Genomic DNA, 57104 nt, shown 5'->3' on the forward strand with positions numbered 1-57104 from the left:
TGTCGCGCAGGCGCACGCGGTTTTTCAGCACCACCGCCACGGCATAAATGAACGCCAGCAGCATGATCAAGGTACCGACCGCCTGACCAATGGCTGCCGACACATAGAAATTGACCAGCGGGACCACGACCATCAGGCCGTATCCCACCATGCCAATCAGGCGGGCTAACCAACGGTTCCAGTAGGAGGCTTCCTGCGCTGAAATCGGCAACAGTCGCAACCCTTCGTAGCGCGAGGAAAACAGCATCCGCACTGCGGCTTTCAAGAGCTCAATGATTAAAAAGGCGTTGAGAAACAGGGATGCCCGAGTGGAGAGGTCGCCAACTTCACCGACCGCAAAGGTGGCAACAAGATTACCGCCGACATAGGCAAGCGCCACCAGCAGCACATCAATCACGGCGGCAATCGCCACGCAAACAATCAAACGCAGCACGGGCGTCAGCCCGGCGCCCTGCTGGGACCAGCCACTGATTTTAGTGAACAACGGCTTCGCCACGCGTCGAAACACCATAAACATGGCGAAGGTGGCGGCAATCACGATACCAAGATTGATCGCCGCGGACATGAATACCGCCATGTCGAAGACGCTCTCGCCACCACCGACAAAGAGGCCACGCACCAGCAGCACTAGTTGTTCGAACTGGCCGCCGACTTCGCCGACAACATTGCTGGTCAGTTGAGCCAGTTGGCGCGGCAGCGACACATCCTCGGGGGCGATATCACTGCCCTGGGCAGCGCCCCCGGGTAGCTCCGATGACTCGGCCACCTCGGACGCCTGGCTGCGTAGCAAGTCGATGAGTTCCTGGCGAGCCTGCTCGTCTTCGAGTAAGTTCGCCAGGGATTCATAGGACTGTGGTTCAGTGGTCTCTGCCCCGTCGCTGCCACCTTCACTTGGTGTACTGCTTTGCGCAAACACGGGCGCAGCAAACAGCGTCATCAGCGCTAGCAGCCAGACGCTGAGACAGGGTAATAAACGTAGTGGCGTCACACCGTAACCTCCCTTTGATGGTGAGTCGTTGCATCAACCTGACGGCTGAGCTAATTGTTTCGACTAATCATACATGCCAAGGAACATATAAGCATTGTATAGGATATTGAGCTTAACATGATTACCTGCACAAAGGCTCGAGCCAGGACGCTGCCAAACCGAGTATCAGTGCATAGCGGGCACCTTTTGCGACCAGTATCCATGCCAGCGCGCGCCACCAGGGCAAGCGTAATATGCCGGCCACGACGGTCAACGGATCACCAATGATCGGCAGCCAGGACAACAGCAGGCTCGCTTCACCAACACGCTGGTACCAACGTTCGGCACGGGCCAGCTGCGCGGGGGAAGCCGGAAACCAACGACGGTCCTGAAAGCGCCGTGCGTAACGGCCCAAGGCTACATTGACCAGGCTGCCCAGCGTATTGCCAGCGGTGGCGACGCACCATAATGCCAGGACCGGCTGGCCCTGACACCATTGTCGCGCGAGCCAGACTTCCGACCCGCCAGGCAATAACGTAGCGCTGAGCAGCGCTATCCAAAAAAGGCTCAGCATCAGGACGCGGGAAGTTGACCACCCAACTGCAGCGTAATCTCATCCGCCACGCGGCGCACCAGCGCGCCCAGCTCCAGTAGCCGAGCCTCAGGGATACGCGCCACGGGGCCTGACACCGAAATGGCCGCCAACGGCATGCCGTGCTCGTCATTGACGCATGCTGCTACACAGTGCAAGCCAATCGCATGCTCTTCACGGTCACAGGCAAAACCCTGGTCACGAATGCAATGCATCTCGTCGAGCAGGGTGTCGGGCTGGTAAAGGGTGTTTTCGGTCACCCGGGGCAATTCACCTTTAGCGAGCAGTTGGGCGCGTTCGTCGTCAGGCATCCAGGCCAGCAGGGCCTTGCCGACACCGGAGGCGTGCAAGGGCGCCCGCGAGCCTAGCCGGGTAATCATGCGCATCATCTGCGGCGACTCGTGCTGGGCAAGAAACACCGCCGTATCAGCATCGCGGATGCCCAGGTTGGCGGTTTCGCCGGTCTCGGCTGTCAGGCGACGTAAAAACGGACGACTGGTGGCGACCACGTCCCGCGCTTCGAGAAAGCTGTTACCGATGCGGAACGTCTTGACATCAATACGCCACAGGCCCTGTTCATTCTCCTGAGTGACGAAGCCCTGACTCTGCAGCGCCTGAAGCAATCGGTGGGTTGTCGAAGGCGCGAGATCGGCCATTTCCGCCAGGGCGGAAAGCGCCAAACCCTCGGGACTGCTGGCCAGGTACTCCAACAGATTTAACCCACGCACCAACGACTGGCTGTGCCCACCGCCTGCTTTGGCCGAATTGGCCGGGCGGCCAACGGTCCTGCGCTTTACGTCACTCACCTGGCTCTCTCCTGAAAAGCTCTCCTGAAGGCACCTCTACTTATAGGTAGGCGCAAAGAGCGTAAGGATAACGTGCCTGTGCGGCCGCTGTCGCGCTTACGGAAACGAATTCCACCACCACCTGACTGCCGGTAAGCAACTAAATAGACGACGCTTTACGCATATCACGGCCCAATGGATGCGGCTCACCACGGGCTTTGGCGAGGTCAATCTGGCGCTGACGCTCGCGCGCCGCCGCACGGGTCTTCTCGGGTAGCGAGTCGATGCAGTGGGGGCAGCTGATACCAGGCTCATAAGCGGACGACTGCATATCTTCTGCGGAGATCGGCCGACGACAGGCATGGCACTGTTCAAACTCGCCTTCGCTCAAGTCATGGCGAACGGTCACCCGGTTATCAAAAACGAAGCACTCACCGCGCCACAGAGACTGCTCTTCGGGGACTTTTTCCAGGTAATTCAGCACGCCACCCTTGAGGTGATAGACCTCGTCAAAACCTTCCTTGAGCATGAAGCTGGAAGCTTTTTCGCAGCGGATACCGCCGGTACAGAACATGGCGACTTTTTTATGCTTCTCGGGATCATAGTGCTCGCGCACGTATTCAGGGAATTCACGGAAGGTCGTGGTCTTGGGATCGACGGCGCCTTCAAAGCTGCCGATCTCCACTTCATAGTCGTTGCGGGTATCGATAACCAGCACTTCCGGATCGGCAATAATGTCGTTCCATTGCTCAGGCTCGACGTAAGTGCCTACGGTGTCGTTAGGGTCGACGTCCGGAACACCCAGGGTGACGATCTCTTTTTTCAGTTTCACCTTGGTACGATAGAACGGCGGCTCGTCACAAAACGATTCTTTATGGTCGATGTCGCCTAGCCGCGGGTCGGCGGTCAACCAGGCGAGCAGCGCGTCGATGCCCTCGCGGGTACCGGCAACCGTGCCGTTGATGCCCTCTTTGGCGAGCAGCAGCGTGCCCTTCACGCCGTTATCCAGCATGGTCTGGCGCAGCGGTTCACGCAGCGCTTCAAAGTCGTTCAGGGTGACAAACTTATATAACGCAGCGACCACAATACGCGGTGATGACGTAGTTGATGACATAGGTACTGACATGACGAACTCCAGGTAGTCGCCCCCGTAAAAGGCGGACCAGGTGAATTAACGAGCGCATTTTAGCAAAAAGTCTGACGTAAAGCGCCCAACCCGATACGTCGATTTATTCGATCTGATCATTGAGAAACCTTCACCCCACGCCCTCAGTCAGCAGGCGTATATTAATTGTCATTCTCCCAACACTCTGGAGTTGATGATGAAGATCCGCCGTTCAAACGAGCGAGGCTACGCCGACCACGGCTGGCTGCGTTCCTACCATACGTTCTCGTTTGCCAATTACATGGATCCTGACCACATGGGCTTCCGTGCGCTGCGGGTGATCAATGAAGATCGCGTGTCCCCTGGACACGGCTTCGGCGCTCACCCCCATCGGGATATGGAGATCATCTCCTATGTGCTCGATGGCGAAATGGCCCATCAGGACAACATGGGCAATGGTGAAGTGATGCGCCCGGGGGACGTGCAGCGTATGTCAGCAGGCACCGGCGTGCTGCACAGCGAGTTCAACCATTCCAAGGAAAACGGCCTGCACTTCCTGCAAATCTGGATCGAGACCGCCAAACGCGGCATTGCGCCCAGCTACGAACAGAAAGCCTTTCCGCACGCTGAGCGGCAGGGCCAGTGGCGGCTGGTGGTATCACCTGACGGCCAGGATGGCTCGGTGAGCGTTAATCAGGACGTTAATCTGTATAGCGCCTTGTTTAATGAAGGCGAACAGGCAGATACACCGAGTACCCGTTATGCGTGGCTGCACGTGGTGAACGGCGAAATGGAGGTCAACGGCGAAACGCTAAGCGCGGGCGACGCCGCGTCGTTTCAACCGGACGAAACATTTACGCTGACCGGCAAGAAGGCGGGGGAAGTGTTGCTGTTTGATTTGGCTTGAGCCAGAGGTTTGAACTCAAAACGGCCCCGATCGGGGCCGTTTTGGCGTTAGTGCAACCGTTTAGTACAACGGTAAGGTTGCTTAACTATTCTGCGCCGAGTAGAGCACGCGAATCTTCAGCGTATGGTCGACCTGCTTCAACGCTTCCAGCGCCTGGGGGCCGTAGGCTTTGTCCACATCGATGACCACGTAGCCAACCTTGTCGTTGGTTTGCAGGTACTGGCCCGAGATATTGATGCCGTTCTCAGATAGCACACGGTTGATCTGCGACAGCACACCGGGCACGTTGTCGTGAATATGTAGCAAGCGATGCTTGTCCGGGTGCGCGGGCAGCGCCACTTCGGGGAAGTTGACCGAGGTCACCGTGGTGCCGTTATCGGAATAGGTGATCAGTTTTTCCGACACCTCGATGCCGATATTTTCCTGGGCTTCCAGGGTCGAGCCGCCGATATGCGGCGTGAGGATAACGTTTTCCAGGCCGCGTAGCGGGCTTTCAAACTCCTCGGCATTGCCCTTCGGCTCGACGGGGAAGACATCAATCGCCGCCCCGTTCAGCCTGCCCGCCTTGATCGCCTGAGCCAGCGGTTCAATTTCCACCACGCTGCCCCGCGAGGCGTTGATCAAGATGGCACCGGGTTTCATGGCAGCAATTTCTTTTTCGCCTACCATCCAGCGGGTGGACGCCAAGTCAGGCACGTGCAGGCTGACCACATCGGCGCGCCCCAACAACTCTTCAAGGCTCGCCACCTGGTTGGCGTTACCCATGCCCAACTTGGTGATCACATCGTAATAAATGACGTTAAAGCCCAGCGACTCGGCGAGCACGGAAAGCTGCGCGCCAATGCTGCCATAACCCACGATACCCAGCGTTTTTCCGCGGGCTTCGTGGGAGTTTTTCGCCGATTTCAGCCAGCCGCCCTGATGAGCCCGGGCATTTTTCTCCGGAATACCGCGCAGCAGCATGATGGCTTCGGCGAGTACCAACTCAGCGACTGAGCGGGTGTTGGAATACGGTGCGTTGAACACCGCAATCCCGCGCTTGAGCGCCGCGTCAAGGTCGACCTGATTGGTGCCGATGCAGAAACAGCCAACGCCCACCAGCTTTTCCGCCGCCGCGAACACGCGCTCATTCAGTTGAGTACGGGAACGAATACCGATGAAGTGAACGTCACGAATCTTCTCGATCAGCGCCTCTTCATCCAGCGATGTAGGCAGATGCTCGATATTTTCGTAACCTGCGTTTTGAAAATTGTCCACCGCGCTTTGGTGGACGCCCTCGAGCAGCAGGATCTTGATCTTGCTCTTGTCCAGGGACGTTTTGGCCATGGCTGAATCAACCTCTATGATCGGCGGCATGCGCCGCTTAACGGTTCGCGGAAGGCCCGTATGGTAGCACATTCGCCCACGCTCTCGCTGGGCTCGCGTGATGAAAAGTGTGCGTTGTCAAGATGAACGCGACACAAGTCGCACCTTCGGCAGGGCCTTGAGGGCAGACGCCACCCCCCGCCCTCGGTGTATACTGTTGGCCTTGTTCTCTGCAGACACACGCGCCGCCCACGTCAGGGCGTCAGGAAAACGGTAGGCATGGCCCAATGAGTGACACCACACCCCCACAAGATTTTGCCACCACGGTTGAGCAACTAGAGACGCTCGTGGAACGCCTGGAGTCTGGCGAACTCTCATTGGAGGATGCGCTGACCGCCTTTGAGCAAGGCGTTCGCCTCACCCGTGACGCACAGCAACGCCTGGATAGCGCGGAATTAAAGGTGCGCGCGCTCAGTGAAGACAGTGAAGGCCGCCTGAACGTTACACCCTTTGATGGCCCCGACGCGCCCACGGAAGATTCTGATGGCACGGATGACAGCAACAAGGAGACGCCACCATGGTAGCGCCCGCCGCCGCTGGGCTGACTATGTTGCGTGACACAAGCAATAATCGCGTTGACGCCACCCTGGCCGCGCTATTTGATACGCAACGGGCCACCGAGCCGCGCCTGGAAGCCGCCATGCGCCATGGCTTGCTGGTGGGTGGCAAGCGGCTACGCCCGTTACTGGTGTATCTGGCCGGCCGGGCGCTGGGGGCCCGCGACGACGAGCTTGACGCAGCTGCCGCCGCCATCGAACTGATCCATGCTTATTCACTGATCCACGACGACCTGCCCGCCATGGACGACGACGACCTGCGCCGCGGACAGCCAACGGTCCACAAGGCCTTTGATGAAGCCACCGCTATCCTGGCAGGCGATGCCCTTCAGGCACTGGCTTTTGAAGTGCTGGCACGCACAGGGCACCCACGGCTTGGCAGCCTGGTGACCACCCTTGCCAGCGCCGCTGGCCGTGATGGTATGGTCGCTGGCCAGGCACTGGACCTCGCTGCCGTTGGTGGCCACCCCAATGTCGAGGCTTTGGAGCATATGCACGCCCACAAGACCGGCGCACTGATCGTCGCCGCGGTTCGTCTGGGCGGGCTGATCGCCGTTGACGAACACGACTCCCGTCTACAGGCGCTGATTCGCTACGCGCGTGCCATTGGACTAGCCTTCCAGATTCACGACGATGTGCTGGACGTGACGGGTGACACCGCCACACTGGGTAAAACATCCGGCGCCGATGCTGCCCGCGCCAAGCCGACGTACCCCGGTTTACTGGGGCTTGAAGGCGCACAGCACAAAGCCCAGACACTCATTGACGAGGCCATTGCCGCGCTTGCCCCACTGGGCAAGAACGCACAGCCATTGGCCGACCTTGCCCACTACATGATCGAGCGCGACCACTAGACAATGCCCATGAAGCTGTTCGACGAAATACCCCGCGAGCGCCCGGCAACGCCGTTGCTCGACTCCTTTGACCACCCCGCCGCCCTGCGGGCCATGAACGCCAGGCAGCTTGCCCAGTTGGCAGACGAACTGCGTGCCTATCTGCTTTACAGCGTTGGCGTGTCCGGCGGCCACTTTGGCGCGGGTCTCGGGGTGGTGGAGCTGAGCGTAGCGCTACACCACGCGTTCAACACACCCGACGACCGACTGGTATGGGACGTGGGTCATCAGGCCTACCCGCACAAGATACTCACCGGGCGGCGTGACGCCATGCTCAGCATTCGCCAGCACGGTGGCCTCGCGGCGTTTCCGCGCCGCGCCGAGTCCGGCTACGATACCTTTGGCGTCGGCCACTCCAGCACCTCAATTTCTGCCGCGCTTGGCATGGCATTGGCCACCCAGGCCCAGAACAAGCCACGCCGCGTCTGCGCGATTATCGGCGACGGCGCGCTGAGTGCCGGCATGGCGTTTGAAGCCCTCACCCATGCGGGGCACGTGGATGCCAACATGTTGGTTATTCTCAATGATAATGAGATGTCGATCTCCGAAAACGTCGGCGGCATGGCGACTTACCTGGCCCGCGTGCTTTCCAGCAAGCCGTATCTTAAGATGCGTGAAGAAGGTAAAAAGGTGCTTTCCCACCTTCCCGGCGCGTTGGAGCTTGCCCGCCGCACCGAAGAGCACATGAAAGGCATGGTCAGCCCCGCCACGCTGTTTGAAGAAATGGGCTTCAACTATGTCGGCCCCATCGACGGTCATGACCTCGAAACACTCACCGAGACGCTGGACACTCTGCGCGACCTGGACGGCCCGCAGTTTTTGCATATCAAGACCGTCAAGGGTAAAGGCTTCTTACCCGCCGAAGCCGACCAGATTGGCTACCATGCGATTACCAAACTGGAAAAGCCCAGCGAGCCCGCTCATCAAACGCCAACCGCCGCGCCTGTGGCGCCCAAAAAACCTGCCAAGAAAAAATACTGCAACGTGTTCGGCGACTGGCTGTGCGACATGGCCGCCGCGGATGATCGCCTGATGGGGATTACCCCGGCAATGCGCGAAGGCTCGGACCTGATTCGTTTCTCCAAGGAATACCCCGAGCGCTACTTTGATGTGGCGATTGCTGAACAACACGCCGTCACGCTCGCGGCGGGCATGGCCTGCGAAGGCATGAAACCGGTGGTGGCCATTTACTCTACGTTTCTGCAGCGCGGCTACGACCAACTGATTCATGACGTGGCAGTGCAATCCCTCGACGTCACCTTTGCCATTGATCGCGCGGGTCTGGTCGGCGAAGACGGGCCCACCCACCATGGCAGCATGGACTTGTCCTTTCTGCGCTGTGTGCCCGGCATGGTGATTCTGGCGCCCGCGGATGAAGCCGAGTGTCGCGCCATGCTTAGTGCGGCCTACCATCATCCGGGCCCTGCCGCCGTGCGCTATCCGCGCGGCACCGGCCCGGGCGTAGCGATTCCCGAGCATCTGGAAGCGCTACCCATTGGCCGCGCCGAGGTGCGCCGCAAGTCTTCAGGCAGTGGCGCCAGCATTGCGTTACTCGCCTTTGGCAGCGTTAACACTGCCGCCGCCGAGGTGGCTGAAAGCCTCGATGCCACGCTCATCAATATGCGCTCTATCAAACCGTTGGACCGCGAAGCCGTGCTCCACGCGGCCGACGAACATGAATTGCTGGTCACGCTGGAAGAAAACGTCATCGCTGGTGGTGCCGGAAGCGCCGTCAATGAGCTCCTGCATGCCGAAGGCGTTCAAGTAGAAGTGCTCAACCTCGGCTTGCCGGACGCCTTTGTGGAACACGGCACGCCTGCCGAGCTGCTGCATGACTGCGGCCTGGATGCCGACGGCATCGAACGCGCGATTCGTGCCCGACTGCCGTAATCTTTTTATTTATCAACGTTAGAGACTGCCATGTTATTTCTGATTGTTATTTTTGCGCTTATCGGCCTCGCTTTCGGCGGCCCCGTTGGTCTGCTGGTGGGTGGCGGCCTGGGCTGGTGGCTGGGGCGACGTATCAAGCGGCGTCTGAATGAGGCGCGGATGCGCATCCAGGAAGGCTTTCTGGACTCGATCTTTTCGGTCATGGGTTGCCTGTGCCAAGCCGACGGTAAGGTCACCGACGGCGAACTGGACGTCGCCGAGAAACTCTTCGACCAGATGCGCCTGCAGGGTGAACAACGCACCCGGGCACGCGCCGCCTTTGAGCGCGGCCGCAGCGACGACTTCGATCTGGACGCCGAGCTTGCCAGCGTCAACCGTCTCACCCGTCATCAGCCCGTCATGCGTCAGGTGTTTCTCCAGGTTCAGCTGTCGGCCATCGCTGCCGACGGCGTTCTGCATGACGCCGAACACGAGATGATTCTGCGCGTCGCCCGCGGCGTGGGCTGCAGCGAGACCGAAGTCCAGCAGATCGAAGCCATGTTGCACGGCGCCGCTGCCAATTCTCAGGGCGCCAGCGAAGAAGCCCTCAAAGACGCTTACCGGGTGCTGGGCGTGTCAGAGGATGCCAGCGACGCCGAGGTCAAGAAGGCCTACCGCCGCCTGATGAGCCAGAACCACCCGGACAAACTGGCCGGTAAAGGGCTGCCCGAAAGCATGCGCGACGTCGCCCAGGCGCGCACCAGCGAGATCAGCAACGCCTATGAACGTATCCGCGAGGCAAGGGACCAGTAGCGTTGCCTATTCGCAATTGCCGCTTATCTCGGCTAATCTTGTACAAACTATTCTAGAATAAAGGCCTTATATCATGCGCGTACAAGTCTCTAGCATTGTCAGGATCTGCCTGGCAGCAGCACTTAGCACACTATCGGTAAGCGCTTTCGCAGAGGCCGATACCAATGGCGAACGACTTTCCGGCCAAGAAATTCGTGAGCTGGTATGGGGAAATCAGGTACAAGGCGAGATGGCTGGTGGTGAAGCCTACAGCGAGGTCTACCTTCCCGATGGCGAAATTGTGGGCGACGGCTATTCTGGAGAGGCTACCATTGTTGATGACACCATGTGTTTCGATTACGGCGGTGATGAAATTGACTGCTATGGTGTCCGCCGCAACAGTGAAGGCAATATTGAGTGGATCAAAAACGATGAAGTGGCCGGTTACGGCACGATCAGCGATGCCCCATGATTACCCTCTACAGCTTTCCTAATTCTCGCTCGTTGAGAGCCACCTGGACGCTCGAGGAGCTGGGCCTCGAGTACCGTTGCCAGCATGTCGCGCTGGATAAAGGCGAGGGCCAGACGCCAGAGCATCTGGCGCGTCACCCCGATGGCAAAGTACCGGTGCTCGACAACGGCGAGGTCATTCTGTTTGAGTCGCTGCCGATTTGCCGTTATTTATCCGAACAGCATGGCAATGGACTTTTGATCCCCGATAACGCCATACAACGGGCGCAGGTCGATCAATGGCTGAGCTTTATCGTCACCGAACTGGAACAGCCCCTGTGGAATCAGGCCAAGCATCAGTTTGCCTTGCCCGCGGATAAACGTATCCCCGCCATATTACCCACCTGTGCCTGGGAGTTTCAGCGCGCCTTGAAAGCGCTGGAACGGCGTTATCAGGGCCAGGAAACATTGGTGGGGGACACCTTTACACTGGCAGACCTGTTTCTCACCCACACGCTAAGCTGGGCCGCCAGCATGAAGCATCGCCTGCCTGATCCGTTGATTGCCTACCACGGACGCCATGCCAAGCGCCCGCAAATGGCACGTGCCATTGCCCGTGAAAAGGCGGCGGCTGAAAGTTAAGCGTTGGTAGCGTGAGGCAGAACGGTGCTGAAGATAGCCGCGTAGTGGCAGGCACTGCCCGCGATGACAAACAGATGCCAAATGGCATGGTTGAAGGGGATGGTGTTCACGGCGTAGAAGATAACGCCCAGGGTGTAAACGACGCCTCCACTGGCCAGCAGCACAATGCCAGTCGACGACAGGTTCGCCGCCATTTCCTCTGAAGCCAGTACGATCATCCACCCCATGAGCAGGTAAATCACCACGCGAAGCACCGCCAGGCGATTGGGCCAAAGAAGTTTGCAGACAATTCCCACCAGTGCCAGCGACCATACGGCGGTAAACAGTCCCCAGCCCGTAGGGCCGCGCATGTTAACCAGCAGAAAGGGCGTATACGTACCGGCAATCAGCAGGTAAATCGCACAGTGATCAAGCAGCTGAAAACGCTGCTTCCAGCGCCTATGGGGGATGCCGTGGTAAAGGGTAGAGGCGGTATACAGCAGAATCAGCGTCGTACCATACAGACTCAGGCTGACGATCTTCCAAGGGTCAACATGGGCCGCCAAGCTCGCCAACACCAACAACACGACCATACCGACCAGACTGAGTACCGCTCCCAGCCCGTGGGAGATGCTATTCAGGCGCTCTTCGATAACGCTGAATTTATCCTGACCAGCCAACGGTTTTTCATGCTGTTCGTTACCAAAGGTTGCCATTCTGGATGCTCCTGAGCGACCCATCACCCCTTGCGCTCAATATCCACGTCGCTTGCCTGGGTAAAATCATCCAGCGCCATCATGTGCCCCAGCTTGCCCGCCTTGGTAGTGAGGTACTGTTCGTTGTGCGGGTTCAATCCCGTGGTAATGGATAAGCGCTCGACCACATTAACACCATCACGGGTCAGGGCATCGACCTTACGCGGGTTGTTGGTCATTAACCGCAACGACGTAATATCCAGGTGGTCGAGCATCGGCACGCACAGGTCATAACGGCGCATATCGGCGCCAAAGCCCAATTGCTCGTTCGCCTCGACGGTATCGGCCCCCTGGTCTTGCAGGTGATAGGCACGAATTTTGTTCAAAAGGCCGATACCACGGCCTTCCTGACGCAAGTATAGCAGCACGCCACGGCCTTCCTCGGCAATCCGCTTGAGCGCTTCCTGTAGCTGATAGCCGCAGTCACAGCGCATCGAAAACAGGGCGTCACCGGTCAGGCACTCCGAGTGGACACGCCCCAACACCGGTTCATCGCCGGTCACATCACCCAGCGTCAAGGCGATATGATCCTTGCCTGTGGCTTCGTCTTCGAAACCATGCATGGTAAACGTGGCCCAGGGCGTGGGCAGGTGTGAAGCGGCGATGAAGCGAATGGTCACAGGTTACCTCGCTGATTAACCAAACCAGTTAACCACACCAGTGTTGGCAAAATGGTCGTGTAGTTTAGCAGGAAGCGGCGGTCGGCTCACGATTAGCGTGACGGAAAAACGTCGAGAAAAATCGGCGTGGTGCGACAATTTTTGCCATGGGTCGCGCCGCCTTGCGGTCTATCTTCCAGTACAATAGCTCCCTACAATGCGGGCAAACTTCTCAAGAGCAAGTGTCTATGAACCCCACACCTTTGCAAAACGATCGTTTTCTTCGCGCCTTGGCGCGCGAGCCCGTTGACCGCACGCCCGTGTGGATGATGCGCCAGGCAGGGCGCTATCTTCCGGAATACCGCGCTAAACGCGCCGATGCAGGTAGTTTCATGGACCTTTGCCAAAACCATGACCTGGCTTGCGAGGTAACGCTGCAGCCTCTTGAGCGTTTCCCGCTGGATGCCGCCATCCTGTTTTCGGATATCCTGACGATTCCCGACGCCATGGGCCTGGGGCTGTATTTCGAAACCGGTGAGGGCCCCAAGTTCAAAAAGACCGTGCGTACCGCTGATGAGGTTGCCGCGCTCCGCGTTCCCGATGCCGAGCGCGACCTGGATTACGTGATGCGTGCGGTGTCCACGATTCGCCGTGAGCTGAACGGCCGCATGCCGTTGATTGGCTTCTCCGGCAGCCCCTGGACACTGGCTACCTATATGGTCGAGGGCAGCTCGAGCAAAGATTTTCGCCACCTGAAAACCATGCTCTATGACACGCCGGATACCATGCACCAGTTGCTGGACACCCTGGCCCACGCGGTGACCGACTACCTTAACGCGCAGATTCGTGCGGGCGCCCAGGCGGTACAGATTTTCGATACCTGGGGCGGCGCGCTGACCACCCCGGCGTACCTCGAGTTTTCGCTGCGCTATATGGAGCAGATTGTCGCCGGGCTGATCCGCGAGCATGACGGGCGCCGGGTGCCAGTGATTCTGTTCACCAAGAATGGCGGCCAGTGGCTGGAACACATCGCTTGTGCCGGGTCCGATGCCGTGGGCATCGACTGGTCCACAGAGCTTTCCGATGCCCGCGCCCGGGTCGGCCACAAGGTCGCGCTACAGGGCAACCTGGACCCCAACGTGCTGTTCGCGCGGCCTTCCGCGATCCGCGCCGAAGTTGCCCGCGTGCTGGAAAGCTACGGCCATGGTCCCGGGCATATCTTTAACCTGGGCCACGGCATCAGCCAGTTCACCAACCCGGATCATGTCACCGCCTTCATGGAAGCGCTGCACGACCTTAGCCCGCAATATCATCAGAGCATCGCGATCCAATCGAACGATGCACATCCGGGAGCCCAGCCATGAGCAAATTACGTGACGACCAGTGGTTTACCGAAGTCTTCGATAGCCACGGCAGTGCTTTCTCGCTGAAAGTCACTGATAAACTGCTGGATGTGCAAAGCGCCTATCAGCACCTGGAAGTCTACGCCACCGAGACCTATGGCAACCTACTGGTGCTGGACGGCTGCGTGATGCTCACCGACCGCGATAACTTTCTCTACCACGAGATGATTGCCCATCCGGCGTTGTTCACCCATCAGGCCCCCAAGCGGGTGGTGATCATTGGCGGCGGCGACTGCGGGACACTCAAAGAAGTATTGCGTCACCCTGGCGTTGAACACGTCACCCAGATAGATATCGACGAGGAAGTCACCAAAGCCTCCGAGCGCTTCTTTCCAGCGCTGGTGGAATCGAACAATGATCCCCGCGCCGAGCTGCTGTTCGCCGATGGCGTCAAGTGGGTGGACGATACCCCCGACGAGAGCATCGATGTACTGATTATCGACTCCACCGACCCGGTTGGCCCAGCCGAGGGCCTGTTTAAAACCGATTTCTTAAGGCGCTGCCATCGCATCCTTAAAGACGGCGGCGTCATGGTACAGCAGAGCGAATCGCCGCTTTACCATAGCGGCACCATCATTCGTGAACTGCGCAACGACATGCAGGAAGCCGGGTTTGACAGCGTCGCCACGCTGCCCTTCCCGCAGCCAGTGTATCCGTCCGGCTGGTGGAGCGTGACACTGGCAGGCAAAAACACTGACGTGAACACCTTTCGCGAGCAGGCAGTTGCCAACCACGACCTGCCGCTTGAGTACTACACGCTGGAAGCCCATCGCGGCGCACTGGCGTTACCACCGTTCATGCGCAGGGCCATCGCCGCCAAATAATCCCGCCAGAAAACCGCTTTTCATCATTGCCCACTGCCTCCCCGCCCCACAAAGGTGCATGGAGGGTGGGCATTTTTATTTTTTGCACCTAGACGTTCGTATCAAACGTTCGATTTATCGTTGAAAAGCGCTGAATCAGCGCCTGTACCCCTTTTGGCATCTTCCTTGCTAGGTTTAGTCACATGCTACGGCATGGATAACGATTTCAAACAATTCGAGGGAACCTACATGTTGAATAAAAAACACTTGGCGCTGCTGGTATCTGCTGGTTCGATTACCCTTGCGGGTATGACCACCGCTCAGGCCGACACGCTGGAAGATACCCGGGATAACGGCGCCGTTCGTTGCGGCGTCAGCGATGGCTTACCCGGCTTCTCGGCACCGGATGACGATGGCAATTGGCAAGGGCTTGACGTTGACGTCTGCCGCGCCGTCGCCGCCGCCGTACTCGGTGATGCCGACGCGGTTGACTACATTTCCCTCAATGCCGTAGAGCGCTTCACGGCCCTGCAGTCTGGCGAAGTGGATGTACTGTCACGCAACACCACCTGGACCACGACGCGCGACACCACGTTGGGTCTCAATTTCACCGGCGTAACGTTCTATGACGGCCAAGGCTTCATGGTGTCACGGGATCTGGGGATTACGGGCGCAGATGAGTTAAACGGTGCGTCCATCTGCATTCAGTCAGGTACCACCACCGAGCTAAACCTCGCCGACTACTTCCGTGCTAATGACATGGAATTCAACCCCATCGTATTTGATACCTCCGAACAAACCGTGGGCGGCTATCAGGCAGGACGCTGTGACGTACTGACATCCGACACTTCTCAGTTGGCCGCCCTGCGTATCCAGCTAGATAACCCTGAAGGCTCAATGATTCTTTCGGACGTGATCTCCAAAGAACCGCTGGGCCCCGTGGTACGCCAGGGCGATGATACCTGGTTCAACATCGTGAAATGGTCGCTGTTCGCCATGATCAACGCTGAAGAATACGGTGTTACCAGCGAAAATGTCGACGAGATGACATCGTCTGAAGACCCCAATGTTGCACGACTGCTAGGCCAGGATGGCAACTACGGCGAAGGCATGGGACTGGAGGCTGACTGGGCCTACAACATCATCAGCCAAGTCGGCAACTACGCTGAAAGCTTCGACCGCAACGTGGGCATGGGCTCACCGCTTGAAATTGAACGCGGTGTCAACGCCCTGTGGACTGACGGTGGCTTCCAGTATGCTCCGCCGATTCGCTAAGCGTCTCGCTTGACCCCTGGCCCGCCATGCCCTGTTGCCAGGGTATAGGCGGGCCATCTGATTGACTTTCCGTATCGCGGAGACGCCACCCATGTCTGTACGACCCAATGCTCGCCCCGTCGGCCAAAAGCCGCCGTTCTGGCGAGACCGCGCGAAGCGCGCGCTTATTTTCCAAATCCTCTTAGTCACCGCTGTGGTGGCTTTTCTTATCTATATAATCGGCAACACCCAAGCCAACCTTGAGGCTCGAGGCATCACCACTGGCTTTGGCTTTTTAAGCAACACCGCCGGCTTCGGTATTGGCCAGACCTTGATCGAGTACTCCTCCCAGAGTAGCTACGGCCGTACTTTCGTGATCGGCCTGCTTAACACGCTGCTGGTCGGTGGATTGGGGGTGTTGGCCGCCTCGATTATCGGTTTTATTGTCGGTATTGCGCGGCTTTCGCCCAATTGGCTGATCGCTAGGTTAGCCAACGCCTACATCGAAACCTTCCGTAATATTCCGCTGCTGTTGCAGATTTTCTTCTGGTACTTCGCGGTACTGCGGGCTCTACCCAGCGCCCGGGAGAGCATGGCGTTTGGCGAAGCCATCTTTCTCAATGTGCGTGGGCTATATCTGCCCCAACCGCTTTTCGAGTCAGGCTTCGGACTGATTCCTGCCACCTTTGTGGTGGCGATCGTTGCCAGTATCGCGCTGATTGTCTGGAATAAACGTCGCCATGAAGCCACCGGCAAACGCCTGCCGGTTTTCTGGATGTCCCTGGTGATTATTTTTGGTCTTCCACTACTGGTGCTCGTCGTCACGGGTGTACCGGTGACCTGGGAAATGCCGGTACTGCGCGGCTTCAACTTTGGCGGTGGCATCACCATCATTCCCGAGTTTCTAGCCCTGTGGCTGGCGCTGTCCATCTACACCGCGTCGTTCATTGCCGAAATTGTGCGTTCGGGTATTCAGGCGATCCCTCATGGGCAAACGGAAGCCGCCCAGGCACTCAGCTTGCCGCGCAAACTCGTCCTGCGTCTGGTGATCATTCCACAAGCCATGCGGGTCATTATTCCGCCACTCACCAGCCAATACCTCAACCTGATAAAGAACTCTTCCCTGGCCACCGCCATCGGTTATCCCGATCTGGTCTCGGTGTTTGCTGGCACCACGCTCAACCAGACCGGTCAGGCCATCGAGGTGATTGCCATGACCATGGCGGTTTATCTGATCATCAGCTTGCTGGTGTCCATGTTCATGAACTGGTTCAACGCTCGCGTTGCGCTGGTCGAACGCTAGGCCGGAGACGACCTTTATGATTCACAACAAAGACATGATACCCGAGCAGCCTGCTCCGAAAGGCACCATCGGCCCCATTGCCTGGCTACGCGGCAACCTGTTCAACGGCCCCATTAATAGCCTGTTCACGCTGTTGGGCCTGTATGTCCTGTACCTGCTCGTGGTGCCCACGATCCAGTGGGCGTTTATCGATGCCAACTGGGTGGGCGATAGCCGCGAAGACTGCACACGGGCCGGCGCTTGCTGGGTATTCGTCAACGCACGCTTTTCCCAGTTTATTTATGGGCTCTATCCCAGCGAGGAGTACTGGCGCGCCAATATCGTGTTTGCCATGTTCGCCGGCATTATCGCCTGGCTGGTGATCCCCCGCCTGCCGCTCAAGCGCTGGGTGGCCGTGTTTGCCTTGCTGGCCTTCCCGGTCATCGCCTATGTGCTGCTGCACGGCGGCTATTTCGATATGCCGCGCGTTTCCACCCACCGCTGGGGTGGCTTGATGCTGACACTGCTACTGGCCAGTGTGGGGATGATTGGCGCGCTGCCTATCGGCATTGTGCTCGCCCTTGGGCGGCGTTCCCAAATGCCGATTGTCAGAACGTTCTGTGTCATTTTCATCGAGTTCTGGCGCGGCGTTCCGCTCATCACCATCCTGTTCATGGCATCAGTCATGCTGCCCTTGTTTTTGCCCACAGAGCTGAGTGTTGACCGCCTTATCCGCGCGCTGATCGGCTTGACCTTGTTCCAGAGCGCCTATATGGCGGAGGTGATTCGCGGGGGGCTGCAGGCGATCCCCAAAGGCCAGGATGAAGCAGCGGCAGCGCTGGGGATGACCTACTGGAAACGCATGGGGCTGATCATCATGCCCCAGGCGCTGAAGATGATGATTCCCGGTATCGTCAACACCTTTATCTCGCTGTTCAAGGACACCACCCTGGTGATGATCATTGGGCTGTTTGATCTGTTGGGTATTGTGCAAGCGGCACTTTCCGACTCGCGTTGGCTGGGTTTCTCGCTAGAAGGCTATGTGTTTGCCGCGTTCGTGTTCTGGATTTTCTGTTTCAGCATGTCGCGCTACAGCCAGTACCTGGAACGCAGGCTAAATACCGGTCATAAGCAGTAGGTCGTCGACAACGCTTCATGCCGCTTTCTTTATGATTTTGAGTAGGATATCAACATGACACAAGCAGCCACCAACGATTCCGACCTGATGGTCGAGATGCATAATGTCAATAAATGGTTCGGCGATTTTCACGTGCTGCGGGACATTTACCTGGAAGTTAAACGGGGCGAGCGTATCGTAGTGTGCGGCCCCTCGGGCTCGGGTAAATCGACGCTCATTCGCTGTATCAACCACCTTGAAGAGCACCAGAAAGGGGATATCACCGTCGGCGGTGTCGCACTGACTCAAGACGTTAAGCGTATTGAACAGATTCGCCGCAGCGTCGGCATGGTGTTCCAGCACTTCAACCTGTTCCCCCATTTATCGGTGCTGGAAAACTGCTGTATTGCCCCGATGTGGGTACAGAAGAAACCCCGCAAAGAGGCCGAAGCGCTGGCAATGGAATACCTGGAACGGGTGCGCATTGCCGAACAAGCCACCAAATACCCCGGGCAGCTCTCTGGCGGCCAGCAGCAGCGCGTGGCGATTGCCCGTTCACTGTGCATGCACCCTGACGTCATGCTGTTTGACGAGCCCACCTCGGCCCTCGACCCTGAGATGATCAAGGAAGTGCTGGACGTCATGGTGGAGCTGGCCGAAGAAGGCATGACCATGATCTGTGTGACCCACGAAATGGGCTTCGCCAAAACCGTCGCTGACCGGGTGATTTTCATGGACCAGGGACAGATAATTGAAGAGAACGCGCCTGAGCCATTCTTCAACAACCCGCAGTCCGAACGTACTCAGCTGTTCTTGAGCCAGATTCTGGGGCATTAATCCACACCCTCTTCAGCAAGGCGGCTGTTGATAAGTACGTCATTATGGGCCTCGCTTGAGGCCCATAATGCTTATAAGACGTTTAAACACGCATTAAAAAACAATGTACAAAGGATCGCGACACCATGGAAAAGCTATTTATCGACCGGGCGCCCCAGCCTATCGCGCCCTTTTCCCACGCCTGCCGCGTGGGCGATCTGGTATTTATTACCGGACAAATGCCCACCGTGCCGGAAACCAACGAAATGCTGCTCGGCACTTTCACCGAACAGACCCATCGTGTCATGCAGAACCTGGCGATTGTGCTGGAGGAAGTGGGAAGCAGTTTCGAGCACGTGGTGCAGTCGCGGGTGTTTATTACCAACATGGGCCACTTCGACGAGGTCAACAGGGTCTACGCGAGCTACTTCCCGCAGCCGTTACCCACGCGTACCTGCATTGGCGTCACGGGACTCGCCGGTGGTGCCGACGTGGAAGTCGACATGATTGCCTGGATCCCACCGTCTGAAGGCAACTCTTAGGGCCCTATCAACGTAATACTGGCAGGCAATAGCGCTGCCTGTTCACGGTGCTGGCCAAGCGGTTTTCCAGCAAGCGCCGTGAGCAGGATCTGCAGCGGATCGCCGTGGCTGACCAGGGCGATGGTTTCCCCGCTGGCCGCTTGCTCCCAGTCGTCTATCACCGCTCGCATACGCTTTGCCACCGCGCTCACCGCCTCCACCTGGAGGTGCTGATGCTCGGCGTCCTGGGCATCCAATACCCATATACTGGGATAGCGTTCATCGCTCTGCCCCTCCAACTCGCCAAAATAGCGCTCCCTTAAGCGCGTCTCCACGCTTGGTGTGAGTCCAAACGCGTCGGCAATGTGGGCAGCCGTTTGCGACGTGCGCAAAAAGTCCGAGTGCACCACGCGAGTGGGTATCGGCCACTGCCAGTCAGCCACCCGTTGGGCAAGTTGCTGCTCACCCTGCTCGGAAAGCCCGAAGTTCGTCACGCCGTGTTCGGGCGAGCTGACAATCACCCCCTGTTGATTCGCCTGGCTATGGCCGTGGCGTATTAGCAAATAGCGATTGCGCCAATGGTCGTAAGGCGCCTGTAAAGTATTTGACATAAGTTTGTCACAAACCCTAGATTGAAAGTGTCTACTTTCGAAAATAATCATCCTTCGCATCAAATGTCCACTTATGAAACATTTCCCGCTTTCTGAGTAGAAAATCCCAGCGAAGGGAAGCGATAACACAAAAACAACACACAACGAGGCTTATTATGACAACGCCGCTCTTTCGCAAGCGCCCGCTTGCAATGCTCACCGCTGTATCGCTATTGCCGCTCGCACTGCTATCCACCCAAGCCTACGCTGAATGTGAGCGTGGCGACCTGACGGATATCTACTGTGACGCCGATGGGGATATGGTGGCTGACCGGCCAAGCGATGAATCGGAATGGGCCAACCCCGATACGCTGATCTTCGCCTACACCCCGGTCGAAGATCCGGCCATTTATTCGGATATCTGGCAGCCCTTTATCGACCACCTTGAGGAGGTTACCGAACGCGATGTGCGCTTCTTCGCCGTGCAGTCAAACGCCGCTCAGGTCGAAGCCATGCGCAGCGGTCGGCTGCATATTGCCGGTTTCTCCACCGGCCCCACGCCCTTTGCCGTGAATCTCGCCGGTGCAGTACCGTTTGCCTTGATGGGCTCCGACGACGGCCGATTCGGCTATACCCTGCAGCTGTTCACCCATGTCGACTCCGATATCCATGAAGTGGAAGACCTCAAGGGCAAGCGCGTCGCCCATACCTCGCCGACCTCCAACTCGGGTAACCAGGCCCCCCGCGCGTTGCTGCCCGAATTTGGCATCACCCCCGGTGAAGATTATGAAGTGATCTACTCCGGCAGCCACGACCAGTCCATGCTCGGCGTTGTCGCTCAAGACTATGACGCCGCCCCGGTGGCATCGGAAGTCGTCGAGCGCATGGCCGCACGGGGTCTTTATGATGAGGAAGATGTTCGCCTGATCTACGAGTCCGACAGCTTCCCCACTACCTCGTATAACTACGCACACAACCTGCACCCGGATCTGGTCGACAAAATCGAGGAGGCCTTCTTCAGCTTTGATTTTGCGGGCACCGAACTAGGCGAAGAGTTTGAAGGCGTCGAGAAATTCATCCCTATCAATTACAAAGATAACTGGCAGGTGATTCGTACCATCCAGTCCGCTAATGGCGTGAGCTATACGCCGGAAAACCTGGAAGAGTAAAACGTTACGCACCGCCATTGGCGGTGCGGTTATTTTTCGACGATGGACGCGAACACATGCTGGAAATTACCAATCTGGTCAAACGTTATGGCCACGATGAAGCCGTGCTGAAAGGGCTTGATCTCAAGGTAGAGGGAAACAGCGTCGTTTCTATCGTAGGCGCTTCGGGGGCGGGTAAAAGCACCATGCTGAGGTGCATCAACCGCCTGGTCGAGCCGACATCCGGCTCCATCAAGCTCAACGGCAACGAGCTTGTGCACCTGAGAGGGGCGGAGCTACGTCGCGCGCGACGCAAGATTGGCATGGTATTTCAGGGTTTTAATCTGCTGGACCGGTTGACCGTGATGGAAAACGTACTGGCCGGGCGCTTGGGCTATGTGAACCTCTACCAGGCGATTTCACGCCGCTACCCTCAGTCCGATATCGAGCGTGCCTTTGTACTGATGGAGCGCGTGGGCATTGCCCACTATGCCAACAAGCGCGCCGACGAGCTTTCCGGCGGTGAGCGCCAGCGGGTCGGGGTGGTGCGCGCACTGATGCAAGAGCCTGACGTGCTGCTCGCCGATGAGCCCACCGCCTCACTCGACCCGCGTACGTCAGAGCAGATCATGGTTCTGCTGCAAAGCCTGGCAAGCGAGCTGTCGTTGCCGGTGCTGATTAATATTCACAACGTCGCCCAGGCAAAGACCTATACCGAGCGCATCGTGGGCTTACGCCACGGCAAGATGATCTTTGATGGCTTGCCCGCGGACTTCAACAAAGACGCTCTGGATGCCATCTACGGCGGCATAGACGCGCCGGACGATGCGATCACCGATACACCCGCGGAGGAACACGCTCATGACTCCGCCTGACGCCCAGGCATCAACGCCACGCACCTGGAAAAAACCACCATTTATTGCCAACCCCTTGCTGCGCTACGGCTTGATCCTCGTCGGCGTCGTCTACTTGGTCTGGGCCTTTGGCTCACTGCCGTTCAACTGGGCGCGGATTGCAGAAGGCCTTCCCCGCGCAGGGCGTATTTTCGGCGGTGGTTTCCCACCCAGTCTTGAGCGCTATGAGCTGCTGATCACAGGCTTCAAGGAAAGCTTTCAAATCGCCATCATGGCGACGCTGCTGGGCGTTTTGCTGTCGATTCCGTTTGCCGTCATGGCCGCGCGCAACATTGCACCGATGCCGATATATATCATTGGCCGGGCGGTGATCATCATCTCGCGCAGCTTCCATCCGGTCATCGTGGCGATTCTATTCGTCGCCGCCGTCGGTTTTGGTCCTCTCGCAGGGATTTTGACGCTTATCCTCTATTCGATCGGTTTTGTGGGCAAGCTCCTCGCCGAAGAGATCGAAGAAATTGACTGGGGCCAGGTCGAAGCCATGAAGGCAGCAGGTGCAGGCTACGGGGCCATTCTGTTCTATGCGGTCTTCCCGCAGATACTACCGCGCCAGGTGGGGCTTTCCATGTACCAGCTCGACAGCAACCTGCGTGCTTCCGCAGTGGTCGGGATTGTCGGCGCGGGCGGCATTGGCAGCACACTGATGAACGCCTTTGGACGCTACGATTATGATTTCGCGTTTGCGATTCTACTCGTCATCATCGCGGTCATTCTGATCAGTGAAGGCATCAGCGGCTGGGTAAGGAAAAAAATATGGTAGATCACGCTCAACAACTTGCCGACCGCGTCTGGCAGCGTCACAACCCCAGGCAGCGCCTTATCCGCTTCGCTGTGCTTCTCGCGACCGTAATGGTGGTTTTCTGGGCAGTGCGCGATATTGATATCTTCTGGCCCTGGGTGTGGGACGCGCCCAATCAGATATCCGGGCTTGGCGCCCGTATGTGGCCGCCCAGTGGCGAAGGCTTGAACAACATCATTGGCGCCCTGATCGAGACCGTGCATATTGCCACCCTGGCCACTTTCCTGACGATTTTTCTCGCCCTGCCGGTGGCCTATATTGCTGCCCAGAACACGACTCCGAACCGGGCCTGCCTGTGGTTTGGGCGTTTCATTCTCGTCTCCAGCCGCTCGGTGAACACCATTATCTGGGCACTGCTGTTCGTGGCAATTTTCGGTCCCGGGGTACTCGCCGGCATTCTGGCGATCGTATTTCGTTCCATCGGTTTCATCGGCAAGCTGATGGGTGAGGCGATCGAGGAGATTGACCGGCGCCCGGTTGAGGCCATGGAAGCCACCGGCGCCTCCAAAGCCAAGGTGATTGCCTATGCAGTGGTCCCACAGGTCATGCCTGCCTTTTTTGCCATTGTGATTCTGCGCTGGGATATCAACATTCGTGAATCGACGGTATTGGGACTGGTGGGTGCCGGTGGTATCGGGGTTATCCTGCAAGGTTCGATTGATACCTTCGCCTGGCAGACCGTGGCCACCATCTTGATTGCCATCATCGTGCTGGTGCTGATTGGCGAGGCCGTCACGAGCCTGCTGCGGAGCAAGGTGCTTTAAGCCAAGTGTTGTTATCCAGGGTGAGCGTTTGACCTAGCGCTAAACGCTTGCCATGGTTAAGTGACCACTAACGACAAGGAGGATGCGTCACGATGACCACCTATATTGTTGTCGCTGATGCCGCGCGTGCGCGCATTTTTACCCGCGAAGCGCTGACACTCACCGAGCAGGAAAGCTTGGTACACGCCGAAGGGCGCCTGCACGAGGGCGATCTGGTCACCGACCGTCCGGGTGCCGACGTTCACGAATCCAACTCGACCAGCGCGCGCAGTTCCGGTGAAGAGGGAGCCGCCTCCAAACACGAGAACGAGCTGTTCGCCAAGCAGGTCGCCAACCACCTTTATAACGCTCGAGTAGGTAACAGCTTAGAGAAGCTCATCATGGTCGCTCCACCCAAATTCTTGGGCCTGCTGCGCGACAAGCTTGATGGCCCCACGCAAAAACTTGTGATTCATACCCTTTCCAAAGATCTGAGCAAAGCCTCGCTGACGGATATTCAAACGGCCGTGAGCGACCTGCGCTAACCCAGCGACGACATCCACTTCTCACTTGCCTAAAGAAACGATCGCTCTTGCCGATAGACGTGCGTGATCAATGACAGGGCGTGGCACCCGCGCCCTGATATGCACCTCGACTTGAGAGCGACCATGTTTGCATCCCTGCGCGCCAAGCTATTACTCACAACCCTAGTGGCGATTATCCTTGCCCTGGTCATCAATGGCATAGCCAGCTACATCACCGTCAAGCACCACAATACCCAGCAGGTTACCCGCAACCTGAACGCAGTCGTCAATGGAAATACCCTGGCGATTGACGAATGGTTTAACGCCCGATACAGCATGCTTGCCAGTATGGATGAGGCGGCCACTAGCGACGCTCCGCTAGAAGCCCTGCGGCAATTAGCCGACTCCGGCGACTTCATGACGGCCTATATGGCCTACCCCGAGACATCTGACGCTGTATTTTCTGATGGCTGGGAGCCACCGAGCGATTACGACCCACGCCAACGCCCCTGGTACCAGGATGCTGTCGAGGCCAAAGACACGATCATCACCGCCCCTTACGTGGACGCCCAAAGCGGCGGCTTAATCGTCACCTTTGCGCACCCTTACTATCAGAATGGTGAACTGGCGGCGGTGGTCGGTGGCGACATTACCATCCAGGCTGTCATCGAGATCGTTGCGAGCATTGCGCCTACCCCGTCAAGCTTTGGCTTTTTAACCACCGGCGACGGCACGCTGGTCGCTCACCCCAACGCCGAGTTGGCACTAGAGCCTTCCACCGCACTCAGCGACCAGTTGGATGCCGGTTATCTTCAGCAGATTGCGGCCAGCAACGAGCCCCAGGCCCTGACACTGGAGGGCCGTGAGATGTTGCTGCAAGGTGGCGCCGTCGGCGGCAACAGCGATTGGCACCTCATGGTGGCAATGGATGAGCACGAGGCCACCGCCGGACTACGCGGGATTGCCACCACGTCGGTCATCACGCTCCTGATTGTCGCAGTGATAACCGCCATCGCGCTTAGTCTGCTGCTCAAATGGTTGCTGCGCCGTCTTTTATCGGCCCGCGATGCGATGAATGACATCGCCTCGGGCGAAGGCGACCTGACCCAGCGCCTACCGGAGGAGGGTAACGACGAGATCACCCAGATTGCCGCCGCCTTCAACCGCTTTGTGGCTACCATGGACACGGTACTGCAGGATGTGCGCTCCAGCAGTGAATCGGTCCACAACGCCGCCACGGAAATCGCCAACGGCGGCCAGGACCTGTCGCGGCGTACTGAAAACACCGCCTCCAGCCTGCAACAGACGTCTGCCTCAATGGAGGAGATCACCAGTACGGTCGAGCACACATCGACGTCCGCCAAAGAAGCCAACCAGCTATCCCAGGCGGCATCCGATGTTGCCGGCCGTGGCGGCCAGGCGGTATCAGAAGTCATCACGACGATGGAGGACATCGCCGAGTCCTCGGGCAAGATTGGCGATATCGTCTCGCTGATGAACAACATCGCCTTCCAGACCAACCTGCTGGCACTCAATGCCTCGGTAGAAGCCGCACGGGCCGGTGAACACGGCCGTGGGTTTGCTGTGGTAGCGGAAGAGGTGCGTAAGCTTGCTCAACGCAGCAATGACGCCGCCAACGATATTAAAAACCTGATCGAAGACGCCCAGGGCAAGGTCCAAAACGGTTCCAAACGGGTGCACAACGCCGGTGAAACCATGGACGACATCGTCAATAACATCACCCGTGTCACCGATGTGCTCGGCGAAATCACCTCCGCAACGACGGAGCAAAGTGACGGTATCGGTCAGGTGAACATTGCGGTGGCTGACCTTGACCGCATGACCCAGGAAAACGCGGCCATGGTGGAAGAATCGACCACCGCCGCCGAGCAGCTCAAGGATCAGGCCGACCACCTCACCGAGACCATCAGCCGCTTCAAGCTATCGAGCGGCTCAGCTCCCCAGGACACCCGTTTCAGGGCGTCCGATTCACTGCCGCAGCATGCGGTCCTAGCGCATAGAGAGAATTAACAATAATGAAATTTAAGTCTGTCCGCACCCTTATTGCCACGCTGGTCGGTGGCTGCATACTGCTGGTTGTCGCGGCGTTGGTTATTTATTCGGTGATTGCCAACGCCCGCTCCCAGGCACTGGTTGAAAAGCAGACGAAAACGCTGCTCGAACAAAACATAGAGGCTCGCCTGGCAGCGACCGCTTCGGCCCAGACCGAAGAAATCAAGGGCGAGCTCGAACATGCTCTGACGCTTGCCCAAAGCCTGGCGAACACCAATGCCATGCTGGGTCAGGAAGACGACGAGGGCCAGCCGTTGATGACCATGAGCCGCGAAGAGCTTTCGCGGCTTGTGCGTCAGACCGTGGTGGACAACCCCGACCTGCTCGACGCTTTTATCGGCTGGGAGCCCGATGCCTTTGATAGCGATGACTTGTATACCGGCCGTGAGGATCAAGGTTACGGCCCGGACGGTCGCTTCATGCCGTGGTGGTACCGCACCGAAAGCGGCGATATCGAGGTGCTGGCGCTGGGCAATGACATGGAAAACCAGCAGCGCGATGCCGATGGCATTCGGCGCGGGGAATACTATCTGTGCCCCAAAGAAACCAAACGTACCTGCGTGGTCGACCCTCACTATTATGACTACAACGGCGAGACGTTGCTGGTTACGTCGTTCAATGCCCCCATTCTGGTCGACGGTGAGTTCCGCGGCAGCGCCGGTGTCGACCTGTCGGTGGAGTTCATTCAAAGCTTGCTGGAAGAGGCCAATCAGTCGCTCTACGATGGCGCGGGCGAAATCGCCCTGATCGCCTCGCACGGGGCATTGGCTGCGCACACCAGCGAGCCTGACCTGCTCGGCAAGCACGCTGACGAGGTGCTGGGTGAAGACCTCCAGGCCGGCATCGCCCAGGCTCAGCAAGGGGAAAATGTCCGCAGGCTCAACACGGGCCAGGGCATGACCGAGCTTTATTGGCCTTTCTCAGTCGATGAAAGCGGTAACCCCTGGGTGCTGATGATCCGGCTGCCTGAAAGTGCCGTCCTGGCCGGTCTCAATGACCTGCAGACACAGATGGAAAGCCAGCGCGAGGCCTCGACACTCGGCATGATTGGCATGGGGCTGGTCATCGCCTTGCTGGGCCTGGTGGCCAGCTGGTTGCTGGGTAGCAGCATCTCGCGTCCCCTCAAGCATTTGGCCAGCCGCATGCAGGCGATCGCTTCCGGCAACGGCGACCTGACCCAACGCCTGCCGGTACAGGGTCGTGATGAGAGCGCGGCGGTGGCAGAGCAATTCAATGCCTTTGCCGACAAGATCCAGGCCATCCTGCTTGATGTCCGACGCAGCAGTGAATCCGTCAATCACGCCGCCAATGAAATCACTCAGGGCGGTCGCGATCTTTCAAGTCGCACCGAACAAGCGGCTTCCAGTCTGCAGCAGACATCGTCTGCCATGGAGGAAATCAGCAGCACCGTGGCGCATACGACCAGCGCCTCGCAGGAGGCCAGCGGCCTTTCCAAAACCGCCTCGCAGCTGGCAGAGCGCACCGACGAAGCCTTTGGACAAGTCGTGACCACCATGGACGACATCCGCACCACATCGGCAGAGATTCAGGATATCGTCAGCGTCATCGACGGGATTGCCTTTCAGACCAATCTACTGGCGCTGAACGCCTCGGTAGAGGCCGCACGCGCGGGTGAGCAGGGCCGCGGCTTTGCCGTGGTGGCCAATGAAGTTCGCCAGTTGGCATCGCGTGCCAGCGACGCGGCCAAGGATATTCGCCAGCGGATCGATACCTCTACCGAAAAGGTGGCAAGCGGCACGCAAATGGTGCGCGACGCCGAGGCCGCAATGCACGAGCTTGCCGAAAGTGTCTCCCGAGTCACCCAGATGCTGGGCGATATCAGCACGGCGGCTGGCGAGCAGAATGACGGTATCAGCCAGGTCAGCATTGCGGTTACCGACCTGGACCAGATGACCCAGCAGAACGCCGCGCTGGTGCAGGAGTCAACCACCGCTGCCGAGCAGTTGAAAGACCAGGCCGACTATCTTGCCGAGCTGGTGGGCGGATTCACCTTGGAGGAAGACCGGGACCGGTCGGCGTTACCGGCCCCTGGAAAGCACCGTTAAGGAGAAGAGCGCCGTTAAGGAATCGGTGGCATGGGGATGTCATCGCTACGCTTGGCGTTAGCGGTCATCTCCCGACACAGCCGCAGGAACTCGCGCACACCGGTGGTGAGGTACTTGTGGCGGTGCCAGATAAAGGTGAACTGGCGTTTGAGATCCAACTCCGGCGTGGGCAGCGGAACCAGGCTGCCCCGCCGGAAGGCATCGCGCAGCGCCAGGCGCGAGACACAGCCGATCCCCATCCCCGACTCCACCGCCCGCTTGATGCCCTCGGTATGCTCAAGCTCCAGCAGCGTGTTGAAGCGACTGCGTCGGTGGCGAGCGGCGTGCTCCAGGGTCACCCGCGTTCCTGACCCCTCCTCGCGCATGATCCAGTCCTCCCGCATCAACTGTTCAAGCTCCAGGTGGGTCTTGCCCGCCAGGGGATGGCGCGGCGAACAGAAGACACACAGCTCGTCCTCGACCCACGGCTGGCTGATGATCATATCGTCATCACACGGCCCTTCGATCAACCCCAAATCCAGCGAGTGCTGACGGACGCCCTCGATAATATGCCGTGTATTGCGCACTGCCAGACGCACGCGGCTACCGGGATAGCGCTGCATAAAATCGCTGATCAAAAGCGTTGCCAGATAATTGCCGATGGTCAGGGTAGCGCCAACATCCAGCGATCCCACCCCTTGCTGACCACGCAGTAATTCCTCCACCTCTTCGGCACGGTCCAAAAGCGCCACTGCCTTGGGCAGCAGTTGGAAGCCAAGGGCATTGAGCTTGAGGCGCTTGCCCACGCGATCGAGCAGTTGGCAGTCGAACTGGCGCTCCAGCTCGGCAAGTGCCGTACTGGTCGCCGACTGGGACATGGCAAGCGCGCGGGCCGCATGCGACACGCTTTCGTGTTGGGCAACCGCAACAAAGACTTCCAACTGACGCAGGGTATAGTGCATGGGGTCTGACCTTTCACCAAGACGCTATATCTATTTTAAAGATAAGCGTTATCAAGATTATTTACTTAACAGATATACCATCCTTTGCTTAGACTTGCTGGCAACTTGATATCTATTTTTTATTCTTTTTTTGAATATTCGTGGCGTTGATGGCGTCACTGACGGAGGAAATGGCATGAGTAAGTTCGCCCTGGAAGATGTCCTCAGCGTTCACCACTGGAACGACACCCTATTCAGCTTCCGCACCACCCGGGAACGCAGCCTGCGCTTCAAGACCGGCCAATTCGTCATGATTGGCCTGGAAGTCGACGGCAAACCGTTGATGCGCGCTTACTCGATTGCCAGCCCCAACTACGAAGACCACCTCGAGTTCTTCAGCATCAAAGTCCCCGACGGCCCGCTTACGTCGCGCTTACAGCACCTGCAGGTCGGCGATCAGATCATGGTCAGCCGCAAGCCGACCGGCACGCTGGTCACCGACGACCTGCTGCCCGGCCGCAACCTCTACATGCTGTCCACCGGTACCGGCCTTGCGCCCTTCCTGAGCCTGATTCAGGATCCGGAAGTCTACGAGCGGTTCGAGAAAGTCGTGTTGGTTCACGGCGTCCGCGAAGTCTCCGAGCTGGCCTATGCCGACTTTATCACCAAGGAGCTGCCCGCCCACGAGTACCTGGGTGAGGAAATCTCCGAGAAGCTGGTCTACTACCCGACCGTTACCCGTGAAGAGTTCCACACCATGGGCCGCCTGACCGACCACATCCGCACCGGCAAACTGTTCGAAGACACAGGGCTTCCGCCCATCGACCCGCGCCAGGACCGTGCAATGATTTGTGGCAGCCCGGCCATGCTCGACGACACCAGCGCGCTACTCGACGAACTGGGCCTGAACATCTCGCCACGCATGGGTGAGCCGGGCGACTACGTCATCGAACGGGCTTTTGTCGAAAAGTAACGCTCTCAACGAGTCACTCTTTCAACGAGTCACTTCCTCAACAAGTAGCTCTCTCAGCGACAACTCGCCCAATAAAAACCCCCGCCACTCGGTGCCTAACAGCATCGCTTGGCGGGGGTTTCGTGTTCTGGCGCGCGGGTCGTTATACCGCGTCTTTACCGGTCTCGCCGGTACGGATACGAATCACTTGCTCAAGCGGCATGACGAAAATCTTGCCATCGCCGATCTTGCCGGTATTCGCTACCTGGGTGATCGCCTCGATGACCTGCTCGACCATGTCGTCGTCAACCGCCACTTCGAGCTTCACTTTGGGTAGAAAATCAACCACATATTCAGCACCGCGGTATAACTCGGTGTGGCCCTTCTGACGACCAAAACCTTTGACTTCGGTGACGGTAATGCCCTGTACGCCAATGTCGGAGAGCGATTCGCGCACGTCATCAAGCTTGAATGGCTTGATAATGGCAGAGATTAGTTTCATTGCGAGATCCTCTAGCTGGGTAGCCATGATAATGAAAGATAACAAGCCTAGCACCCTGCTCGCTATCCGTTACCTATCAGCATACACCGCTACCGGCGCAGAATAAAAAAAGCCTCCCCGTGAAGGGAGGCTAGTAACGAGCACTCGGGCTCTTCTGGTTGGCACCCAATAAGGTTTGGGCGCCGACCCGTTATTTTTTGATACCGAACTCAGGGTAGGCTTCAAGACCGCACTCGGCGATATCGACGCCTTCGTACTCATCTTCTTCGCTGACGCGAATACCCATGATGGCTTTCAGGATCAGCCATACGATCAGGCTGGCAATAAAGACCCAGGCGAAGATACCCAAGATACCGATAAGCTGCGGGCCGAAAGAGGCGCCATCATTGTTCAACGGCACAGCCAGCACGCCCCAGATACCCACCACACCGTGAACGGAGATGGCACCGACTGGATCGTCCAGTTTCAGCTTATCCAGCGTGACGATGGCAGCCACCACGATCAGACCACCGATCGCACCGATAATCGTCGCACCCAGTGCCGAAGGCGACAGCGGGTCGGCAGTAATTGCCACCAGGCCAGCCAGCGCGCCGTTGAGCGCCATGGTAAGGTCCGCTTTACGGAACCACAGCTTGGCAAGAATCAGGGCGGCAATCACACCACCGGCAGCCGCGGCGTTGGTATTCACGAACACCTGGGCAACGTTGTTGGCGGAATCAACCGCGGCCAGTTTCAATTCAGAGCCGCCGTTAAAGCCGAACCAGCCCATCCACAGGATGAAGGTACCCAGCGTCGCCAGCGGCATGTTGGCACCCGGAATCGCATGGATAGAACCATCTTTGCCGTACTTGCCCTTACGCGGACCCAGCACGATAACGCCTGCCAACGCGGCTGCGGCACCGGCAAGGTGTACAATGCCCGAACCGGCGTAGTCAGAGTAGCCAACTTCGGCCAACCAGCCGCCGCCCCAGGTCCAGTAGCCAGATACCGGATAGATCACGGCAGTCATGACGACAGCAAATGCCAGGAAGGCCCACAATTTCATGCGTTCAGCGACCGCACCCGAGACGATCGACATTGCGGTTGCGACAAACACGACCTGGAAGAAGAAGTCGGAACGCATGGAATAGTAAGGTGCGTCATCGCCACCGGCGGTGACCGCATCCACGCTGTTCTCAGCGCCGATCAGGAAGCCCAGGTTGGGCAGGAAGCCACCGGCGTTGCCGGAGTACATGATGTAGTAGCCCACCAGCAGGTACATGGTGCAGGCAATCGCAAACAGCGCGATATTCTTGGTGAGAATTTCAGCGGTGTTCTTGGAACGCACCAGGCCAGCTTCCAGCATGGAGAAGCCAGCGGCCATCCACATGACCAGCACACCGCAGATCAGAAAGTAAAACGTATCGAGCGCGTAGCTCAGATCAGTCAACTCATTCATTGTAAGTTCCCCGTTGAACTAAAGAAATGACCCGTAAAGCCAGGTTTAAACGGCGTCCGCACCGCGCTCACCCGTCCGAATCCGAATAACGTCTTCAAGCGGCGTGACAAATACCTTGCCGTCGCCGATCTTGCCGCTGTTGGCCGCGCTGCAGATCGCATCGAGCACGCTTTCGAGGCGACCGTCGTCCACGGCGACCTCGACTTTTACCTTGGGCAAGAAATCGACCACGTATTCAGCGCCGCGATATAGCTCGGTATGGCCTTTTTGACGGCCGAAGCCTTTAACTTCGGTGACGGTAATGCCCTGAACACCGTTGTCGGCCAGTGCTTCGCGAACGTCGTCGAGCTTGAATGGCTTGATAATGGCGGTGATGAGTTTCATCCCGAATCTCCCCTGCTGGATTAAGGAGCGGCCGAGCCGCCCAAAAAAAGTGCCTGCTCCACTAATGCGCATACCGTGCCATCTGATTTTTTTTACTTATATTTCATTGATTTAAAGGCAATAGTGTGGGGCATACTGGCGACTCACCGCCCGCCATACACGCTAACAAACCGGGTATTGCACCAAAATTGCTCAAAGGCAAAACACAAACGCCCCACCGTAGGGCATCAGCCAGCGGCACAAATTAGCCCAAGAAGCATGCGAATCCCGCCTGGGTTGCGTATCCTGATGATCAGATAGCTGTATCGAGACATTGACCGTTAGGAGAAAGCCATGGCGCCTCAAGACCGTATTAGCCGACTCGCCCAGCAAATCGGCGACCGCTTGCAGAACGCTTCCCAAGCGCCTGAAGATATCCAGAAAGGGGTTCATCAGGTGGTGCGGGGGGCCTTTGACCGCCTGGAACTGGTGTCCCGGGAGGACTTCGATATTTTGATGGACGTATTGCAGCGCACCCGCTCACGGGTAGAAGCGCTGGAACGCCAGGTCGCCAGCCTCGAAGCCGCCGTGGACGCCCAGGCAGCCGATGCCTCGACGCCCGTCGAAGCCGAGGCACCGCCGCTACCCGCAGAGCCCCAGGCGGATTCCGATAACGTCGACACCAAGGAAGATCAAGACGAATCCAAATCGCAATGATGAATGCGAATAGATATCATTGATTATTATTGTGCACATGGTAACGTAATTCGCATTCAATGATGCAGGCAATGCATCAATGCCCCATTTTGATGCATTGCCGAATTTCACCGTTACGTGATGCACGCATGACCACCGCCACCTTCGGCCCTCAAGTCAGTCAACCGCTTTATGAGCTAACACCGGGGACGCTTGCCCAGCTAGGCCAGCGTTTCGGTATTGACTATCGCGTTCGCAATGCACCCGCCGGGGCGAGCGTCGCCACCGGCAGCGTTCGCGACGTTGCGCTGCCTCAAGCAATGCACTTGACGCTTTCCGATCTATGCGTGAACTGCGCCTATAGCTCAGCCTCTCGCCAGACAGTGCCCTGGTTTATCAGCGTGGTACTCGAGGGGCACATCACCGCCCGCCTGGGGGATCAACGCCTGGAACTCAAGGCAGGCGACGGCATGTGCGTCCATTTCACTGCCGAGCAGCCGCTGACCGTTTTTCAGCCGGCTCAGGCAAGGCTGCACACGGTGAACCTGGCAGTGCTCGCCACCACCAACCTGGACCTGCCATCGACGCCCCCAGCGCCGGGCTTATACCCTTGGCGCTTGTCGGACGCCTTTACGCAGATGTTACGCCATACGACCGCCGAACCACTGGCCGACTGGCGCCAGCCACTGATCTGGCAAGGCCTGGCCCTGCAGCTGCTGGGTGAAGGGTTACCCCAGTGTGCGCGGCAAGACCCAGCTCAGGCGCAGCCGATTATACCGGCCCGCGACGAGGCGCGTTTAGCCGCCCTCCATACCCGGTTGGCGTCCCATCCCGAGCACGCCTACTGCCTCAGCGACCTGGCAAGAGAAGTGGCGATGAGTCCAAGCAGCCTGCGCCAGAAATTTCGTGCCCGCTATGGCTGCTCAATTTTTGAGCATCTACGCCAATGCCGACTGGCCAAAGCCTATCAGGCTCTTCAACGTGGGATGAGTGTTCAGCAAGTCGCGCACACCTGTGGCTATCGTCACGCCACCAATTTCGCCACGGCGTTTCGTCGCCGCTTTGGCATCGCACCCCATGACGTCATTTCACAGCGCGCCCCCAGATGAATTTGGCATTGCGCATAGCCAATTTGGCAGATTGCATACCTACTTCCTGCATTAAAAAGTAACAATTCTCATTACTAAAACCATCAAGGGATCGTTACCATGCCAATTTCAGCTTGCCACTTCCGCCCATCGCTGCTGGTCATTGCCGTGGCCATCGCCAGCGGCGTGCCTTTTGCAGCCGCTCAGGAAGCCCAGCGCGACAAACTGGGCACGGTGACCGTTACCGCTCAGCAGGCGGCCACCAAGGTGGAAACGCCGTCGATCGAAACGCCCCAGAGCGTGTCCACCATTACCCGCGAGGATATGGACAATCGTGGCGTTAGCACGGTACAGCGTGCCACCGACTACACGCCCGGGGTCTATAGCAACCAGATCGGCGCGTCCAACCGCTTCGACTACCTGGTGCTGCGAGGCTTCTCCGACGGCAGCTTGAGCAACACCTTTCTTGACGGCCTGAAACTCATCGGCGATACCAACTCGCATAGTTCCCTGCGCGTCGACCCGTGGTTTCTGGACAGCATTGAAGTCGTCAAGGGCCCCGCCTCGGTACTCTACGGCCAGGCCTCGCCAGGGGGAGTGGTGGCACTTAACAGCAAGCGCCCCGAGTTCCAGTCCGGCGGCGAGCTACGCTTCCGCGTGGGTAACAACAACCAGCGCAGCGCCGCCTTTGACCTGACCGGCCCACTCGGGGAAGAACAGCGCGTGGCCTATCGACTGGTGGGCATTGCCAGCGCCGCCGATACCCAGTTTGGTCCGACAGAGGAGGAACGCTACGCCATTGCACCGTCGCTCACCTGGGATATCAGCGACGCCACCAGCCTGACCCTGGACGCCTACCTGCAGGACGAACCCGAGGGCGGCTACCACTCCGGCGTGCCTTACGAAGGCGCCGTGGTCCCGCGCAACGGACGCAAGATAAGCAATAATTTCTTTGACGGCGAGGAAGATTATGAGGCCTATGAGCGGACCCAGCGCATGGTGGGCTATGCCCTGGAGCACCGTTTCAATGACGACTGGACCGCGCGCCAGCAGCTGCGCTATCTCAATTCCGATGTGACCCTGAATCAGGTCTATGGCTTTGGCTGGACGTCACCCACCTCCAATGAACTGGCCCGCTACTACGCCGGCAGCGAAGAATCGCTCGACGCCTGGACAGTGGATAACCAGCTTGAAGCCAACCTCAACGATGGCTTTATGGACCACACCGTGCTGGTCGGGGTCGACTATCAGCAGCGCGACAACGACGTCAGCTGGCCATCAGGCGCGTTTCCCTCGCTGGATGCGTTCAACCCGACGTATGGCGCCGACCCCACGGCGATGTATGCGCCCACCAACGAGCGTCACGAGCTGGAACAGACCGGCGTCTACCTGCAAGACCTGATCGCGCTGGATAACTGGCGCTTCACCCTGGGCGGGCGCTACGACTGGGTCGACATCGACAACACCAATCAGGATACCGGCCAATCGAGCACCCTCGACGACACCCAGTTCAGTGGCCGCGCCGGGGCGGTCTATCTGTTCGAAAACGGCGTCGCGCCTTACCTGAGTTACTCGACGGCCTTCACCCCCACCAGCTTTGTGGATGCCGACGGCGACCTGCTGGCCCCCATGGAAGGTGAGCAATGGGAAACCGGGGTGAAATACCAGCCCAACGACAGCGCCAGCCAGTACAGTGCCGCCCTGTTTCACATCAGCCAGGAAAACGTGGCCACCAAGGAACAGCCTACCGACCCTTACCGCGCGGTGGGTGAGATCGAGTCCCAGGGTATCGAGCTTGAAGCGCGCACCCAGCTCACCGAGGCGCTGTCCTTGCAGGCCGGGTACAGTTTCACCGACATCACCTACGCCAAGAGCGACGACGGCAACGAGGGCAATGACGCGATCTATTCGCCGCGCCACCAGGTTCAGCTGTGGGCGCAGTATGCGTTTAACGACGGCTGGCTGAGCGGCGCCGACATCGGCGCAGGCGTTCGCCACTACGCCGACATTGCGGCTGACCGTGCCAATACGGAAACGGTACCGGATTACACCCTGGTGGACGCCACGCTCGGCTACGATCTTGGCGAGGTAGGCATGCAAGGCGTCGAGACTCGCCTCAACGTCAGCAACCTGCTGGATGAAGAGTACGTCGCCTCGTGTAACTCACTGGAGTACTGCTACTTCGGCGCCGAACGCGGCATTACCGCCAGCGTGCACTACCGGTTTTAATGTCGGCGTTTTAAGTTCAGCAGCTTTAAATTCGCCGCGTCGGCACCGCGCCCAGGCACTCGCCTGGGCGTTTTGTTTGCAAACAATAAATATTACCGTTTAAATACAGCCCTTATTTTCTATTGATGCCGTCATCATGCGTTGTTCCGCTGTGTCTTCTTTGATCACTCGTATTGGCTTGCTGACTGTGTGCCTACTCGGCGGTTTTCCCGTCCAGGCGCAGCTGGCGACTATCGACTGGACGGTGGCTGAAACCTTGATTGCCCTGGACGCCCCCATTGTTGGAGGTGCCCAGAAACAGGCCTACCATGAATGGGTGGGTGAGCCACGGCTGCCCGACGAAGCCGCCGATCTGGGCCTGCGCAGCCAGCCCAACATGGAGCTGCTGGCAAAGATGCAGCCCGAGCGGACCCTGATATCCCCCATGTTTGCCGGGTTAACGCCGCGTTTGGAGCGCATCGCGCCCGTCACCTCCGTCGAGCTTTACACGCCCGGCAGCGACACCTGGCAAGAAATGCAAAGCATCACCGAGCAGATAGGCGAACTGGCGGACCGCGCACCTCAAGCGGCGCAACTGATTGAGCAGACGCATTCACTGATGGCCCGGCTGCGTGACGAACGACCCGACACGGCGCCGCTATTGATGATCCAGTTTATGGATGCCCGCCACGTGCGCGTGTTCGGTGATAACAGCCTCTATAACGCGGTACTGGAGCAGCTTGCTCTGCCCAACGCCTGGGATCAGGCGACCAACGCCTGGGGCTTTTCGCTGGTCGGCGTTGAAGAGCTCGCTCGCTACCCGGATGCCGCTCTGGTTATCGTCGACCCGTTGCCTACTGGCGTCGAGGCGCAACTCGCGGAAAGCGGCCTGTGGCAGCAGCTACCCAGCGTCAAGAACGACCGCCTTTTGCGTCTGCCACCCGTGTGGAGCTTTGGCGCACTGCCCTCGGCGCAGCGCTTCGCCAAAGAACTGGTCGCCGCGTTGGAAGACGCGCCCCAGGAAGCGCTAAGCCCGAAGTGATGGCGGCCTATGCCGTACCGCGCATCTGGCTACTCACCCTCTGATAAATACGGTAGGTTAATCAGCATACGGTAATTAACAACCAGCGAGGGAACGCGCATGACGCTTGCCATTGTGGCGACACGGGCCGGGGTCGGCCTGGACGCACCGGCAGTGCACGTGGAGGTGCACCTGGCCAACGGTTTGCCTGGCTTGACGTTAGTCGGCCTGCCGGAAACCGCCGTCAAAGAAAGCCGCGAACGGGTGCGTAGCGCCCTGGTCAACGCCGGTTTTGACTTTCCCAATACCCGGCGCATCACCTTAAACCTGGCCCCGGCCGATTTACCCAAAGAGGGCGGCCGCTTCGACCTGCCCATCGCGCTGGGCATTCTTGCCGCCTCCGGGCAGATTCCGGTCGACGCTTTGGAAGGCATGGAGTTTGCGGGCGAACTGGCGCTGGACGGCAAGCTGCGCGCGGTACCCGGTATCCTGCCCTTTGCCCTGGCCGCGCGGCGCGCCAAGAAGGCACTGATCATCCCCCGCGCCTGCGCCGATGAAGCCGCGCTGGCGGGAGATTTGCCGGTGCTACCCGCCGACACCCTATGGGATGTCGTCGCCCACCTGCTCGATCAGGAAAAAATCCCGCCCCATCAACTGCCCGCCTCGGTCAAAAGCCCGGCGCCAATGGCCGACCTGGCCGACGTTCGTGGCCAACAACAGGCCCGCCGTGCGCTGGAAGTTGCCGCTGCTGGCGGCCATAATCTGCTTTTCGCGGGCCCACCAGGCACCGGCAAGACCATGCTCGCCAGTCGCCTGCCCGGTATTTTGCCGCCACTCTCGGAAGAGGATGCGCTGGCCGTCGCGGCGGTGCGTTCGGTGTGCGGGCTGCCGCTGGAAGCCGACTGGGGCCAGCGACCCTTCAGACAACCCCACCACAGCTCCAGCGCCGCGGCACTGGTGGGCGGCGGCTGTCATTTTCAACAATTGTTGCGACTAAACAATAATTGCTGCGACAATCTCTATGTTGAGTTTACATAGAGCGCGCCCTTGTGACCGTTTCTCTCAAACAATGCAGAACTTTTAGCTTCCCAGATGGCACCTTTAAAGACGAAGCTGAGCGCTTGGTCGTTTGGTGGTATGGGCCTATCTTCAAGAATAATCGCTTACGAAGCGTCCCTAAAATCCATATCTTCTTGAGAACCATCGACCATGAGAATAACTTAGGAGGCGTGGTTAGACGTGAGACAGTCTTAACGCATGTGGGGCTATTGAGAATCGGCTCCGTATGGGAAAAGGGCGTGAGTAACTCCCGTATTGCCTACGAGGAGAGAAAATTCCCCGTTTCGTTCTCTCCAGGCGGCTGGCGAATCGTCTCCCTAGACGACTTGCTCAGAGAAGGGCGCAGCCTCTATACCTCCTTTCATGATTCGAACTACTTACCCCAGAAAAGTCAGCACAAAACGTACCTGATTGACTTTGACCTCCCGGATGACAAACATCTGCTCATCCCTTGTACAGAGTTTTTTGCACGCTGTTACGGTCGCTCTTCTGAAATTAAGCGTGTCCTCGCCACTTACCGTTGGGAGGAGGTCAAAGAACGGCTTTATCGACCGCTTAATGCACCTGCATCACCGGGCACATGGCCCGTCAGATTTACTCATCGAGTTCATAGGCACGATGCGATTTTGCTCGCACACATTTTGTACGATCCCTATGCCGAGCGGGCTGCCAGAAGAATTTATTCGCAGATTGAAGCCAGCTTCACCCCAGACCAGATGCTTTTAGAGGTTACCCCTTGGTTCCAGGGAAGCGGGGAACTCTCTGTGTCTGGCGTTCCGATTGACGGTGGCAACTCATTTCTAGGGTTGCAGATATTAGGCTGTACGCAGCCCGATGGTGCCACGATCCATCGCGAAAGAGAGAAGTCAGCGACAGTGCCCGCCACCGATGGCGATGATGCTCCCACTCCATTCCCCTATCATCAGCTTCAAGACATTCCCGATGTCATTGACCTGACCGATGATGAAGAACCCGACCATGGCTCTTCTTGGCTGGATATTACTGAGGACGAATTCGTTATTTTAGGTAAGCCTCGCGTTGTCCTGGATAAGCGATATACCCGAAAAAACGTGCCCGATACACGAGGCGTCCCCGTTCCTGGTGACGAAACGCTTTTCTCCACCGGAGAGCCCTATGGGTCAGGGAAGGGAGTGGGACAAGCGTCTATTCACGCCCCCATTACATTGGAGTCGCAGGGCTTTCTACGTGATATGTGGAATGCGCTTCTCTATTTAAAATCAGCCTATCCTACAGCGATTCATAGCGTTAGCTGGTTTACCTTTGAAGACGGCTTCAGCACTTCCCCTGATCCTCGACTAATTAGCCTCGAACCCTTCGGCAAAGACGATGATGTAGAAACGTCCGTGGCCAATTGGGTCTATATGGATACTCAGACCAAGGTTCTTCGCGGGGTACTCGTCATCAAGGTGCATGTGTTAGATCAAGCGCTCTATCTCATGGAGCTCCAACGCCGACAGCCTAAACCCAGAGCTGACGGTAGTGATGAGGCCTCCAAACCTCCCTCCTACAAAGGTTTAGTATTCACACTGAGCCATCAAGGCAGTTTTGAACATTGGCTGCGCCAAGTGCTTTCTAACGTGCGGCACGTAGAAGGTGTCGTTCAAAAACTGGTTCGACACTGCCCAGGGTTCGCCGATACGTTCAAACACCCTAAAGCCAAAAACGAAAACGTTCCCTGCGAAGCTTCAGTGTTGAATGCGTTTAGCAAGATCGGTGTCACGCGAGGAGACCTAGTCTAGTACCAAGCTGGCTCGATGGATGAAAGCAAGGTGGACACTCGTTGATATTTTAGAGCGTGTACTCCCTCTATCGATGCGTCTACCTGGTAGAGCACAGCTCATCTGTGCTGTGTGACACCCTGTTCACTATAGCGCATGCTCACTCCCGGTCTGGGTCTCCCACCACATACGCCTGGTAAAGATCATCAAACAACATATCGGTATGGTGCAGTAGTGCATCATCGTTGTCACAACGCTCTTTAGCCCCGGCCAGCATGAGTTTTAACCCCACGGCCTCCGGCACGGGGGTGCCCCCCACATCCAAGTAGTGGACTAGTTCCGCAATTCTGCTCAAGCCTGCCTGCGACTCAAGGCTAAAACTCGCGAGCAGCACTTCAAACGTCACCTTGTCATCAACATGGGTAAAATGGGCACCATCAAAATCAAACCCTAGCGCGTCTGGCGGACACTGGTTTGGATGCTCAAGCCACACAAAGCGAGCCTCGGGATCAATAAAGCGCTTGATCAACCAAGCCGATGCTAGCCGATCCACCCAAGGGCGACGGCGCGTGGCCCACCATCTCCCGCGAAATGCACAGTGATCAAGCCGGGGGATCTCAGCTTGGATTGGCTGGGGCTCGTCTGGCACAAAGCAACGATTAAAGACGGTCTCCGCATCTGCCAAGGCCATGATAGCGCGCTCGCTTTCTGGCCCTGGGAAAAAATCGATCCCCACTATGCTTTGTAAACGTCGCTGCAACTGGGTCAATTGGCGCTGCGCTTCTCGCTCCTCCAACTGTGGGCATGCCTGCTGCCAGTCAACCACTGCCGCTCGTAAGGCTTTGAAATCTGGCGTTCGATCAAAGAGCGAAGGCAACACATCGACGCTATCTATGGCAGATTCGTCAACCTCGATCAGCAGCGCGTTGCCTCCCAGTTCCCGAATAGCGCCGACTTGCAGCTCCAGCGCTTCCCTTCGCGAGGGGCTAGCTGGCAGTAAGTAGACACCATCTCTGAGTACCACGGCACCTAAACCACGAAGTGCCCGCCAGATACGCATACGGGGTGTGCCCGCCCGTCCACTGAGACGCATGATCAGGATTAACCAGTGTTGTACGTTATCTGTCATACCACCTCTTCCGTTGCATGTATAACTTCACTGTTATACATTCTACAAAACAACACCCCTACATCGTTAAAGAGTGTGCCATGCCGCCCATCACTGAGTCGCCCCATCAAGTACCGTTCCGTGAGGCCGTTAGGGTCTGGTTACGAATCGCAATACTGAGCTTCGGTGGCCCCGCCGGTCAGATAGCGGTGATGCATCGCATCCTTGTCGAAGAAAAAAAATGGATTGGCGAGCGCCGTTTCCTGCACGCGCTTAACTACTGCATGATGCTACCGGGGCCAGAAGCGCAACAGTTGGCTATCTATATCGGTTGGTTAATGCATCGTACCAAAGGGGGCTTGGTGGCGGGCAGCCTCTTTGTGTTACCTGGTTTCATCGCCATTCTGGCTCTGAGCTACCTGTATGCCGCCTTGGGCAATGTGGGGGCCGTTGAGGGGCTCTTCTTTGGCCTAAAAGCGGCGGTTCTGGCCGTGGTGCTTAACGCTGTCGTACGTATAGGCAAGCGGGCACTGAAAAATCAGATAATGCTTGGCATCGCCGCTGCCGCGTTTGTCGCCATCTTCTTTTTTGAGGTGGCGTTTCCGCTGATTATTCTAAGCGCGGCCCTTCTCGGGTATTGGGGAGGGAAGCGTGGCATGACAGCCTTTCAGGTAGGAGGTGGCCACGGTGATGCCGACGAGTCAGTGCTTAGCGACCGAGACTCCCTACTGGGTGAAGAGCTGCCTGCCCATGCTCGCCCCAATCGCCAGTGGTCACTACGCATGTCAGGCACGTTACTTCTATTGTGGTTAACGCCGGTGGTGGTGCTCTTGGCCCTATTCGGCGGCGAGAATGTGTTCAGTCAGATCGCATTCTTCTTTAGCAAGATGGCGGTGGTCACCTTTGGCGGTGCCTACGCGGTGCTAGGTTACGTCACTCAAGAGGCGGTGCAAAATTATGGATGGTTGGCACCGGGCGAGATGCTGGATGGCCTGGGCATGGCGGAGACGACACCGGGCCCGTTAATTCAAGTCGTGCAGTTTGTTGGGTTTATGGGCGCTTATCGTGAGGCCACAGGCCTTGATCCCATGTTGGCGGCAACGCTGGCCGCATTGCTGACCACGTGGGTAACGTTTGTTCCTTGTTTTCTTTGGATATTTTTAGGGGCTCCCTATGTGGAGCGTCTACGTGACAACCGCGCCTTAAGCGCTGCGCTGTCCGCCATTACCGCTGCGGTCGTCGGGGTTATCCTCAACCTAGCCATTTGGTTTGGACTTCACGTTATCTTCGCTGACGTAGGCGAATGGCACGTGATGGGGGCACGACTTTTAGCGCCGAACTTAGCGTCCCTCGATTTACTGGCGTTATTACTGGCGGCAGGCGCGATGGTCGCGATTTTTCATTTCAAGGTGGGCATGCTCAAAGTGCTGGCAGGGTGCGCGCTTATTGGTGTCTTAGCGTCTCTTGTGGTTTTTTAGCCAGCAGTCACCCGCTGATGGCGTTTCCGGCTCGCCTGTATCGCCTTTTGTGTTTTGCTGTGCTTGCTATCGCAAGTCCGGTTGTGAACCCACCTGATCTCCACTAGTATCCCACCTATCCCCCCAGGGGGGATAGGTGGCGTCGCAATGCTCGATAGCGCATACGCTGAACATGTTCTTCTTCCATTAGGTACGCTAGTCATGCATCACCATCGCCTTGACCAATGGCAGCACGATCATACGTTTGGCCAGAACCATAAACGCTCCGGTGAGTTGCGGACGCTCATTGTGGTCGGGCTGACCCTGGCCATGATGGTTTGGGAAATTACGGCGGGGGTGATCTACGGGTCAATGGCGCTGCTAGCCGATGGGTTGCATATGGGCTCCCATGCGGTGGCACTGGGTATTGCCGCCTTTGCGTATGCCTATGCCCGTAAGCATGCTACGAATGACCGGTTCTCGTTTGGCACCGGAAAGGTCAACGCGCTGGGGGGATTTACCGGCGCGATACTGCTGGCCGTGTTCGCCCTTTACATGGTGATAGAAAGCGTGGGCCGCTTTATTCAACCCGTTGAGATCTCGTTTAACGGGGCTATTTTTGTCGCTTTCATCGGTTTGGTGGTCAACGGTATTTCTGCTTGGATATTAGGCGAGGCCGGTCATGATCACCATCATGGGCACGATCACGATCATGACCACAGCCATCATCATGACCATAATCGTCGTGCCGCTTACCTGCATGTATTGGCGGATGCACTGACGTCAGTGCTCGCGATTGTGGCTCTGCTGGCGGGTAAATATGCGGGTTGGGGTTGGATGGACCCTGCCATGGGAATCGTGGGCGCTATCTTGGTCACCCGCTGGTCATGGCAGTTGCTTAAAGAGACATCGACAGTACTGCTGGATCATCAGCATCAATCGATGGAAAACGCCATCAAGCAAGCTGTTGAGAACGATGATGCCCGTGTTACTGATCTTCATGTGTGGTCGATCGGCCCCAATATTTATGCCGCTATCGTCTCCATCGTGGCCCATGAACCCGAGTCGCCCACGGCTTACAAACGCCATATCCAGGCCCACTGTTCCTCTCTCGTTCACATCACGGTTGAGATATTGCCCTGTGAGGAAGACCAGAGCGCTGGCCTGGCGTTAGCTCCTCACAGATAACGCGCAATCGCTTTGAAATCGTCGACATGGTGTTGCTGTTCCGGTGAGAGCGGCCTAAGGGCGTCATCCAGACAGTGCTCAATATGGTCATGGATCAATACGCGCTTAGCCTGCTGGACAGCTTTCTCGACCGCGTGGAGCTGCTGCGCTATGTCGAGGCAGTGGCGCCCCTCTTCCATCATGTGCGTCACGCTTTGTAGATGGCCGCGAGCGCGATTTAGCCGCTTGATGATATCGGGATGCGACTGGTGGGTATGCGGTGTCATGTTCTTTTCCTTTTCATTGTTTCTATCCCCCTAGGGGGGATGTTAATCTATTGGTATCATGCTGCCAACGCTCGCGTTAAAGCAGCATGTATTGTTCAATTGTCACTTTCACTCTGGTTGTTTTTTCCATGCTCCATCGGCTTCGCCACCGTCTTGGCTATCTGATGTTTTTACTAGTGTTCTTGCCTAGCTTGGTCATTACCAGCATTGGCGAGGCGCAAGCCCATGGGGCGGCGAGCATAGTCAGCGACCATACGAGTGATCTCAATGGCCATGGGCATACCCATGGCCACATGCATGAAGACGGTCACCAATTCCCCCATGAGAGTGGCAGTCACTTCCACGAACAAGCAGACCGGTTGGGGGCGAGCATTGCGATTGCACCCAACGTCCGTCATGCCCTGCGGCTAGGCGAACGCCGCGGTTCCCCTCAGCGTCGTGTCTATCGCTTGGAGCGTCCTCCACGGCCAGTCGTCGCGTGATGACTGGGGCCATCTATCCGATGGCCAATACTAATGACAGACCCGTGGAGGTTGCATGTTTCCATCCCAAGTAAGGGGTGTGCTCGGCTTGCCTATGATGGCCCGACGCCACGCCTTAGCTTTTCTAACCCTGCTGTTAATGCTACTGGGAGCCAATGGCGAAGCGCTTGCTCACGCGGTGGCTGAAGGTGACAAGGGCTATATCCAAGAGATCTATGGTGTTCATTTGATCTCATTTATGTATCTCGGTGCCAAGCACATGGTAACGGGGTATGACCACATACTGTTTTTGCTAGGGGTCATCTTTTTCCTCTACCGAATGCAGCATATCGCTATTTACGTCAGCCTCTTTGCCATCGGTCACTCGACGACGATGCTGTTAGGGGTGTACTTCAATATCGGCATCAATAGCTACCTAATTGACGCCATCATCGGACTCTCCGTTGTCTACAAGGCGCTCGATAACATCGGGGCGTATCAGCGCTGGTTCGGCTTTCAGCCCAACACCAAGGTCGCCACCTTGGTGTTCGGTCTGTTTCACGGCTTTGGCCTGTCGAGCAAGATCATTGAATACGATATCTCGCCTGATGGTCTCGTCCCTAACCTCCTGGCATTCAACGTAGGCGTAGAGATCGGCCAGCTACTGGCATTGAGCGCCATTCTCATTGTGATGGGCTTCTGGCGACACACGACGGGCTTCTTACGCCACGCGTATACCGCCAACGTCGCCATGATGTGTGCTGGTTTTATGCTGGTGGGTTATCAACTGACCGGCTATTTCATTGCCTAATTGAGGGAGTCCCTAATGTATAACACTGATCTTCCAACCCGTGCCGAACTACCGTCAACGGGTAAGTTACTTCGCTCTACGCTGATGGCCGCCGTTATTGCTGTCGCTTTGCTGATCACCGTCGTGCTGCCTGCCGAGTATGCCATTGACCCCACCGGTGCTGGGCGCTTGTTGGGGCTGACTGAGATGGGGGAAATCAAGACCCAGTTGGCTGAGGAAGCCGAGCTTGACCAGGCCAACGATCAAGCCATGGCCCAACAGGCGTCTCAACCCTCGGCATCTCAAGAGATCGTCAGTGATCGCCAGCCTGCGCCGGTAAACGATGCTGTTGCTCAGACTGCGACGTCCGAGGCAGAGATAGCTCTCCAAACAGCCAATTCAGCCTCAGCGAGTGATCCCGTCGCACCTTCACCCACTGAGCCTGAAAGGGTGATGACCGACGCCAGCGTGGCTCTGGCGGAGGCATTAGCGACTGAGGAAGCTGCTTCCCAGACGGCGCAAGCGGAAGAAGCATCTCCATGGAGTGATGAAGTAAGCTTTACGCTGACGCCAGGGGAAGGCACGGAGTACAAACTCACCATGCAAGAAGGTGCTATTGCTACCTTTGCCTGGGTATCCGAAGGTGGCCCCGTCAACTTTGATACGCACGGTGATGGCAATGGGAACTCCATTAGCTACGAGAAAGGCCGTGGTGTGCCCGAAGATGAAGGTGAGCTTGAAGCTGCTTTCACTGGCAATCACGGCTGGTTCTTCCGTAACCGCAATGACAACGACGTGACCATTGTCTTGCGTGTTGGGGGGGACTATGGGGAACTGAAGCAAATGCTTTGATATCTCACCTGAACCGCCCCGGCCAATAGGCCGGGGCGGTACACCCATAACGCATCTAACGACAAACAACAGGGTTTACACTTATGTGTGCTTTGGTGCTTGTTAACGTATCAATAAGGCATCTGAGCCCTTATGCAATAGGCAGCCAGTAGCTCACACCCTTCATGCTAACCCGTACCCCGTCTCCTGAATGCTCTATGGTCTGTTGACGGAGTGCTTTTTTAGATACTTTCTTGTCATGAAAGTATTCCATGGCAGTGACGATCCACCGCTCCTTCCACTCCTCCCCTTGATCAGCGGACTTAGCCATTTGCATCATGGTGCGAGCCAACTTTTCTTTTCGCCGTTTTCTTGCCCGTTTCTCATCCACCCTAGGGGTCAGTGTGGTGGCATGTTGGCGATTTAAGAAATTGGTAAACCCCGTCACCGAGGCTGCTTGTCCGGGCACCGCACTCAAGTAACTGTCCACATCGCCCTGGTTAGGTAGCCGCTGTCCCTCTCGGTCAGTATTGAGTAACAATGCGGCTGCCGCGCTTAGTGCAAAGCGTGCGGACGTATGCGACGTTCTGCCCGCCTCAATACGTGCTTCTAATTGCTGCCAATAGGTTTGCAGCACGCTTTCTGATAACGAAGCGGACGGCATGGAACTGAGGCACGCCTGAATACGCCGTTTCTCCGAGCTAATGCGCTTGGCCTGATGATCCGGCTCAACCCCTTTCTCTTCATGCAACCAGCGCATAGGGAGCCTCACACGCCGCAACCCCTCAGCCCCAAAGTGATGGAGCAGTTCCGTATAGCTTGGTATGCGTGACCATGCTTGGTCGAGCTCCAGGAAGAACGATAAGAAATGGTTGATCTTGAGGGCAGCCTTATGCGGCCCCGTGGTGCGAATCAACCATTCACCAAACTCCCCAAATGCCTCACTTAACGCTTTGGCACTGATACCAGCTTGGCCAATAGTGACCCGTTTACGACATGTCCGCGTCCAGTAGCAAGGCTCACAAGCATCGCCTCGACCCGCTGGCATAGGATGACCACACGATGGGCAGGCAACCTCACCTTGCTCATAACAGGCTTTGCACAACGCATCCCCGTTGGGTACCGCCACCAATAAACGATGTCGACGACACGCAGAGCAGGTACCGTGGTCTGCCGTCGCACAGCTTGGACATAAGCGATGATCATGACCCATCCGAGTCACCCGGGTAAGACGTTGAGACGGCCTCCCACACACCTCGCAGGGTTCCGGCTCTCGAAAATAGGGAGCACATGCGTTGCAGACAGGGCCGTATGGAGTAACCTTGCCGATGTTGTAGTCTGGGCTGGCTTTTCCACATCTTGCACACGGCTTGTCGACATCACACTGGCGACAGACGGCTTCAGGGTCATTCTTCGGCAGGCGGGCTAACTCACCGCATCGAGGGCACATCCGTCGCTTAAACACCCGGGCATAGCAGGTTGAGCAGTAACCATGCCCCTTGTGGCGTCGCCACAACTTGGAAACTTCCCGGCCACACTCATCGCAGCCGACCGTTTGGTGTTGATTCAAAAGGTTGGCTCCGCTTTCATTCTGCGTTTTAAACGCGCCCAAGAGGCTCTAACAGCACGTTCCGACGTAGGGCGATGATCCGGTTGAACGCGGCGGCGATGTGGCCCATGAGGGTGATGAGATAATCGTGACAACATTGGCAACAGCACAACGGGGGGTGACTTTCGGGGATCATGAAGCGCGCTCGTTTTCACATTGAACGCGACCAACGCATTGAACGTTTCCTCAACGCCTATGCTCACTAACCGCTCAACCCGCGCTAATAAAGCACGACGCTCGCTGACAGGCAACAGCTCAAACGCTAACCCAGACAAAGGCATCCGGCTATCCGTAACCGAAACGCCCAATGACAGAAGCGCATCGCCGAGGGGTGACGAAGGCCGCCGACTTGCACGCCGTACAACGCCAAGAAAGAAGGTCACCATAGAAAACCAATCGGCGGGTGCGATAGAGGCCTGCCTAAACGTCACGTTATCCGTTTTTAAAACACGATCCGCCATCACTTGGAAACTGAACGCTTCAGGTAAATGCGACGTGTGCACCGCCTTTCTAAAATCGTCATGACACCGGCTGCACTGAGCTAAATGTTGATCTTCCGCTGACAGGCGATGGGGCTCTATCGGGGCCTTACATGCTGGGCACTCATCTATCAGCTGCACCCCATGAAAGCGGCACCCAGTGTGCCAAGCGAATCGCCAGTGCCGGCGCAAGTAGGGGGTTGAGTCCTCTGCCAAGCACAACGTGCATACCTGTTGTCCTCCATGGCGGGTTCGATTTCGGCTGCCGAGTGCTAACAACCAGGGCCAAGTCCGCGTTTCCGGTAATGAGTAACCGACCACTTTCTCACAATCGTCCCGCATCCCCGCCTTCTGAAACTCAGCAGAAGAGATCCCCGAGGCATTGACTAATGGGCGCATTCTTACGAAGGGAATTTCCCTGTCAATATCCCTCGTCCATATACGCCATGTTGGCCAAATAGCCCCGGTGAGCGACAAAGGATCACATCCCTGCCTCAACGCCGCCCGAACGAACCATGAGGAAAGGGACTCCTCAGGCAACAGGGGCACACTCAGCGCCCAGGGCATTACAGCATCACTTCCCTAATGCCACGGGTTGGTCGCACCCACGATTTACTCTGGATAATTTTCTCATCGATACGCTCAGCCCCGGACAGAATAGCGGCATTGGCACACTCAATCAGCAGCCGGTGAAGGTCACCAAAATTGCCGCCAGAGATCGCGTGAAGCTGGGTAGCCAATTGTGGCTCATGTAACTGGGAGGGGTGTTTGAGCGGCAGGATCTTCTCAAAGCCAGCGAGCAGCTTCTGAAACTCCTGATTGAGCTCCCACTTGGGTAACGCGACCACATCAAAGCGACTCGCATGCTGCGGGTCTGAATGCAGCACCCGCACGGCATCCTGCGTGCCCACGCCAACGATGGGAATCATTAACTCATTGCACAGGAGCTTAATGGCATTCATCGTTTCTCGCTGTTTGACGGCACCACCGGTTAGCAATGAGTGAAACTCATCAATGATCAGCAGGCGCGTATGGCAAGCACGCAGTTGATGAATCACCTGGTAGCGCAGCTTGGGAACCGGGTCAGTAGGTCGGTAGGGAGCCCAAAAGCTCTCTAGCACTGCGATATACAGACTTTTCTCATCGGCACTCGGTGGGGCTTGGGTGACAATAACTGGCTTCACTGGTTCTACGTCTTCATTCACGTAGCCCTCACCGTACTGTTTACGAAACCGTTGAACGATGGTTGTCTTTCCGTTGTTGGAGTCACCCACGATCAAAAGATTGGGCATACGAGGGCGACTAGGCTTCTCCATCAGCCCACGCATGACCTCAATGACGCGATTGGCCAATGGATACCCCAACCATCGCGGTTGATCCATAAACTCCATTCGCTCTTTAGCGGACAGCCCCAAGACATGACGAAGATCAGGATGAAGGTGTGTGCTCATGCTATGTCCCAGTTCACATCGATATCACCCGTTAAAAGACCGTCCCCCTGAGCGGGTGACTCTTGAGGGGCCGCGGTTGAGGGTGCATTTAAAAGAGGATCTGCCGGCGTCACCTTTTTCTCATGCTCTTTACGTCGTTGCGCCTGGCGGCGACTTCGCTTGGTACGCGCTTGCGACTCCTCCACATGGGTTCGCAGCTCACTAATAGCGCGTAGAATTTCAGACTCATTCACCGAGTTCCTGCCTTCCTGGCGAAGGCGTGCCTTAGCTTGGGCATACTCCCACACACTCATCGAGGGGAGGGCAAGGTTGGCAAACGGAACGCGAAAATAGTGCCCAAGCTCAGGGTCTTTGAACCAAATGACGCTAATGTCGCGAGGATCACGCCGAAAAACAAAGGTTCGTTTCTTACTTGGCGTATCTGGATCTTTGGCATTGATCCACGGCCTTAGCGCCTCATCGTAATAGTTCATGCCATCGATGGTCACACCAAAGGTCTGGATTGTGCGCTGAAAGCTGGGCAAAAAATCAAGCAATACAGAGAGCCTGTCAGCAGGCCTTGGTGCTAATCCCACCCCCTGCACGTCGGCATTGCCAAACACACCGATTTCCCACTTCTTCATCGGGGACATGCCAATTCCAGAATGAAGCCGCTGGTGGTAAACCTTGCAAATCAACGTCACCAGCCACTCTTCAAACTCGCTTTTCGTCATGGCCGCGTGCTTCTCTGGATCGTACCCCTCTTTCTCTTTAATGGAGGAGAAGGTCGTCCCAGGCAGGTTATGGATTTCCTTGAGAAGAGAGCCCAGTACCCGCTCAATATGACCACCATAACGAGGCTGCTTAACAGGCCGAAACTCAAGATTGATCCCATAGGCTAGGCATGAGCGCCGAAACGACTCTGAGCGAAAATCTGGGCCGTTATCGACATGAATCGTGGCGGGTGTGCCCCATACCGGCCACTCAGCCTCCACGTTATGCAGTAGCAGCCACTCATCTTTAGGAAGCATGGAGTGCGCCACACACATGCCTACGGATGTTTCAGAGGGCGGGTCAAACGATAAGTAATACCCCGTGACCACGCGGGTACACACGTCCATGGCCAACGTGATCCATGGTCGACCAATCGGTTTGCGATACACGTCATCGACCAAAATAATATCGGCAGGCGTATGGTCAATCTGCATGACGGCTAATGGATAATCCGCATTGGGAAACTTCCCGGCAGCCGGCTGAAACTTATTAATCGCTTTTTCTCTAAAGCCATGCCCACGCAATCGGTCGCGCTCTGGGATGTCGCGCAGACGAGAACGAACAGTACCAGGGCTCGGCGGGTCGATGCGCCGCTCATGGCAGCGCCGCATGACTTCCTGTACCGCTTTTTGTGCGGACGGACGCTGCAACGTCAAATACACCTCTTTGATGACTTCCTGAATCACCGCCTCGGCATGCGCGGGTATGCGCGACTTCCCCTTTTTCCACCCTGGCTTTTGAGGAATCAATGCGAGCACCGAGCCCGTCGCTTTATACCGCTTCAACCAACGGTAGATCGTAGCCGTATCAACCCCCGTTTGTTTAGCACGCTCCTCCGCTGCATCCCTCCCCACCGTATGGCGATCCACCAAGGGCTTAATGATGGAAAAGCGATGCTCGGCCTCCCGCCAATCGGCATCCCCAATCTCGGACATATCCTGCTCAGGGGGTACAGACCCGCTATTGAGAGGCGCTAGTTCTTTGATGCGAAGCGGGCAACTACGCCCGGACTCAACGGCAATGCCAATGACCGTCTCAAAATCGAGCACCTGGGAAATTCGGTAAACGGTGCCATCTTTCTGAACCTGCTCACCCACCATGATCTGCAAGTGTTGGCGTGTTTGGGCGACGCCGTTATTGGGTTCAGTTGCGCTGCCACGATGATTATTCATGATCGGGTACCCATACCTCCGATAGAGGACTGAAGGATTGAGCCATATCGCAATCTAGCTGCCGGGTCGCCAGCAGATGCCATAAATGCGCAATCCCCTCTGCCCGGTAAATATCGCCCATGAAGTGCCGAGAAAGCAGGTAATCCAAGGTCGCCACCCCCATCTCCCTCACCGTATTGAGCACTGCCTGGCTTTCGACAGAGGGAAACACCATCCGCTTGTAGCGCGCTAGGAAGGTAATGTTGTCCAAGGTCTTATCACGAATGCGGCTTTCATCATGAATGCGAAACGCCCAGCCCTCATTGTTGGCATGCCGCATAGCCGCCTTCCATTTAGGCGACCATTCACGCCAATGTTCTTGCCACTTTTCCCGTGGTTTGACCTCCACCAGGAGAGGTTTCGGGTAGTCCTTGTAATGACGGTTACCGAGACGGTAATAAACCAAATAATCCGGCGTGTAGGTGTAACGCCTACCGGTCACTGGATGATGAAACGGGATCTCGCACGGCTGGGAAATCACACCAAGGACGCTCACATCAAAGTCAGCCTTGATGAGGAAATCACGTTCGAGCGTCGACTCGAACGCAATAGACTCCTCCCCGCGAAAGGCATAGTAGCCAGACACACTTCGTCGGGTAGGGCCAATTTTACGAACGGATGTAGGCAATGGCATGGGCAGTCGCACCAAATATTGAATAAAACATGACCTGTCGCAGCAATTACTATCAATTCTGTCGCATTCAATCCTGCACAGACTACCATAATAGCCCGATATTACGCGCTGAGGGTCGCATTAATTGCTGAAAATGACAGCGGCTCAAAACCCAAACCCGGCGAAATCTCGCTGGCCCACCATGGCGTGCTGTTCCTGGACGAATTGCCGGAGTTTTCCCGCAGCGTGCTGGAAGTTTTAAGACAACCGCTGGAAACCGGCGAAATTCATCTCGCCCGCGCCAGCCACGAGCGCCGTTACCCGGCGCAATTTCAGCTGGTGGCAGCAATGAACCCCTGCCCCTGCGGGCACCTGGGCGATCCGCGCAACCGCTGCCAGTGCACCGCCAGCCAGATCCAGCGCTATCAAAACAGGCTATCAGGCCCGCTGCTCGACCGCATCGACCTGCAGGTAGAAGTCCCGGCACTGCCACCGGAGCAACTTACCGCACAGACTCAGGGCGAATCATCCGAAGCCGTGCGTCAGCGCGTCATGGCCGCCCGGGAACGCCAAATGGCAAGAGGTGCGCTCAACAGCCAACTCAGCGGCAAGGCGCTGGAGACGGCCTGCGCCCTTAATGATGAAGAGCGCGCCTGGCTGGCGGGGGTGCTGGAAAAACTCAAGCTCTCTGCCCGCGCTTACCACCGCGTGCTGCGCGTCGCACTTACCCTCGCCGACCTGCAGGGTGAACCCAAGCCCACCCAGCCCCACTTAATCGAAGCCATCGGCTACCGGCAGTTGGATCGGCTGTTGAAGGGGGCTTAGCCGTGGGTTTTGGCCAGCGAATCGACCAGGCGCTGGCAGAGCGCATCAAGCTTTTGGCCGGTGGCCTCATCATGTAGCGCGCCACTGTCGTTGAATGCACTACCTGCTTGGGGAAGCGATAGCGGCTGCGGCAGAACCGTCAGGCTAAGGTTGGCGAGGAGCTGCTGCGCCAGGGGCATCGCGCGGATGCCGCCCAACCCGCCGGGTGATGCTGCCACCAGGGCCGCCCACTTGCCCGCAAAAAGCCCCAGGCCCGGGGTGTCTTCATAGGGCCGGGATAGCCAGTCCAGGGTGTTCTTGAGCAGCGGCGTGATAAAGCCGTTGTATTCCGGCGAGGCAATAAATACCGCCTGGTGCTCAGCGAGGATAGCGCGCAGCTTCAGCACATTGTCCGGCATGCCTTGCGCCTCAATGTCCTGGTCAAATAACGGGCAGGGGTAATCCTTTAAATCGATAAAAGTGGCTTGGCCGCCCAGTGCCTCGATACGCTTGGCGGCGAGTTGGGCGAGCTGCTTATTCAGTGAGCCTTCGCGGGCACTACCCGCAAATACCAGTACTTTCGGTGTGTTAGATGTCATCGCACGATCCTGATTGAAAATGGGCTAACGTAAGTAGGTCATTGCGAGTTTCGCACAAGCATCGGGTGATAGCATTAACCCCCACTCATATAAAGGGGCCAATAGTCAAAGGTTATCATCCATCGTTGACGATGAGGGCGGCTTCCTGGGTGACGTTTCTGTCCTGGACGCCGCCACTTGATCGATGAACGCGTCCAGGGCATCGAACAGTGCACGGCGAATCGGCTCCGCTTCATTCACCAGGTGGTGCCTGGCATCCGGATGCCGATAGATCTGCGCGCCGGGGAATTTATCCTGCAGAATCGCCAGGTTCCATTCCCAGTCCACAGTAACGTCCTGCTCGCCCTGTAAAATCATCACTCGCAAATCCAGCGGGTCGCGGGCCAATAGCCTGGGTATCCAGCGGCGCATGGCGGTGACCCAGGCCACGCTCAGCTGATTGGGCTGCAACGGGTCGTGATCGCGTAGAAACTCGGTAAATTCTTCGTCAGTCGAGTTGGGCCGATACTTGCGCGGCAGCGCTTTAACGAAGGGACTGGCGATCAGGTGCAGCCAGCTTGCCTGGCTCCAGCCCCAGGGGCGAACCAGCGGCGCCAATAGCACCAGGCCATCCCACCCCGCTGCATGGCGGCGGCTCAGCGCGTCGGTCGCCAGGATCGCCCCACCGGTACTTTGCCCGATGCCCATCCAAGGGGCAGGCGCCATGGACTGCTGGGCCAGAATGGTTTGCACATGCGTGAGGCAGTGCTGATAGTCGTCAAAGTCATCAATGGCAGCACGCGCACCGCTGGAAAGCCCATGACCGGGCAAATCCCACAGAACAACGCGCCAGCCTTTATCCAACAAGCGTTCAAGCAGGTGGCGATAAAGCCCCAGGTGGTCGAAATAGCCGTGGACGACAAAGGCGGTGCCTTTTGGTGCAGGCGGGCTCCATACCTGGCACCACAGCGAAAAACGCCCGGTATCGATAAACCCTGCGTATACGTCCCGGGTGTCAAGGCGCAGCGCCTCCAGGCCGTAGTGCTGAAAATAGTCATTCATCGCCATGGCAAGGACGTCACCAGGCACCAAGCGGGAGAGTGCTGAGTCGCCAGCGTGGCGGCGAAACAATGCCTCTAAATGATCGAACTCGCGCATTCGCACCTCTCCTTAAACCGCTCTTTCGCCACCGGTCAGTCAATCACCCATGGCGTCATTCCTTATCTTTTGGTCGAGCATGATAGCGCTTTAGCGTCTATGCTGTTTACATGCCCACACAGATGTGGAATTATTTTCCATAAATAGTTTTTAAATGCGTTTTCATCTGACTGTGACGGGGCATCAGCCGAGCAAAACGGCGTCACAGCCACCTTAACAGGAGAGTCTCCATGAGCGAGCGTATCACGCGTCACCGTTTACAGGTGGCAGCCGACCTGGATCGTTTTATCAGCGAGCAGGCCCTGCCCGGCACCGGCGTCGACGAAAGCGCCTTCTGGGCAGGCGTCGATGCTCTATTTCACGATTTAACCCCCAAAAACCGTCAACTGCTAGAAGAACGTGATGTTCTTCAAGAGAAGCTTGATGCCTGGCATCGCGAAAACCCCGGCCCGGTCGCGGACATGCCCGCCTACCGTCGCTTCTTGAAAGACGTCGGTTACCTGGTCGACGCGCCCGCCAACGTCACAGCCACCACGGCCAACGTTGACCGTGAAGTCGCCGTTCAGGCGGGCCCGCAGCTGGTCGTACCGATGAGCAACGCGCGCTACGCGCTCAACGCCGCCAACGCCCGCTGGGGCAGCCTGTACGACGCGCTCTACGGCACCGACGTAATTTCGGAAGAAGACGGCGCGGAAAAGGGCACCAGTTTTAATCCCAAGCGCGGCGCAAAGGTCATTGCCTACGCCCGCGGCGTCCTCGATCGCGCGGCGCCGCTGGCGACTGGTTCTCACCGTGATGCGGTGAACTACGCGATTCGCGATGAGCACCTGGTCGTCACGCTGGAGGGCGGACGCGAAACCGGCCTGAAGGACGCGGGTAAGCTGATCGGCTTTAGCGGCGATGCCGCCGCGCCTGACGCCATCCTGCTGGGCAACAACGGCCTGCATCTGGAAATCCAGATCGACGCCAACGACGCCATCGGTAAAACCGACCCGGCAGGTGTCAAGGACGTGGTGGCTGAAGCCGCGCTGACCGCGATCATGGACTGCGAAGACTCCGTGGCCGCCGTCGACTCGGAAGATAAGGTGGGCGTCTACAGCAACTGGCTCGGCCTGATGAAGGGCGACCTGGAAGAGAAAATCGAGAAAGGCGACAAGACCTTTACTCGCAAGCTGAACGCCGACCGGACCTGGCAAACCACCGATGGTAGCAGCGTGACGCTTCCAGGCCGCTCGCTGATGTTCGTGCGCAACGTCGGCCACCTGATGACCACCCCGGCGGTTCTCGACGAGAACGGCAACGAACTGCCGGAAGGCATCCTCGATGCCGTCGTCACCTCATTATTGGCGCTGCACGACCTGAAGAAAGACGCTGACCAGCCGCGCAACTCGCGTGCGGGCTCGGTGTATATCGTCAAGCCGAAGATGCACGGCCCCAAAGAAGTCGCGTTTGCCAACGAGCTGTTCGGCCGCGTGGAAGACATTCTGGGCATGAACCGCGATACCCTGAAAATGGGCATCATGGACGAAGAGCGCCGTACCACTGTCAACCTCAAGGCATGTATTGCCGAAGCCACATCGCGCGTGGTGTTTATCAACACCGGCTTCCTTGACCGTACCGGCGACGAAATGCACACCGCCATGGAAGCGGGCCCCATGGTGCGCAAGGGCGACATGAAGAGCGCCGCCTGGATTCAGGCCTACGAGAAGAGCAACGTTCAGGTCGGTCTCGCCTGTGGTCTGCGCGGTCGCGCCCAGATCGGCAAGGGCATGTGGGCAATGCCCGACTTGATGCACAACATGCTGGAGCAGAAAATCGGCCATCCGAAAGCGGGTGCCAACACCGCCTGGGTGCCCTCGCCCACCGCCGCGGCACTGCACGCACTGCACTACCATCAGGTCAACGTCACCGACGTGCAGCGCGAACTTGAAGCCCAGGGCGAGCCAGACTTCCTGGATGACCTGCTCACTGTACCGGTTGCCGAAAACGCCAACTGGTCCGACGAGGAAAAGCAGCAGGAGCTGGACAACAACTGCCAGGGCATTCTGGGC

54 protein-coding genes and 2 pseudogenes (2 of these 56 cut by a window edge) are annotated in these 57104 nt (G+C 57.5%); 35 read left to right on the plus strand and 21 right to left on the minus strand.

What is annotated here, in order from left to right:
- The 4 genes from ybiO to trhO form a co-directional block, all read right to left on the minus strand.
- Positions 1-988: the beginning of a mechanosensitive channel protein gene (gene ybiO / locus B7L15_RS13260; protein ID WP_085919433.1), read on the minus strand. Its footprint begins 1403 nt before the window's first position; 988 of the gene's 2391 nt are visible here — the first part of the coding sequence; it begins with the start codon at positions 986-988; its stop codon lies beyond the left edge, outside the window.
- A 121-nt stretch (positions 989-1109) separates the two neighbouring features.
- Positions 1110-1541, minus strand: coding sequence for a YqaA family protein (locus tag B7L15_RS13265; RefSeq protein WP_085919434.1), 432 nt, complete (start codon positions 1539-1541; stop codon positions 1110-1112).
- Positions 1541-2365, minus strand: coding sequence for an IclR family transcriptional regulator domain-containing protein (locus B7L15_RS13270; RefSeq protein WP_085919435.1), 825 nt, complete (start codon positions 2363-2365; stop codon positions 1541-1543). Before B7L15_RS13270 ends, B7L15_RS13265 begins: the two co-directional genes overlap by 1 nt.
- 139 nt (positions 2366-2504) lie before the next feature.
- Positions 2505-3458, minus strand: coding sequence for an oxygen-dependent tRNA uridine(34) hydroxylase TrhO (trhO, locus tag B7L15_RS13275; protein WP_085919503.1), 954 nt, complete (start codon positions 3456-3458; stop codon positions 2505-2507).
- A 208-nt stretch (positions 3459-3666) separates the two neighbouring features.
- Here trhO and B7L15_RS13280 point away from each other — a divergent pair, with 208 nt between their 5' ends.
- Positions 3667-4356: a pirin family protein gene (locus tag B7L15_RS13280; RefSeq protein ID WP_085919436.1), complete on the plus strand. Its 690-nt coding sequence runs from the start codon at positions 3667-3669 to the stop codon at positions 4354-4356.
- Positions 4357-4437: 81 nt separating this feature from the next.
- On the opposite strand, the gene serA is transcribed toward B7L15_RS13280, so the two are convergent.
- Positions 4438-5682, minus strand: coding sequence for a phosphoglycerate dehydrogenase (gene serA / locus B7L15_RS13285; RefSeq protein WP_066320841.1), 1245 nt, complete (start codon positions 5680-5682; stop codon positions 4438-4440).
- Between the two features lie 266 nt (positions 5683-5948).
- On the opposite strand from serA, the gene B7L15_RS13290 reads away from it, so the two are divergent.
- The 6 genes from B7L15_RS13290 (at position 5949) to B7L15_RS13315 (ending at position 10924) form a co-directional block, all read left to right on the plus strand.
- Positions 5949-6245: an exodeoxyribonuclease VII small subunit gene (locus B7L15_RS13290; RefSeq protein ID WP_085919437.1), complete on the plus strand. Its 297-nt coding sequence runs from the start codon at positions 5949-5951 to the stop codon at positions 6243-6245.
- Positions 6239-7132, plus strand: a complete 894-nt coding sequence (locus B7L15_RS13295; RefSeq protein ID WP_085919438.1) for a farnesyl diphosphate synthase — start codon at positions 6239-6241, stop codon at positions 7130-7132. The genes B7L15_RS13290 and B7L15_RS13295 overlap by 7 nt, the downstream gene beginning before the upstream one ends.
- A gap of 3 nt (positions 7133-7135) precedes the next feature.
- A complete protein-coding gene (gene dxs / locus B7L15_RS13300; RefSeq protein ID WP_085919439.1) occupies positions 7136-9061 on the plus strand; it encodes a 1-deoxy-D-xylulose-5-phosphate synthase in 1926 nt (641 codons plus the stop codon).
- 30 nt (positions 9062-9091) lie between these two features.
- Positions 9092-9853, plus strand: a complete 762-nt coding sequence (gene djlA / locus B7L15_RS13305; protein WP_085919440.1) for a co-chaperone DjlA — start codon at positions 9092-9094, stop codon at positions 9851-9853.
- A 73-nt stretch (positions 9854-9926) separates the two neighbouring features.
- Positions 9927-10304 (plus strand): hypothetical protein, encoded by a 378-nt coding sequence (locus B7L15_RS13310; protein WP_085919441.1) that lies wholly within the window; start codon positions 9927-9929, stop codon positions 10302-10304.
- Entirely contained in the window at positions 10301-10924 is a 624-nt protein-coding gene (locus tag B7L15_RS13315) for a glutathione S-transferase family protein (RefSeq protein ID WP_085919442.1), read from the plus strand. The genes B7L15_RS13310 and B7L15_RS13315 overlap by 4 nt, the downstream gene beginning before the upstream one ends.
- Here B7L15_RS13315 and trhA read toward each other — a convergent pair.
- A complete protein-coding gene (gene trhA, locus B7L15_RS13320) occupies positions 10921-11619 on the minus strand; it encodes a PAQR family membrane homeostasis protein TrhA (RefSeq protein ID WP_085919443.1) in 699 nt (232 codons plus the stop codon). The two genes, B7L15_RS13315 and trhA, sit on opposite strands and share 4 nt — an antisense overlap.
- A gap of 23 nt (positions 11620-11642) precedes the next feature.
- Positions 11643-12278, minus strand: a complete 636-nt coding sequence (gene ribA / locus B7L15_RS13325) for a GTP cyclohydrolase II (RefSeq protein WP_085919444.1) — start codon at positions 12276-12278, stop codon at positions 11643-11645.
- A gap of 227 nt (positions 12279-12505) precedes the next feature.
- Between ribA and hemE the strand changes: the two genes are divergently transcribed.
- The 7 genes from hemE (at position 12506) to B7L15_RS13360 (ending at position 19474) form a co-directional block, all read left to right on the plus strand.
- On the plus strand, positions 12506-13621 hold the full coding sequence (hemE, locus tag B7L15_RS13330; RefSeq protein WP_085919445.1) for a uroporphyrinogen decarboxylase: 1116 nt from the start codon (positions 12506-12508) through the stop codon (positions 13619-13621).
- Positions 13618-14484, plus strand: a complete 867-nt coding sequence (speE, locus tag B7L15_RS13335) for a polyamine aminopropyltransferase (RefSeq protein ID WP_085919446.1) — start codon at positions 13618-13620, stop codon at positions 14482-14484. Before hemE ends, speE begins: the two co-directional genes overlap by 4 nt.
- Before the next feature lie 228 nt (positions 14485-14712).
- Complete coding sequence (locus B7L15_RS13340) at positions 14713-15738, plus strand: amino acid ABC transporter substrate-binding protein (RefSeq protein ID WP_085919504.1); 1026 nt, start codon at positions 14713-14715, stop codon at positions 15736-15738.
- Positions 15739-15829: 91 nt separating this feature from the next.
- Complete coding sequence (locus B7L15_RS13345; protein WP_085919447.1) at positions 15830-17020, plus strand: amino acid ABC transporter permease; 1191 nt, start codon at positions 15830-15832, stop codon at positions 17018-17020.
- A 16-nt stretch (positions 17021-17036) separates the two neighbouring features.
- Positions 17037-18137: an amino acid ABC transporter permease gene (locus B7L15_RS13350; RefSeq protein ID WP_085919448.1), complete on the plus strand. Its 1101-nt coding sequence runs from the start codon at positions 17037-17039 to the stop codon at positions 18135-18137.
- 54 nt (positions 18138-18191) lie between these two features.
- Positions 18192-18953: an amino acid ABC transporter ATP-binding protein gene (locus B7L15_RS13355; protein ID WP_303393819.1), complete on the plus strand. Its 762-nt coding sequence runs from the start codon at positions 18192-18194 to the stop codon at positions 18951-18953.
- Between the two features lie 125 nt (positions 18954-19078).
- The gene (locus B7L15_RS13360) at positions 19079-19474 is read left to right on the plus strand and encodes a RidA family protein (protein WP_085919449.1); all 396 of its coding nucleotides are present in this window, start codon (positions 19079-19081) and stop codon (positions 19472-19474) included.
- Here the strand turns inward: B7L15_RS13360 and B7L15_RS13365 are convergent.
- Complete coding sequence (locus tag B7L15_RS13365) at positions 19471-20064, minus strand: histidine phosphatase family protein (protein WP_085919450.1); 594 nt, start codon at positions 20062-20064, stop codon at positions 19471-19473. The genes B7L15_RS13360 and B7L15_RS13365 overlap by 4 nt on opposite strands.
- Positions 20065-20219: 155 nt before the next feature.
- Here B7L15_RS13365 and phnD point away from each other — a divergent pair, with 155 nt between their 5' ends.
- The 7 genes from phnD to B7L15_RS13400 all read left to right on the plus strand — a co-directional run bounded on the left by phnD (position 20220) and on the right by B7L15_RS13400 (position 28310).
- Complete coding sequence (gene phnD, locus B7L15_RS13370) at positions 20220-21212, plus strand: phosphate/phosphite/phosphonate ABC transporter substrate-binding protein (RefSeq protein ID WP_085919451.1); 993 nt, start codon at positions 20220-20222, stop codon at positions 21210-21212.
- Positions 21213-21268: 56 nt separating this feature from the next.
- A complete protein-coding gene (gene phnC, locus B7L15_RS13375) occupies positions 21269-22066 on the plus strand; it encodes a phosphonate ABC transporter ATP-binding protein (protein WP_085919452.1) in 798 nt (265 codons plus the stop codon).
- The gene (gene phnE, locus B7L15_RS13380) at positions 22053-22865 is read left to right on the plus strand and encodes a phosphonate ABC transporter, permease protein PhnE (RefSeq protein ID WP_085919453.1); all 813 of its coding nucleotides are present in this window, start codon (positions 22053-22055) and stop codon (positions 22863-22865) included. The genes phnC and phnE (B7L15_RS13380) overlap by 14 nt, the downstream gene beginning before the upstream one ends.
- Positions 22859-23668, plus strand: a complete 810-nt coding sequence (gene phnE, locus B7L15_RS13385; protein WP_085919454.1) for a phosphonate ABC transporter, permease protein PhnE — start codon at positions 22859-22861, stop codon at positions 23666-23668. Before phnE (B7L15_RS13380) ends, phnE (B7L15_RS13385) begins: the two co-directional genes overlap by 7 nt.
- 92 nt (positions 23669-23760) lie before the next feature.
- On the plus strand, positions 23761-24192 hold the full coding sequence (locus tag B7L15_RS13390; RefSeq protein WP_085919455.1) for a host attachment protein: 432 nt from the start codon (positions 23761-23763) through the stop codon (positions 24190-24192).
- Positions 24193-24315: 123 nt separating this feature from the next.
- Positions 24316-26202 (plus strand): methyl-accepting chemotaxis protein, encoded by a 1887-nt coding sequence (locus B7L15_RS13395; RefSeq protein WP_085919456.1) that lies wholly within the window; start codon positions 24316-24318, stop codon positions 26200-26202.
- Between the two features lie 5 nt (positions 26203-26207).
- Complete coding sequence (locus tag B7L15_RS13400) at positions 26208-28310, plus strand: methyl-accepting chemotaxis protein (RefSeq protein WP_085919457.1); 2103 nt, start codon at positions 26208-26210, stop codon at positions 28308-28310.
- A gap of 14 nt (positions 28311-28324) precedes the next feature.
- Here B7L15_RS13400 and B7L15_RS13405 read toward each other — a convergent pair whose 3' ends face one another.
- Entirely contained in the window at positions 28325-29251 is a 927-nt protein-coding gene (locus B7L15_RS13405) for a LysR family transcriptional regulator (protein WP_085919458.1), read from the minus strand.
- 175 nt (positions 29252-29426) lie between these two features.
- Here B7L15_RS13405 and B7L15_RS13410 point away from each other — a divergent pair, with 175 nt between their 5' ends.
- Positions 29427-30203: a ferredoxin--NADP reductase gene (locus tag B7L15_RS13410; RefSeq protein WP_085919459.1), complete on the plus strand. Its 777-nt coding sequence runs from the start codon at positions 29427-29429 to the stop codon at positions 30201-30203.
- Positions 30204-30345: 142 nt separating this feature from the next.
- On the opposite strand, the gene glnK is transcribed toward B7L15_RS13410, so the two are convergent.
- The 3 genes from glnK to B7L15_RS13425 all read right to left on the minus strand — a co-directional run bounded on the left by glnK (position 30346) and on the right by B7L15_RS13425 (position 32506).
- Positions 30346-30684, minus strand: a complete 339-nt coding sequence (glnK, locus tag B7L15_RS13415; RefSeq protein WP_066320813.1) for a P-II family nitrogen regulator — start codon at positions 30682-30684, stop codon at positions 30346-30348.
- A gap of 190 nt (positions 30685-30874) precedes the next feature.
- On the minus strand, positions 30875-32122 hold the full coding sequence (locus B7L15_RS13420) for an ammonium transporter (protein WP_085919460.1): 1248 nt from the start codon (positions 32120-32122) through the stop codon (positions 30875-30877).
- A 45-nt stretch (positions 32123-32167) separates the two neighbouring features.
- Positions 32168-32506, minus strand: a complete 339-nt coding sequence (locus B7L15_RS13425; protein WP_027337181.1) for a P-II family nitrogen regulator — start codon at positions 32504-32506, stop codon at positions 32168-32170.
- A gap of 333 nt (positions 32507-32839) precedes the next feature.
- Between B7L15_RS13425 and B7L15_RS13430 the strand changes: the two genes are divergently transcribed.
- From B7L15_RS13430 to B7L15_RS13455, 6 genes and pseudogenes are all read left to right on the plus strand, one after another.
- Entirely contained in the window at positions 32840-33202 is a 363-nt protein-coding gene (locus B7L15_RS13430; RefSeq protein WP_085919461.1) for an accessory factor UbiK family protein, read from the plus strand.
- Positions 33203-33330: 128 nt separating this feature from the next.
- The gene (locus tag B7L15_RS13435) at positions 33331-34290 is read left to right on the plus strand and encodes an AraC family transcriptional regulator (protein ID WP_085919506.1); all 960 of its coding nucleotides are present in this window, start codon (positions 33331-33333) and stop codon (positions 34288-34290) included.
- 99 nt (positions 34291-34389) lie between these two features.
- On the plus strand, positions 34390-36498 hold the full coding sequence (locus B7L15_RS13440) for a TonB-dependent siderophore receptor (protein WP_085919462.1): 2109 nt from the start codon (positions 34390-34392) through the stop codon (positions 36496-36498).
- Between the two features lie 136 nt (positions 36499-36634).
- Positions 36635-37519 (plus strand): ABC transporter substrate-binding protein, encoded by an 885-nt coding sequence (locus B7L15_RS13445; protein ID WP_085919463.1) that lies wholly within the window; start codon positions 36635-36637, stop codon positions 37517-37519.
- 99 nt (positions 37520-37618) lie between these two features.
- Positions 37619-38467, plus strand: a pseudogene (locus B7L15_RS13450) (YifB family Mg chelatase-like AAA ATPase); the annotation flags it as partial.
- An 80-nt stretch (positions 38468-38547) separates the two neighbouring features.
- Complete coding sequence (locus B7L15_RS13455) at positions 38548-40317, plus strand: hypothetical protein (protein WP_085919465.1); 1770 nt, start codon at positions 38548-38550, stop codon at positions 40315-40317.
- 139 nt (positions 40318-40456) lie between these two features.
- Here the strand turns inward: B7L15_RS13455 and B7L15_RS13460 are convergent, their stop codons facing one another.
- Positions 40457-41425 (minus strand): chromate resistance protein ChrB domain-containing protein, encoded by a 969-nt coding sequence (locus B7L15_RS13460; protein ID WP_085919466.1) that lies wholly within the window; start codon positions 41423-41425, stop codon positions 40457-40459.
- Between the two features lie 80 nt (positions 41426-41505).
- Here B7L15_RS13460 and chrA point away from each other — a divergent pair, with 80 nt between their 5' ends.
- Together chrA and dmeF are read left to right on the plus strand one after the other, a co-directional pair.
- Positions 41506-42882, plus strand: coding sequence for a chromate efflux transporter (gene chrA / locus B7L15_RS13465; RefSeq protein WP_085919467.1), 1377 nt, complete (start codon positions 41506-41508; stop codon positions 42880-42882).
- A 201-nt stretch (positions 42883-43083) separates the two neighbouring features.
- A complete protein-coding gene (gene dmeF / locus B7L15_RS13470) occupies positions 43084-44049 on the plus strand; it encodes a CDF family Co(II)/Ni(II) efflux transporter DmeF (protein ID WP_085919468.1) in 966 nt (321 codons plus the stop codon).
- Here dmeF and B7L15_RS13475 read toward each other — a convergent pair.
- Positions 44040-44315, minus strand: a complete 276-nt coding sequence (locus B7L15_RS13475) for a metal-sensing transcriptional repressor (protein WP_085919469.1) — start codon at positions 44313-44315, stop codon at positions 44040-44042. The genes dmeF and B7L15_RS13475 overlap by 10 nt on opposite strands.
- Before the next feature lie 128 nt (positions 44316-44443).
- Between B7L15_RS13475 and B7L15_RS19365 the strand changes: the two genes are divergently transcribed.
- The 3 genes from B7L15_RS19365 to B7L15_RS13485 are packed head-to-tail and all read left to right on the plus strand — an operon-like array spanning position 44444 to position 46418.
- Entirely contained in the window at positions 44444-44797 is a 354-nt protein-coding gene (locus B7L15_RS19365; RefSeq protein ID WP_139839376.1) for a hypothetical protein, read from the plus strand.
- Between the two features lie 55 nt (positions 44798-44852).
- Positions 44853-45587 (plus strand): HupE/UreJ family protein, encoded by a 735-nt coding sequence (locus tag B7L15_RS13480; protein ID WP_176243691.1) that lies wholly within the window; start codon positions 44853-44855, stop codon positions 45585-45587.
- Positions 45588-45602: 15 nt separating this feature from the next.
- Complete coding sequence (locus B7L15_RS13485) at positions 45603-46418, plus strand: hypothetical protein (protein ID WP_085919470.1); 816 nt, start codon at positions 45603-45605, stop codon at positions 46416-46418.
- Positions 46419-46548: 130 nt separating this feature from the next.
- On the opposite strand, the gene B7L15_RS13490 is transcribed toward B7L15_RS13485, so the two are convergent.
- From B7L15_RS13490 to B7L15_RS13510, 5 genes are all read right to left on the minus strand, one after another.
- The gene (locus B7L15_RS13490; protein ID WP_254902943.1) at positions 46549-47157 is read right to left on the minus strand and encodes a hypothetical protein; all 609 of its coding nucleotides are present in this window, start codon (positions 47155-47157) and stop codon (positions 46549-46551) included.
- Between the two features lie 806 nt (positions 47158-47963).
- A complete protein-coding gene (locus B7L15_RS20010) occupies positions 47964-49052 on the minus strand; it encodes a TniQ family protein (protein WP_085919472.1) in 1089 nt (362 codons plus the stop codon).
- Complete coding sequence (locus B7L15_RS13500) at positions 49052-49936, minus strand: TniB family NTP-binding protein (protein ID WP_085919473.1); 885 nt, start codon at positions 49934-49936, stop codon at positions 49052-49054. The genes B7L15_RS20010 and B7L15_RS13500 overlap by 1 nt, the downstream gene beginning before the upstream one ends.
- A complete protein-coding gene (locus tag B7L15_RS13505) occupies positions 49933-51861 on the minus strand; it encodes a Mu transposase C-terminal domain-containing protein (protein ID WP_085919474.1) in 1929 nt (642 codons plus the stop codon). The genes B7L15_RS13500 and B7L15_RS13505 overlap by 4 nt, the downstream gene beginning before the upstream one ends.
- Complete coding sequence (locus tag B7L15_RS13510) at positions 51854-52534, minus strand: TnsA endonuclease N-terminal domain-containing protein (RefSeq protein ID WP_085919475.1); 681 nt, start codon at positions 52532-52534, stop codon at positions 51854-51856. Before B7L15_RS13510 ends, B7L15_RS13505 begins: the two co-directional genes overlap by 8 nt.
- Before the next feature lie 141 nt (positions 52535-52675).
- Here B7L15_RS13510 and B7L15_RS13515 point away from each other — a divergent pair.
- Positions 52676-53338: pseudogene (locus B7L15_RS13515) on the plus strand (ATP-binding protein); the annotation flags it as partial.
- Here the strand turns inward: B7L15_RS13515 and B7L15_RS13520 are convergent.
- Positions 53335-53916: an NADPH-dependent FMN reductase gene (locus B7L15_RS13520; protein ID WP_085919476.1), complete on the minus strand. Its 582-nt coding sequence runs from the start codon at positions 53914-53916 to the stop codon at positions 53335-53337. The pseudogene B7L15_RS13515 and the gene B7L15_RS13520 overlap by 4 nt on opposite strands.
- Before the next feature lie 105 nt (positions 53917-54021).
- A complete protein-coding gene (locus B7L15_RS13525; RefSeq protein ID WP_085919477.1) occupies positions 54022-55053 on the minus strand; it encodes an alpha/beta hydrolase in 1032 nt (343 codons plus the stop codon).
- A 230-nt stretch (positions 55054-55283) separates the two neighbouring features.
- On the opposite strand from B7L15_RS13525, the gene B7L15_RS13530 reads away from it, so the two are divergent.
- On the plus strand, positions 55284-57104 hold the 5' portion of the coding sequence (locus B7L15_RS13530) for a malate synthase G (protein WP_085919478.1). It continues 354 nt past the right edge of the window; the window shows 1821 of its 2175 coding nt (coding positions 1-1821); its start codon is at positions 55284-55286; the stop codon falls past the right edge of the window.

Origin of the sequence: Halomonas sp. CSM-2, from assembly GCF_002119345.1 — a bacterium.
Classification (GTDB): Bacteria; Pseudomonadota; Gammaproteobacteria; order Pseudomonadales; family Halomonadaceae; genus Vreelandella; species Vreelandella janggokensis.

Coding starts and splice junctions, on each gene's coding strand:
- B7L15_RS13265 (WP_085919434.1), bottom strand. CDS start 1,541: ATGCTGAGCCTTTTTTGGATAGCGCTGCTCAGCGCTACGTTATTGCCT.
- trhO (WP_085919503.1), bottom strand. CDS start 3,458: ATGTCATCAACTACGTCATCACCGCGTATTGTGGTCGCTGCGTTATAT.
- B7L15_RS13280 (WP_085919436.1), top strand. CDS start 3,667: ATGAAGATCCGCCGTTCAAACGAGCGAGGCTACGCCGACCACGGCTGG.
- serA (WP_066320841.1), bottom strand. CDS start 5,682: ATGGCCAAAACGTCCCTGGACAAGAGCAAGATCAAGATCCTGCTGCTC.
- B7L15_RS13290 (WP_085919437.1), top strand. CDS start 5,949: ATGAGTGACACCACACCCCCACAAGATTTTGCCACCACGGTTGAGCAA.
- B7L15_RS13295 (WP_085919438.1), top strand. CDS start 6,239: ATGGTAGCGCCCGCCGCCGCTGGGCTGACTATGTTGCGTGACACAAGC.
- dxs (WP_085919439.1), top strand. CDS start 7,136: ATGCCCATGAAGCTGTTCGACGAAATACCCCGCGAGCGCCCGGCAACG.
- djlA (WP_085919440.1), top strand. CDS start 9,092: ATGTTATTTCTGATTGTTATTTTTGCGCTTATCGGCCTCGCTTTCGGC.
- B7L15_RS13310 (WP_085919441.1), top strand. CDS start 9,927: ATGCGCGTACAAGTCTCTAGCATTGTCAGGATCTGCCTGGCAGCAGCA.
- B7L15_RS13315 (WP_085919442.1), top strand. CDS start 10,301: ATGATTACCCTCTACAGCTTTCCTAATTCTCGCTCGTTGAGAGCCACC.
- trhA (WP_085919443.1), bottom strand. CDS start 11,619: ATGGCAACCTTTGGTAACGAACAGCATGAAAAACCGTTGGCTGGTCAG.
- hemE (WP_085919445.1), top strand. CDS start 12,506: ATGAACCCCACACCTTTGCAAAACGATCGTTTTCTTCGCGCCTTGGCG.
- speE (WP_085919446.1), top strand. CDS start 13,618: ATGAGCAAATTACGTGACGACCAGTGGTTTACCGAAGTCTTCGATAGC.
- B7L15_RS13340 (WP_085919504.1), top strand. CDS start 14,713: ATGTTGAATAAAAAACACTTGGCGCTGCTGGTATCTGCTGGTTCGATT.
- B7L15_RS13345 (WP_085919447.1), top strand. CDS start 15,830: ATGTCTGTACGACCCAATGCTCGCCCCGTCGGCCAAAAGCCGCCGTTC.
- B7L15_RS13350 (WP_085919448.1), top strand. CDS start 17,037: ATGATTCACAACAAAGACATGATACCCGAGCAGCCTGCTCCGAAAGGC.
- B7L15_RS13355 (WP_303393819.1), top strand. CDS start 18,192: ATGACACAAGCAGCCACCAACGATTCCGACCTGATGGTCGAGATGCAT.
- B7L15_RS13360 (WP_085919449.1), top strand. CDS start 19,079: ATGGAAAAGCTATTTATCGACCGGGCGCCCCAGCCTATCGCGCCCTTT.
- B7L15_RS13365 (WP_085919450.1), bottom strand. CDS start 20,064: ATGTCAAATACTTTACAGGCGCCTTACGACCATTGGCGCAATCGCTAT.
- phnD (WP_085919451.1), top strand. CDS start 20,220: ATGACAACGCCGCTCTTTCGCAAGCGCCCGCTTGCAATGCTCACCGCT.
- phnC (WP_085919452.1), top strand. CDS start 21,269: ATGCTGGAAATTACCAATCTGGTCAAACGTTATGGCCACGATGAAGCC.
- phnE (WP_085919453.1), top strand. CDS start 22,053: ATGACTCCGCCTGACGCCCAGGCATCAACGCCACGCACCTGGAAAAAA.
- phnE (WP_085919454.1), top strand. CDS start 22,859: ATGGTAGATCACGCTCAACAACTTGCCGACCGCGTCTGGCAGCGTCAC.
- B7L15_RS13390 (WP_085919455.1), top strand. CDS start 23,761: ATGACCACCTATATTGTTGTCGCTGATGCCGCGCGTGCGCGCATTTTT.
- B7L15_RS13395 (WP_085919456.1), top strand. CDS start 24,316: ATGTTTGCATCCCTGCGCGCCAAGCTATTACTCACAACCCTAGTGGCG.
- B7L15_RS13400 (WP_085919457.1), top strand. CDS start 26,208: ATGAAATTTAAGTCTGTCCGCACCCTTATTGCCACGCTGGTCGGTGGC.
- B7L15_RS13405 (WP_085919458.1), bottom strand. CDS start 29,251: ATGCACTATACCCTGCGTCAGTTGGAAGTCTTTGTTGCGGTTGCCCAA.
- B7L15_RS13410 (WP_085919459.1), top strand. CDS start 29,427: ATGAGTAAGTTCGCCCTGGAAGATGTCCTCAGCGTTCACCACTGGAAC.
- glnK (WP_066320813.1), bottom strand. CDS start 30,684: ATGAAACTAATCTCTGCCATTATCAAGCCATTCAAGCTTGATGACGTG.
- B7L15_RS13420 (WP_085919460.1), bottom strand. CDS start 32,122: ATGAATGAGTTGACTGATCTGAGCTACGCGCTCGATACGTTTTACTTT.
- B7L15_RS13425 (WP_027337181.1), bottom strand. CDS start 32,506: ATGAAACTCATCACCGCCATTATCAAGCCATTCAAGCTCGACGACGTT.
- B7L15_RS13430 (WP_085919461.1), top strand. CDS start 32,840: ATGGCGCCTCAAGACCGTATTAGCCGACTCGCCCAGCAAATCGGCGAC.
- B7L15_RS13435 (WP_085919506.1), top strand. CDS start 33,331: ATGACCACCGCCACCTTCGGCCCTCAAGTCAGTCAACCGCTTTATGAG.
- B7L15_RS13440 (WP_085919462.1), top strand. CDS start 34,390: ATGCCAATTTCAGCTTGCCACTTCCGCCCATCGCTGCTGGTCATTGCC.
- B7L15_RS13445 (WP_085919463.1), top strand. CDS start 36,635: ATGCGTTGTTCCGCTGTGTCTTCTTTGATCACTCGTATTGGCTTGCTG.
- B7L15_RS13460 (WP_085919466.1), bottom strand. CDS start 41,425: ATGACAGATAACGTACAACACTGGTTAATCCTGATCATGCGTCTCAGT.
- chrA (WP_085919467.1), top strand. CDS start 41,506: ATGCCGCCCATCACTGAGTCGCCCCATCAAGTACCGTTCCGTGAGGCC.
- dmeF (WP_085919468.1), top strand. CDS start 43,084: ATGCATCACCATCGCCTTGACCAATGGCAGCACGATCATACGTTTGGC.
- B7L15_RS13475 (WP_085919469.1), bottom strand. CDS start 44,315: ATGACACCGCATACCCACCAGTCGCATCCCGATATCATCAAGCGGCTA.
- B7L15_RS19365 (WP_139839376.1), top strand. CDS start 44,444: ATGCTCCATCGGCTTCGCCACCGTCTTGGCTATCTGATGTTTTTACTA.
- B7L15_RS13480 (WP_176243691.1), top strand. CDS start 44,853: ATGTTTCCATCCCAAGTAAGGGGTGTGCTCGGCTTGCCTATGATGGCC.
- B7L15_RS13485 (WP_085919470.1), top strand. CDS start 45,603: ATGTATAACACTGATCTTCCAACCCGTGCCGAACTACCGTCAACGGGT.
- B7L15_RS13490 (WP_254902943.1), bottom strand. CDS start 47,157: ATGCGCTGGTTGCATGAAGAGAAAGGGGTTGAGCCGGATCATCAGGCC.
- B7L15_RS20010 (WP_085919472.1), bottom strand. CDS start 49,052: ATGCCCTGGGCGCTGAGTGTGCCCCTGTTGCCTGAGGAGTCCCTTTCC.
- B7L15_RS13500 (WP_085919473.1), bottom strand. CDS start 49,936: ATGAGCACACACCTTCATCCTGATCTTCGTCATGTCTTGGGGCTGTCC.
- B7L15_RS13505 (WP_085919474.1), bottom strand. CDS start 51,861: ATGAATAATCATCGTGGCAGCGCAACTGAACCCAATAACGGCGTCGCC.
- B7L15_RS13510 (WP_085919475.1), bottom strand. CDS start 52,534: ATGCCATTGCCTACATCCGTTCGTAAAATTGGCCCTACCCGACGAAGT.
- B7L15_RS13520 (WP_085919476.1), bottom strand. CDS start 53,916: ATGACATCTAACACACCGAAAGTACTGGTATTTGCGGGTAGTGCCCGC.
- B7L15_RS13525 (WP_085919477.1), bottom strand. CDS start 55,053: ATGCGCGAGTTCGATCATTTAGAGGCATTGTTTCGCCGCCACGCTGGC.